A 41,542-nucleotide genomic window follows, 5' to 3' on the forward strand; every position below is an offset into this window, starting at 1 on the left:
CTTCGAGGCCTTATTAAGTTGCAAAAACTTAAAAGGGTTTCGACTGTTTAATGGTTGTCTGGTGGTTTACTACATCCCCGCCCTAAAGGACGAGGCTTTCAAAAGAAAAAAGTAAATCTCCCTGCTGATGTAGTTCTCAATTTCCCCAGAAACAAGAGCCTTTAGAATCCTCCACGAAGGAGAACGTCTTGGATTTTTCGACTTCAAGGCACTAACAAGAATCGACGTATCAAGAACCACCCTAATTTTAGCCTTGGCCATTCAAATCACTCCAAGGCGTTTTAGCTTCGCCTCAATCCTCTCGAACTTTCTCAAATCCTCTCTAGCTTTGAGTAGAAGGTCCTCCACACTCCCCTTAAGCTCGCCAGAGCTCTCAGCCTCTTTAACTGCAATCTCAAATAACCCCTCGGGAGGAACGTCCTCAGTCATTCTCTCAAATTCCTTCAGCTTTTCTTCCCATTCCTCCCTTCTCTTCATCTCATTGAAGAACCACACTATATCCTCCGGCCTCTCGTGAATCTTTCTCGCGAGCTGAACAATCCACTCACCCAACGCCTCCTGCGTCTCCCTCCTCTGGAAAAGCTTTATCACCCTCTCCACATCGGACGCCATAACTTTCCCTCATCCCACTCTCTACGGCAAATTATAAAACCCTAACGCCAGCCACACAACCACCACGAGACCATAGAGATAACCGATCAAAAACTCCACCACATCACCAAGCGTCGCCACAGGATCCTCAGGCTCCCTAACCTCATAGGCCGTGAAAACCACGAGAACCAGCAGGCTCCAACCCAGCAAAAAAGCACTCAAAAACCCAAGGACCACATGGAAGATGGAATTCCGATCATCAAAAAGCTGACCTCCTCCCCGCCCTAAAGGGCGAGGCTTTCAAAAGAAAAATGTAAACCCTCGCCAAGACCATCACCCAAAATGCCTCGTCCTCCTAATCACCAGCTCCCTCTTAATGATTCTCGTCTTATTCGGCGGAATGAACTCGATCAAATCATGCTCTCTCAACCTATTGTTCAACTCCGAAAAGCCGGGAACCATACGGTTCAAGTAAATGATGTCATTCGGCACGTAGTGCTGGAAAATAAAATGCCGCTGCGCCTGGCGGAAGAGCAACTTCGGGAAATCAGCAATGGACTGCGTTATGGCCACCGTGTATAACTTTCCATCCCTTCCCTCTCTAAACAACTGCTCCAGCTCCTTCCCCGGCCTCCTTGAAGAAGGATTATAGCGGTGAGCCTCCTCCACCACGACAATCCTGTCCCTGTCCCGCCTGAAGATCTCGTCCAGCAGAGGCTTGTAGTACTGGTCGACCAGACCATCCACACCAATCCTGTTGATAGTCCCCCTCGTCGGGACCACCAGCACCTGGTCGAAGTCGAGGAGCTTACGCCAGTTGTACCGCTTCCCCACGATAACCTTGAGCAACCTAACACCCTTCAACTGCACGAGGCCGATGTGGTTCTTCACCTTAGTATCAAGAACGATGAACCGCCTCCCCCTCTCCCACGCCTGCTCAACCAGCCAGCCAGCGAAGTAACTCTTCCCGCTCCCAGTGTTCCCGTAAATGAGGTCAATCAACCAAGACGGAATATCAACGTCCAGAATCGCCAAGGTATCACCTCCAGAAAAAGAGATTAAGAGCCAAGGTTCTTCCGAATCTTAGCCAGAAGCTCACTCTCAGGCCTCTCAGGCTCCTTGGGTTTGGCCTTCTCACGCAAAGCCTCCATCTCAGTCTTCACAGGCCTCTCCTCTTTCTTAGTCTCGCTCGAAAGTTCCTTCGCCGAGGTCCCCGGCGAAAGTTCCTTCGACCCCTGGCCTTTCCCGCTAGCCTTAACCTTCTTCCCCTTCACCGCGTTCTTATACATCCACGTCAGGAACAACAGGGACCCAGCGCCGACCAGGAGGCCAAACTTCCCGCTCACCTGAAGGACCTGACCCTCAACCTTCTCCATGTACCAGAGGCCGGAGTTAAGGCTCGGCCGGCCAATCTCCCACCAGATGGAAAAGTCCACATCCACCCCGGCCTCCTTCACCTTCCTCTCAAGAGTTTTCACGTAATAGTTAGCTAAAACCGTAAGCTGGTGGTCCTTCTCCGCAAACTCATCCAGCCTCGCGTTGAACTCTTCTTCACTCATCAGACCAGGACGCTCGGCAACCTCCTCAACCTCGGCCTCCTCGTTGAGTAACTCCTCAACCTCCTCAAGGTCATTATCCACATCCTCGACCAGGGAAGTGATGTCCTTCTCGTCCAGGACGACCTCTTGACTGACTTCCTCACTCATCACCAATCACCTTGAAGCTCGCCACCAGCCTCAGCTTCCTCTCCTTCCCAAGCTCGAGGACCAGCGAATTCTTCTCGGCAACATGCTTCACCCTCGCCTTGCCGAGGAGAGTCATGACGGCATCCTGAAAGTCCCCACTCTCAGGAGGCTCAACGTCCGTCTCGTTCAAGGCCTCCAGCAGGGAATCAACCCACTCGCTGAGCCTCTTCACCTTCACGGCCATAACCGGGTTAGCCATTGCCATAGCAAGCCTCGCCTTATCAAACACCCTCAACCCCTCCCGAGGTTCTTCTCAATCTTCCCGAGAACAGGACTCCTAACGATCGGCTTTTTCTCCTTCCCCTCAGGCTCCGGCATGTCCTTAACCACACCGAGACGCTTCAACTGCCTGAACATTTCATCGAACCAGCCAATGTGATAGAGGTAGTAGGCAAACGCCAAGCCGGCCAGGACCGCGTAAGCCTTCCACCCCAGTTTAGGAAGCTTAAGCTTTAACGGCTTCTTCTGCTTAGGTTCCTGCTTCGGCGCCGGCTTCACCTTTTCACCCTTCACCTTCTCACCCAACTTTTCACCCGATTTCACCCGGGTGATTTTGGGTGAATCACCCTTTTTCACCGGGTGATTCTCGGTGATTTTGGGTGAATCACCAGATTTCACCAAATTTCCCCCGTTTTCACCCGGTGATTCACCGTTTTTCACCCCTTCACCGGGGGAAACTTCACCCGATTTCACCGATTTTCCCCCAGTTTCACCCTCCTTCAACCCCGCAGCCTCTACCTTTTCTCCACTCTCCTGCCTTCTCTTCCCCAAAATCTTCTCCTGCTCCTCCTCGGGAAGCTTCAGAAACTCCTCATAGGGAACAACTCTCTTGGACTTGCACACGGAACACTGAGGCTTCTTGGCCTTGCTCCAGAACTTGTTCCCACAACGAAGGCAGACGTAAAGCTTCCTCCCGCTCGCATCCTCCACCAATCTCACCACCCTTCAACCGGTCTCGCAAGAGAACTTCCTCAATCACCAATTTTCACCCTTCACCATTTAAGCACTAAAGCAGAAAACGGGTGAAAACGGGGGAAACCGGGTGAACTCACAGCCACCTCAAAGCTTCCTGAGGATGTTAAACATGGTCTTTGGCTTCACAATCTCAAGGCCAGAATTCCGAATTAACTCGTAAACGTCCCTTTTCCTGCTCAGGTTCAAAAGGTCGGAATCCATAGTGACCAGAAACTCAACCCCGTTCTTCATCGCCAGGGAAACTATGTACGCATCCTGGGTCTTCAGGCCACCCCTGCCGAGGAGGTACATCAGGTTGTAATAATCCTCGGGAGCCTCAACCTCGCACGGGAGCTTGGTAAACTTCTGCTCGATTACGCTAACGGCGTTCAAAGCGTCGAGTATCAACCCCTCAAGCTCCTCCCAGTTCGGGAGATACCGCTGATAATACCTCTGGAAATATATAGGGGATACTCCCTCAAGCCACATGGAATTGTAGACAAAATCCTCCACCAGAACGTTCATCAACTCGACCAGAATTATATCCGTGTAAAAGACCTCAACACGCTCCAGAACCTCCTCCCTAAGGATGTACTCCATGAACTCATACGACTGAGCTCTCTTTCCATACGCTTCCAGTATCTTCCTCTCAAACTCCTGATCGTCCCCGATGGAGGACTTGAGAATAATCCACTGTCCGAGGACGTTGGTATCAACCAGAATCCTCATGGAACCACCCGAAGCACCTTCCTCCAGACGTTCACCTTCCTCTTGGAGCTTGACGGCTCAATACGCACGACCTTCCAGGACCCGTCGGAGTAGTACTCCACAACCAGCGTCCTGTTGTCAATCGTCTTAACCCTCTCCGTCCTGACCACTTTCTTCTCCATTCCCCTCACCACAAAATGTTATGAGCAGGAGAAAATAAAACTTTCCTCAATCACAACCACCTCACGAGCGTCTTCTCTTCACCTGGCTAAGCACATCCTCCCCAATAACCCATGCAATCGCGGACTCCACCTTCTCGATGGCCTCATCCAACAACTCCACAGACCTCTTAAACCCCTCCCTCTCAGCTTCCTGCCTAACCTCCTCCAGCTCACGCTTGGCTTTCTCCAACCGCTTCTCCAAAGGCTCCATCACACTCACCTCCTCCTGAGACGGTAAAAGCCAGACTTGGACTGCTCAACCATATTCACCCGCTCCATATCCTCCAAAAGAAGCAAAACCTCACTCCGCTCGATTCCGTACTGCCTAGCCTCCTCGATTATGTCATTGATGTGAACACCCTCCCCACGCTCATCAAGACCCTCGTAGTACTTCAAAATGCTCCAGAGCTTGTCCACCATCCTCTTCTTCTCCTCAGTCCAGATGACCCCCGCAAGTCCCTTCATCACCTCTTCCTTCTCCTCCTCATCAGATGAGCCAGCAAGGCGCGTAATCATCTCATCAAACAGTTCCTTCGCCGCGAGAAAATCAGCGAGAGTAGCCTTCTCACGGAGGTGCATCCTCGCATGAGCCTCAGTCAGCCTGATAATCGCCTCCATCGCCCTCGGAGCGGCAGAACCCATTGTCTTTGCGAGAGCGACCATATACTCCTTCATAGTCTCTCTCAAGGCAGGAGGCAATGACACGCGAGGAATCTCACGCCTCGCATAAGCAATGAACTTAGTGAGCGTCTCAGAATCATACGGAGGCTCAATCTCGCCGACATGCTTATCCAAAACCGCATCCGCAATCCTCTCAAGCGTGGCCTCATCCTCGTCCTTGAAAACCGGAATGATTAGGTCAAAGCGGCTGTAAAACGGCTGGTCGAACAGGCGCTTAAGCTCATCAAACGGCCTGTAATTGTGCCGGTCAAACTCACCCCCCGGCGGATTAGCCGCCGCAACAACCACAGCCCTCGCCATAAGCCTCGTGTTAAAACCCGCCTTATTGTACGGGAACCACCCCTGCTCAAGAGCATCCAGCATCTTGTCATAATCCTCCTCCCTCATCTTGTCCAGCTCATCCAAAGCCGCAACGCCACGGTCCGCGAGAACAAGAACACCAGCCCTGAGGACCCTGACCCCATCCATCGTATCAATCGCCGCCGTAAGACCTACTCCGGAACTGTGCGTTCCCGTTGAATGGACCCCACCAGGTGCAATCTGAGCCGCATGCCGGATAATCTCGGACTTACCAGTCCCCGCATCACCGAAGAGAAGCACGTGAGAACGCTTCCTCACGTGCGTCCCGGCAATGTCATAATCCTCCCCGCTGAAAAGCGCCAGCAAAACCGCCTTCTTCTCCACTTCCCTGCCAGTGATAGCTGGTGCAAGGGAGCGAATGAGCTTCGAATCAAACTCCTTGTCCTGAACCATTTCCCTGAACTTCCTCACATCCTCAGGAGTTATCTCAAGGTCCTCAACGTCCTTCGTCAGCTTCGTGAGGGAATTGGCCTCAAGCACCCACCCGAGAGCAGGCTTCCCGTTCTTCTTCCTCATAACCCCCCGGACAATCCCCGTGATGAGGACCTCATCACCAGGGTTCACATCCATCCTGGCGTTGTCATCAAGAAGAATCACCCTCACATAAGAAGCCGTTCCGGCAGCGTGGAGAGCATCCGAGGGGTCCTGGACAAAAATCTCCCTCATGTCCACGATAGTACTCTTCTCAATGTCAAGCTCAATGTTCCTGGAACCACAAGCATCGCACTTCTGCGGGACGATGAAGTTCTCATACGGCCTCTGAAGCCTTGTCATCTCGTTGCCGCAGTCCTTGCAGACGAAGACGGCCTTCTCAATGAACCCCTTCACACCATTGCTCTTCTCACCCTCAGCAATGGCCGAAACAACACCCCTCACCTGGACGAGCCGACCAATATGCTCACTCCTAAGCCTCCGCGGACTCAACGTCCCAGGCAAATTCACAAAACGAACATGAATCTCTGGAGAGTTCTCCTCAAACAACTGCTCCCTAAGGACAATCTTCACAGCATCCTCCGCCGCAGAAATCACAGCCTCAGGCTCACTAAGAAGCCTCTCAGCAAGAGTCGGGTTAATTGCATTGAGGACATTCCAATCCACCCTCAAACCCCTGCTTTCGTCGAGCGTCAGCAGGTCCCTAAGCTGGTCAATGAAAACATACCTGCCCTCATCATCCACGTAACTGCTGAAGAAATCCACGAACGCCTTGATTAACTCCTCCTCATCGGCCTTCTTGAGTTCTTCCTCCTTCTGGAGAACCTCTTGCTCTTTAGCCAGCACCAAGTATTTGTCCCAAATCAGTTCCTTCGTCTTCTCCATCAGGCGATAGTATCTGACCCCAGTAATGGCATCCTTCCTCTTATAGACCATGGAAGAGTTATTCACCGCAACCATTGCCATCTTGAGAGAATTGTGAGAAAGTTGTTGGCCGAGCAGTTTCTCAGACCACTGGAGTGTCAGCTCTTTCAGTTCCTGTGCTGATAACTCATCATGAGTCAGGAGGACGTAGAATGGAACAACCTTATACGGCCTGTCTATCGTGTCTATAATTTCTCTGATTGCCTTAAGAAGCAATGAAATGTTTTCTTTTCCAGCATTTTCGTCCGAGTTTTTGGAAGTTCCACCTGTTGGATACTTGGATATTTCAGAGGAGAAAGTATCCAAAGGGTTTTGGATACTCTTGGATACTTGGATATTTTTAGTATCCATATCCAAGTCTTTGTTGGTGGGGACATTTGTCCCACCAACCTTGTGTATATACTCCTCCAGTTCGGCGATGGGGACTGTGTCGTCTTCGTCATACCCGAGTGCCTTAGCAACATTGATGAGTGAGTTTGGCAGGGTCTTCACTTCCACCTCGGTCTTCCCCTTCTCCTTCAGCATGTGGATTATTCCTAAAGCGAACTGGACGTTTATCTCGCTCATCTCAACCACCTCCGTCTCGCGGGGAAGAAAAGAAAGGGTCACGGGTTCTCACCTTGCACAGCTCTCATCAGGCGGGTTATTTCGTGGCGGTAATTGCTCGCGGTGTGGGACTGCTCGCGCAGGTACTTCAACAACAGCTCGTCGCTCCCGAACACCATCGTGTCGTCGTATTCCCAGAGGAGAGTGTTCTCGTTGAACCTGTACCTGATAACAAGCCACTCCGTCAATTCTCCTCCCTCCATGTCTCTCTGAGGAGCAGTCCAATAGGCAAACCGAGGAAGATGCCGAAGAGGAAGCCTATCATGAAGAGTATTGGGTTCATGCCATCACCTCCATTTCCTCAGGCATTCGTCCATCACCTTTATTGGCTTTAGAAGAGCCTTTTCGATAGCCTCAACTGCTCCGGGAGCCTCTTTTTCAATCAGAATCCCCAGCAAAAGGCCGAGGCCAAACTTTTTGAGGTCGTCCGCCATTCTCTCACCTCCCCACCAGCTCGCGGATGAACCTCACCATTCCCCTCGGGGAGTAGCGTTTCGCCTTCTCCAGTGGAAGGAGAACTATCTTCCTCCCGTCGGCCAGCTCGCGCCTTATGGCGAGGCCTCTCTCGACCTTCCAGACGAGCCATTTCGTCCTGGTCTTCACGATGTAGTATGCTGGAGCGCCGATGTAGCTGGAGAAGTCTTCGAGGAAAGTAAATTGAGGCTCGTCGAACATTGCATAACCGTCGCTCTCCTGGAGCTGGTACCTGCTCTTGACCTCGAGGATGGCCGCGGGTAGGCCGGTCTTGAAGTCCCACAGAATCAAATCGATGTCAAAGAGGCCGAGCCTGGTGAGGCCGTATTCTTTCTTTGCTTCTTCGAGCAGGTCGGAGAATTCTTCGTGAGCGTCGAAGCCGTGGAGCTGGTTGATGATGGCCGAGACGGTTCTGCGCCTGAGTCTTCTCAGTTCCCTGCTGGTTGTGATGAGGTTTCGCCTGTCGCCGTCGGTCATGCATCTCCCTCCTCTTCTCCTTGAGAGTCGAAGATTTCTTCGCTCAGGTCCTCGGCGAAAGAATCTTCGTCTTCTGGCAGATCCCCAAGGAATTCCCTAAGCTCTTGGGGATCGACAAAGTACTCGTCAATTTCCCCGAAGTCCTCCCAGTCGAAAGAATCTTCGCTCCCGATCTCGCTCGAAAGTTCTTTCGTTGAGGACCTCGGCGAAAGTTCCTTCGACTCTTGGCCGAGCCACCTCAGGAACTCAACGATGGTCTCTCCCTTCGCCTTGCTGACCTCAAAGGTTTTCTTCTCGCTCCCATAGTTCAGGTGAACCTCATACCTGTGAGTCTTGGAGTTGTAGTAGAATGAGATCGCTTCTATGGCGGAGGAGTCAATGTCAAACCCCGGACAATCGCCGTAAACGTGGATCATGTTATCATTCCTCCTTAATGAGTTCCAAGTGAACCTTTTCTACACGCTTCCAAGCTACGGCCTCTGCTTCCTCTAGGGGATATCCTTCCTCCAAGAGCTGAATGATAATCCTGTTTGCTAACCGTTCCTCAAAATCTTCGAGAGGCTCAGGCTCCCACCAGCTCATGCTATCACCACCGCGGTCGGGAAGGTTTCCCTTGCAAGCCTAATGGAATCAGCCGGCACATTGAGCACCAGCTTAATCTTTCCTCCCTCAACTGCAATATTCACAACTTCAACACCGAGTATGGTGCGCAATGCTTCAACCCGCTTCAATGCGTCCCTGAACCCAACCAAGTCCTCTAAGTCATAATAATCCACCAGCAGCGCCATCATCATCACCCCTCAAGAGTAGCCTGCCGCAACTCCTCAAGCAGCTCGCGCTTCTCCCCTTTCTCCTCCTTCCCCACAAGCTCCTTGAGATAGGCAATCTCATAACTCCAGAACTCGCGCTTTTCCTCCGGAGCTTTTTCAAGAGCCTCTAAGAGGCTCTCTGGCGAGACCGAGAACCCGTAATTCTTCCGGTTTGGATGCTCATCGCTGAGGAACTTAACGAGCTCCTCAAAACTCTCGAACTTCTCTGTCTTCCCGCTCTTCTTGAAGTTGCTGAAGAACACTGTAAGCTCTTTGGCCGAGTACCCAGTTTTCCTTTTATATTTCCTTATTACCCAGTAAGAATCAGCCTCATGCCTTTTGAAGCCGAGGCCGCTCGCGAGAACCCATATTACGTTTATCTCCTCGCTCATTCTCCAACCCTCCCGTAAAACCTGCGGACTGAGAAGTCCGAAAAAGGAAAGCTCTGCTTGACGATGAAGCGCGCCATTCTCTCGGCCTCTTCCCGCGTTTTGGCCTTGATTATGATGTCCCTCCTCTCGCCGTGGTGGTTGATCCTCACGCGCCAGGCTTTCATTACTGGTGGCCTGCCTCGCTTCCTCATGGTCTCACCCTCCTTTTGTTGGTGCGAGGCCTCTTAGGGTGTAGAGCAGAATTCGGGTGAAAGCGGGTGAACCCGGTCGCTGGCAGTATGTCCCGGTAGAACTCTGCCGGGTAGAAACTCCCGTCCTCCTCAAGCACCCACTCGACATCCTCAAGCCTCCTCAGAGCCTCCTCCAACGAAAGCTCCCGAAGCTCAAACACAGACACAACACGCATGGTCTGCCACCTCATCAAATTCTGCAAAAATGATTTTATCATAAAATCATAAAAACGTTGTTGTCAGAAAATTGGATTTGTGATTATGATAATAACAATTTCTTGATTTTATGATAATATGGTAGAAATGGAAATTGTCAGAAATGCAAAAGCCTATAAATTCTAATTTCGGATTATTATTTGGTGATGTAGATGGGACGGGGGAGAAAAACCGCTAAAATAACAGGAGATACGGAGTTCATTGTGATGGTTGGAAGGGACGGCCATATAACAATTCCCAAGGAGCTGAGAGAGGAACTGGGGATAGGGAGAGGAAGCATTGTTAAGCTAAAGATCGTGAAGGTCATTGAAACCTGAATTGCCAAAAAGGCAAAGTCCTCGCGTAAGGCTTGACTCCTCGCGTGGGGTTCTTTATTTTCCTTTGGCGAGGAGGTAGCCGGCGAGTGCTCCGAGGAGGAAGAGGACGAGGAGTTTTAAGTCTTCGTCGGTTTGGTCGTCGTTTTTGATGTAATAGCGGAGCTCTTCTACTTCTTGGGGGGTTAGGCCTGTCATCCCGTATTTTTCGAACTTTTTGAGGAGTTCTTTATACCTTTTCCTCTCTTCTGGGGTTAGGCTCATAGTTTTCACCTCCGGTTTTTATGGTGAGGTACATATCAAATTTTCCCTGGAGGTATTTGATGTCGCCTTTGAGTCCTGCTATGTCTCCGCGTAGGTTGGAGAGTTCGGTTTTAATTTCTCTGAATGTGGTGTCTATTCTGGCTAAGTTGTCGTCTATTCTCTTGTTTATCTGAGAAAGATTACTGTCTAATCTCTTATCCATCTGGGTGAGGGTATTGTCTATTCGCTTATCTATTTGAGCGAGGTTGCTGTCTATTCTTCTGATTTCTTTTTCGCTGAGGTATTTGCCGATTTTCCATGAGGCTCCCGCGGAGGCTCCGATTATGGTCAGTAGGAGGAGGATGAACTGGGTTGTTGTGAACTGGATGATGTTTCCTTCTGGCATGCCATCACCATATAATTATTGATGTCTTCTTAGAAAAGGATTGGGGTCTGTTCCTGTGGAGTGAGGCCTGACTCCTCGCGTGGGGGTTTCTTTTTTCCCGTTAGGTTTTTGTGTCAATCCTCTTAATTGAGGATTGTCATTTTTGCATGTTTTATGGGGACTATTTGGTCGTCTTGTTAGCGGAGTGTCAGCTGTTTTGGGGATAGTCTTTTATGGTGTTTATCTCAGGATTTTCATGGGGAGAGCAATGGGGAGGAAGAAGAAAGCTCGTGCAATGCCTTCGGTTGTTCACCCAACTGTCCCCGGAATGGGTGTGGTTACTATCCAGAGGACTACTCAGGTTGAAATAGTTATCTCTGGTCCTCGGCCGTCTCCGGAGGAGGTGGATAAGTTGATTAGTGAGAAGACTCTCCCCCCTGAGGATGCTCTTGAGTTCTATGAGGCTCTAGCTGAGGATGTTCGTAAGTTGTATGGGACTGATGACCCTGATGAGCTGGAGAGACTTGCCAAGGAGAGCGAGGATTTGTGGCTTGAGGAGCACGTTTGGGATTTGAGGATGTATCATGCTCTCAAGGGATGAGCGATGGATTCAGTGTTTGAGGTTCATTCTCGACCGTTGAAGTCTGATGAGGCAGTTTCTTCTTGGATTTCCGGGAAGATTAGGGATATTATTGCGGATGTTGAAATGTTCAAGAGGAGTGGGGTTGTTCAGGACTACCTGATTCTTAGTATCAATCCTGGATTGGATGTTAGAGGTGTTCTCAGGGATGGGACTGTGTTTGCCTTAAGGGTTGGATTTCAGGTGGAGGAAGTGAGTTCTGGGATTATGGTGTTTTGTGATGTGGGTTTTTCTTGGATTTCTCCTCATGAGAAGACGCGTAGAGTGCTGAGAAATGTGAAGGATTTGAAAAAGGAGTTTCGGTCTGTTAAGTTTAACCGAGCGTTTTCTGAGGATCAAGGTGCCTCTATTCTTGTCAGGTGGGATAATAAGCCGTATCATCCTGAGAGTTCTACGTGGCCGTTTCACAAGCATTTTGGAGGTAATAAAGTTCCTGCCAGTGCTTCTCAGGAGCAGTCTATTGCTGGGTTTTTGGAGTTTGTTAAGAATCATCTAGGCAAATAATCATTTTCCTTACGGAGACTTGTTAGATTTCGTCATCTGTCGTTCTTGGTCGAGGGACCTGCTGCCGAGCTGCTGCGGGACCTGGACAAAAAGAAGGCACGAGAAGGCTTTTTTAGTGCACATAATAGAGCGTTACGGCGGGTGTCGAGTGCCGGCTGTTCAATTCGCAAGGCTTTTTAGGTAAAAATTTATAAAGTCTCGTGGGTGTTTTCGTCATGGTAAAATCGAGTGGTGTGTCCGGACACTCCCATGCGGGGGAGCAGGAGCTGGCCGGAGCGCGGAAGCGGAGGAGGCCTAGGCGCCTTTCACCGCGTCTGCACATTACGCTACCTGCGGAGGTGTACAGGAAGGCCAAGGAGCGCTGGGATAACGTGAGCCAAATCGTGGCGAAGCTCCTTGAGGTGGCTTTGTCTGAGGATTTGACGGTCGAGGAGGTCGTGACGGCTGTAACGCTCCTCCGTGAGGGAGTGTTGGTTGTTGGGAAGCGCCGGGGTAGCCTAGCCTGGGAAGGCGCGGGACTCGAGATCCCGTGGGCTCTGCCCACCAGGGTTCAAATCCCTGCCCCGGCGCCAACTGCCGAGCCCTTTCACAGCTTTTCGGGCGGTTCTCATGGGGCGAAGGGTGGAAGGCAACCCACTGGTTAGGAGAATGCGCTCGATTGAGAGGAGGTACCACTGTGGAAGATTGGACCCAAGAAAACCCTTTGTAATTCGCCTTGACGGCAGGTCTTTCTCCCGCTGGACTGGGGGCCTTGAAAAACCCTTCGACATGAGGCTCGTAAACATCTTCATTGAAACGACAAAGGCCCTTTTCCGGGAACTTGACAATTTGAGGTTTGCCTACGGGCAGAGTGATGAGGTTTCATTACTATTCTTCCCCCTACACCCGAACAGCCAACCGATATTTGGTGGCAAGGTATACAAGGTGCTCTCGTTGAGCGCCTCAATCTTCACGGCGACCTTCAACAGGTTCCTCCCCCAATACATCCCAGAGAAGAGTGAGCCCGCGAACTTTGACTCCAGGGTGATTCAGTTCGAAACTGTCGGCGACGTAAGGGATTACTTCCTCTGGCGCTGGAAGGACGCAGTGAGGAACTCGAAGAACAGTTTTGCGAGGCTCTATCTCTCACCAAAGGAAATGGCCGGCAAGACCTCTGGAGAGCTTGTAGAGATTGCAAGGGCCAGGGGTGGCGAGTGGGAGGCCCTTCCGCTGAGAACCCGTTACGGCTGGGCCCTCTACGCCGACTACTCCTCCGGTAAACTCCGGATTGTGGAGGTCAGCACGTATCCTTTTGAAAGAGTTGAGGGGAAGGTACGGGAGAGCCTCGGATTCCTCCCCTGATTCGCTCACGTGGTCACATACGCCCCATCCTTCTCCACTATCAGGGTGTGCTCGAACTGAGCCACCATGCCGCCGCGGACTTCCCGCAGGACGGGATAGCCGTACACCGCCCCGACCTTTTCGAGCTGGTTGAGGGCGAGCTTGAGCTGCCCTTCCGCCAGGAAACCCTGAAGCCAGCGGTAGGCGAAGGGCAGCGTCTTGTAGTTCTTCTTTATGTGGATGAGGAGCCTCCTCGCGTGGACGTTTCTGACCGGCCTGTCCCTGACGTACATGAAGATCAAAGTAGGAGGGACTTCCACAACGTGCCCCGCCCCGGTCGTTGCGAAGGGCTCTATCGCAAAGACGTCGCCCTCCTTGAGCTCGTAGGTGTCGGCCTGGCGGTAGACGTTGGGTATGCTGACCCCGGCGTGGAGCTTGTAGCGCTCGATCTTGTGGCCGCTGAGGTTGACTATCGGGTTGAAGCCCTTCCCCCTTATCGTCTCCTCTATGGCCCTTGCCACCTCCCTGACCGTTACACCGGCCCTGATCGTTGCTATTGCGTTTTCAAGGGCCTCCTTAGCGGCCCCCATCAGCTCATCCTCACCCATTCCGACCCTGAAGGTCACGGCTGTGTCGGCTATGTAGCCGTCGACGTGGGCGCCGAGGTCTACCTTCAGGTAGTCCCCCTCCTTCAGCACGGTCTCATCGCCCCTGTAGGGAGTGTAGTGGGCCGCCTGCTCGTTTACGGATAGGTTACAGGGAAAGGCTGGCTTCCCGCCCAACTCCACGATCCTTCTTTCAACGAACTCCGCTATATCGTACAGCTTTGCTCCGGGCTTTATCATCCGGGCCACTTCTTCCTTGACCTTCCTCGTTATCTCCCCCGCTTTGATGAGTGCCTCGATTCCTTCCATTTCAAGCACCGGCGCATTTTAGGGCCCCCAAACATTAAACCCTTTCGGTTCGAAAGGCTTTTATCGGCTCACTCCACTATATGCCGGGGAGCCGATGTTTGAGCTCAGGAAGTACATAAACCTCGCAGAGGATCTGTTCGTCGTACGAAACCTGATAGGTTCTCTGTTAGTCGGCTTTGGATTGGCCTACCTGATACCGGTTCTCCTCGTCTGGGTGTACCCTAACGAGGTCTCGTACGTCCCTTACTTCATCGGGCCAGGCTTTTTCAGTGTGCTCCTCGGTTACTGGCTCTCAAGGCACCAGTCGAGAATAGAGGACGTAAACCTGAGGCAGGCCATGATATCAGCAGCTTTCATCTGGCTCTCGGCCTCCTTCTTCAGCGTCGTTCCCTTCATGGAGATAGCCCACATGAGCCTCGTTGACTCGTACTTCGAGAGCATGAGCGCCTGGACCGGTACGGGCCTGACGATGATGAGCCACCTCGAAACCTATCCCAAGATACTCCTCTTCTGGCGCGCCTGGATGCAGTGGCTCGGCGGCATAGGCATAGTTCTCGTCGCCCTCACCGTCCTCATCCGCCCTGGGGTTGCCGCGGCGAGGCTCTACAAAGCGGAGGCGAGGAGCGAAAGGATCCTGCCGAACCTCGCGAACACCGCCCGCGTGATCTTCGAGATATACTTCGCCCTGACCCTGCTCGGGGCGTACCTCTACTACGTGAACGGAATGGGACCCTTCGATGCCCTCACCCATTCGATGACCGGCCTCGGAACCGGCGGTATGAGCACCCACGATGCCAGCATAGGCTACTTCCACAGCATGAGCATCGAGGCTGTAACGGTGTTCCTCATGATAATGGGCGCCGTGAACTTCACGGTTCACTACCGGGTCTTCAGGGACAGGAGGATCAAACCCTTCTTCGATGACGTCCAGGTCAGGTACATGTTCCTCTTCCTCATTCCCGCCATAGCCCTCGTGGCCTACGGCCTGATCCAGGTCGGGGACAGCGTGGCCGACTCCTTCAGGCAGGCGGTCTTCCACTCGGTCTCGGCGATAACCTGCACGGGCTTTGACATAACCAACCTCTCAAAGTACCCTGAGCTCTCCAAACTAATCTTAGGACTTCTCATGGTGGTGGGTGGAGGAGCCGGGAGCACTGCGGGAGGAATCAAGCTCATCCGATTTACCCTCATGTACCAGAGCCTCAAGTGGACTGTTCAGCAGTCCCTCCTTCCAAAGGGGGCCATCATAAGGAGGAAGGTGGGGAACTACATCTTTACCACGGAGGACCTCCAGGAGGTGAGCGGCTTCACCATCACATACCTGGCGTTCCTCCTCGCCGGGACGCTCTACATAATGCTCCGGGTGGGCGCGCCATTTGTGGACGCCTTCTTCGAGGCGGCCTCGGCTCAGGGCAACGTTGGGCTGAGCGTTGGCATAACCTCCCCTGCCCTGCCCGTTGACGTTAAGCTCCTCCTAATTTTCCTGATGTGGGTTGGACGGCTGGAGATATTCTCGGTCCTGGTCTTCCTCGTTAGCGTTGCTGTGATCTTTCGGAAGCTCGCCGAGTGACTCCTTGAGTATCTGACCCAGGCTGATGCCCTCGCCCGTGAGCTTCGCCCTAACGTCGCTGAGCTTCATGAGGAGCTCGATCTTGGCGTACCTGTTCTCTATCCGCTTCGCGTTCTCGATGGCTAACTCAATGAAGCCCAGGGCCCTTTCTCTGTCCCTTTCGGCCTCTATAAGGGCCAGCCTGTAAAAGGTGACCGCCCTGTGGAAGGGATCCTCTATGTAGTCCAGGGCCTTCAAGGCCTTCTCCTCGTCGCCCCTTAGGTAGAAGTATTCAGCCACTTTTCCGAGCAGGTAGTCAACCTTCTTCCTGTCCTTGACGAGGGAGAAAGCGTGGGCGGCCTTCTCAAGGATGCCGAACTTTATAAGCTCCTCAAGGATCTCGATTAGAACGTCCTCCCCGGCAGCATAGGCTAGGTTTATCGATGACTTAAGCGCGATGTCCCCGTTGAAGTCGTCTTCAATCCTGTAGTACAGAACGGCCACCTTCCCCAGGAGGAGGGCCCTGTACCTCCATGTGGATATCCCGTTTATGATGGGGATGAGCTCCCTGAGGTAGCTGGAGACCTCCTCCGGAGTCAGCTCCTCGAAGTAATCCATCAGGGATCTCAATACCATCTGAACCCCGAGAAAAACGTTCTCCTCCTTTTCGAGATGATCGAGGAGGTCTATCGCGACTGGGAACTCCCCGCTGGAAGCGGCCTCCTCGATGCCCTCCAGTCTCTCGAGGTCGGATCCACCTTCTCCCGGGGCTCTGCTGGTGCCGAAGAGCTCATCAAGCCTTCCCATTTCCTGCCTCCCTGAGGAGCAGCTCAAGGTAAGAGCGTCTCTCAAACCTCCTGACGCCGAGGGACAGAAGAACCGAGCGCAGCTTTTCCACGAGTTCCGGTACCTCACTCTCGTCCTCAACAAGGCTCTCTATCTCGATGAACTTTCCAAGCCCCTCGATATCGTCCAAGGTTACAACGACTCCTTTTTCAACGAAGTACTTCTCCCTCCTCTTCACGACCCTGAGGACTTCGGTAAAGCCGAGCTTTTTGAGTATCCGAGCATGCACATCCGGTTCGGTGAGCTCAACCTCAATCTCCTCCCGCGTTTTCGATTCCTCATCGAGCTTGGGCCCCTTATAAGTCATGAAGGCTTCAAAGTGCCCGTCGAAGCGCTTCACCCTTATCCTCAGGGCCTCGTCGGTTTTGGAGAAGTCCCTGCAGGGATGCCTGTAGTAGACGTCCTCGTGCAGCTCCCGCCTCAGGAATTCGTACCTCCGCCTGACCCGGTTGAAGATTTCGTCGTCGGCGTAACCCTTAAGTTCGACCTCTATCATTTCAACACCCCCAGTGCTTTGGAGAGCTTTCCCTCGCAGGCCCGGCAGTAGAGCGGCCCCTTAAAGTCCGTGTCGAGGATGGAGTTCGAGAAATGCATGACGCACCTCGGATTGGGACAGTGTCCGAGGCCGAAGAGATGCCCGAGCTCGTGCATGGCCTCCTTCACGGCCCTCTCCTTTAAAAGCCCGTCATCCGGCCGTCCGCCGTAAAACTCAGGCCTCAGGCGATGGACTGAGACAACAGCGGCCTTAAGAGAGGGGTTTGCGAGGCCAAAGATGAAGTTCAGGCCCTCCTCGTAGAGGTCCGCCTCCGTGATGCCGAGAACGGCCCTTGCCCCAGTCCTTTCCCCGAGCCTAAAGAGAGTTGGCAGGAAGGCCCTCCCGAGGTACTGGCCCCGGAGAAGGTTGAAAGCACTGGAGAAAGGCTCCAAGGGGATCTCGGGGAGGATCTTCACCCCCATCCCGAACCTTGAGTAATATCCTTTGACGAAGTCCGCGACGGCCTTGACGAGCTCCCCCTTCACCCCGCCTATGGGGACGACGGCTATCATCGGCATCGGCTAAAATTAGGGGAGGGGGCCAATAAAGTTTTCGAGAGAAATCACGGAATCAGGTCCATCGGCTTAAGCTCCTCAAGGAAGTGCTTGGCGAGCTTTACGGTGAGGTCGATGTCCCTCAAATCGGCCGTTTCGACCTGGCTGTGCATGTAGCGTATCGGGATGCTGAGCACAGCGGTTGCGACACCATCGCGGTTTATCTGCATTATGTTTGCATCGGTTCCGGTCGGCCTCGGTGAAGCCTCGACCTGGAGGGGTATCTCGTACTTCTTAGCGACTTCATCGGCGAAGGCCCTTAGCTTGGGGTTGATGTTCGGTCCAACGTCCATGACCGGTCCGCCGCCGAGCTTCGGGACGATCTTGCCCTTATCGCCGACCTGCTTGGCGAAGGTGACGTCCATCGCTATGCCGATCTCTGGTTCAATCGAGTAGCTCGCAACCCTCGCCCCCCTGAGTCCAACCTCCTCCTGGACGCTGCCGACGAAATAGATGTCGGCCTCGTGGCCCTCAAGGGCCTTCGCGGCCTCTATCATTGCGTAGAGGCAGACGCGGTCGTCGAGGTAAGGGGTAGCTATGCGGTTCTCGTTGAGCCGGACGAAAGCTGGAGCGAATTCACCGACGGTGCCGACGCGGAAGCCGAGCTCCTCAGCCTCTTCCTTACCCTCGGCACCGACATCAACGACTATGGTGTCCCAGTCCGCTGCCTTCTTCCTGTCCTCGGGCTTCTGAATGTGGGGCGGTATGTGGCCGACGACACCGAAGCGCTCGCCCTTCTCGGTGAAGAACCTTATCCTCTGGGCGACGAGGCTCCTCGGATCTACTCCCCCAACCGGGACGACGTGGAGGTAGCCATCCTCATCAATGTGGTTAACCATGACGCCGATCTTGTCCATGTGAGCGGCTATCATCACCTTCGGCCCGCCCCCCTCCTTGTGGGCTATGACGTTGCCGAGCCTGTCGATTTTTACCTCGTCCACCACCGGCTTCAGTTCTCCGATGACCACATCCCTTATCCCGAGGAACTCATAGCCCGAAACCCCGGGTGCCTCAACGACCTTCTTAAGCAGTTCAAGGTTCACCATGGCCTCCGCCTCCATTTAAATTTCCATCTGAATGTTGCGGCATGGGTATTTAAGGGTTGTGGGAGAAAGGATCGGCAAAAGCATTGGGGAAAGGGCGGGAGTTCAGAAAAAGAGCTTGAAGGCCATCAGGCCTCCGGCTCGGCGAGAACCTTGATCTTCCTTACCTCGGCCCTCTTGATCGGGTAGATTTTTCTCGCTTCCTTGGCTATCTCGCTGGCTATCTGACCGCTGACGGACTGCAGGACGAAATCGGCGAAGTTCAACTCACCGGCCTTCTTGTAGATGATGTCCTGTATGATCCGCCTTATGGCCTTCTCCTGACTGCTCTGTATCCTTCTGTAGGCGATCACCATTCCCATAACGCGGAGCCTGTAGCCGTCCTTGGTGGTGACGTTGAAGATGCCGTCAACGCGCGTGCTCCTCCTTCTAACGAGGGAGCGGATGTAGCTCCTCGCAAGGTTGTGCCCCTTGAACTTGGTGTACGCGTTCTGGCCCTTGACGTCGTACACCTGGAAGTAGAGCTTCACGTGCCCTTTTGTGAAGTCCCCGGTGAGGTCCTTCAGGGTGGTCTCTATAACCCTTCCGTAGACCTTTTCGGGCTCGTCTGCGGGGGTCAGCCCTATCTCCTTGCTCCCGAAGAAGTCCGGAGCGTAAACTGCGAACCATTCCTTCATCTTCCACTTATCCTTTGTAGCGGCAGCCCTTCTCCTTGGGTTAGCCTTCGCCATCTCAACACCTCCAGTTCACACCTTTCCGGTAACACCCTCTGCGATCTTGACCGAAAACACAAGGTCATCGAGAGCCCTGATGAGTGTTTCAATCTCACCCGAGTATTTAACCTTTGTTATAACCTTCCCATCAACCCATGCAGTTTCCAAATTTAAACTTTTCTTTAGGCCCGGCGGCATCGCCAAGTTGTCCACTTCCACGGCCTCGGCAACGGCCCTGGCCCTCTCCTCGTCCCCGTAGCGCCACACTATCCTCCCAACCACCTCAACCCTCACTCCCTTCCCTCCACCTGCTTTTTGAGGGCCTCGTTGAAGAGCCTTATGAAATCGTCTATCCTGTCCTTGGGGAACCTTATGCCGGCCGCTATGGCGTGCCCCCCTCCCTCGCCGCCGAGTTTCTCCGCAACCTCCCTGAGGGCATTTCCGAGGTGATAGCCCATTTTAACGGCCTTCTCAGTTGTCCTCGCAGAGCCCTTCACCAGCCTCCCGTCCTCCTCGCTGTCGGCTATGACGACAACGGGCTTCTCGGGCTTTGCAAGCCCTGCGTTTATGGCCATGTTGGCCGCTATGCCGACGAGGGTGTCGCGTATGTTCCCGCCGGCGTAGAAGACGTAAGCGTGCTCCCCCTCATCCGCCATGTTCCAGTTCTGGATGATGAACCTCCTCGCCTCTATCTGCTCCCTCTTGTACTCTTCGAGCATCTTCTGGGCCTGCCTGTAGGCCTCATCATCGCCGAGGCATATGGCCACACCAACCGTGCCGGCGTTCAGACGCCCCGTGGCGTTGAGGAGCGTCGAGAACTCCCTCGCCTCGTGCCTTGGATCCCCCTCGGGGTAAAGGGGACTTATGACAACGTCCCCGATGAGTCTGTCTATTGCCTCCTTCGGGGCGGCGTACTTTATCATATGGAGAACGAGCGCATCGTGAAGCTTTTTCTTCTCCTCTTCCCTCAGCTGCCAGTAGCGCATCTCCGGCTCAAAGCCTTTGCTCCTCAGCCACTCTATGGCCTTCCTCTCGTCACCGGTGATCCCAGGGAGCTCGGGGTTCGTGGAGTACGCGAGCATCTGGTAGAGGGGCCTGCTCTCCCTTCCAAAGAGCCTGAGCTCCTTCCTGACATTTAGGATTCCAAGTTTCTTGCCGTCCTCAATAACCTCAAGGTTGAGGCCGTGGAAGGTTCCGTCTATCTCCTGCATGTCCCCCACTGCCCCGACGGTTGCTATGTAGGCCGTGTCCCTGTTGTCACGACTCATCTCCCTCGCGATGAAGTAGGCAACCCCCGAACCGCTGAGATCCCTAACGCTGTTGGCCCCGAAGGGAACGGGGTTGACGAGGATGTGAGAGTCGTCTGAGAAATCGCCCTCCGGGGGATGGTGGTCGGCGACGACCACCGTGCTGAAGTCGAGCTTCTCCCCTATCAGCTTAACAGAGCCGCTTCCGAGGTCGCTGAAAACGTAGATCTCCCTTCGCTCCTTGGCGAGCTCCTCGATGAGGTCTTCGCTGACCTGCTTGACTATGCTGAGCTGGAAGCTCCCGCCCTCCCTCGCTACGGCCTTGGCCAGAATCGCGCCTGCTGTTATACCGTCGGCATCGCGGTGGGAGATGAGCCTTATGGTGTGGCCTAACTCGATGTGCATCTTGATCAGCTCGGCCGCTTCCCGAGCCCTCTCCAAGAAGGCATCCCTGTCCATGATACCACCCTGAGAAGAAGGAAAGGAATCAGCGCACGAGCAGCTTCGCCTGCTCCGGATCGTAGCGCCACTTCGCGGGGAGTTTGCCCGTTCTCCTGTAGTACTTGACGAGCCTTCTTATCTTGCTCTCTATGAGCTGCAGTCCCCTCCGGGAGTGCTTGTCCTTTGGGTGCATCTCAAGGTGCTTTCTGAGGTTGACGGCCCTCCTGATGAGGGACATGAGATCCTCGGGTATCTCGGATGCCAGCCCGTTCTCCTCAAGGATCCTGGTTATCTTCTTCCCGGTTATCAGCTTGACGCTCGGAATCCCGTACTGATCGCGCAGAATCGTCCCTATCATGGCCGCGCTGTAGCCTTCCTTTCTGAGCTTTACAACGAGCCCCTCCACTTCCTCAGCCGTGGCGTCGACCCATGTGGGTGGGGCCGTCCTCGGTGGCTTTTTGGAGCCCGACTTACCCCTCTTTCTCGCGTGAATCCTTGCCATACTAAACACCTCCGGGTGACGGTCAGCTCTCGCCGGCCGTCCCTTCGCGTTGGGATTGCCGGGAAGTTTAAAAAGGTTTGCCCCACTGGAAAGCCTTTAAACCCGACCCCCTACTCCCTCAGGTGATTAGATGGAGCTCGTTGAGATAACCGAGGGGAAGGCCCGCCTCCTCGTTCCCCGGGCGGCGAGGATATACGACGCCCCCGTTTTCTACAACCCCGTGATGGCCCTCAACCGGGATCTGAGCGTTCTCGCATTAAGGGTTCTCTCCCCCGAGAGGGTTCTCGATGCCCTGTCCGCCACAGGGGTCAGGGGAATACGGTACGCCCTCGAAACGCCCGCCCGGGAGGTGTGGCTCAACGACATAAAACCGGAGGCCTTCAAGCTGATCCTGAGGAACGTAAGACTCAACTTCGGGGCAGAGGCCGCGGGAGCTGGGGACAGGAGGGAGCTCGTGGCAGGGGGCAGAAAGCTGGTGGTTACAAGAGCAGATGCCAACGGAATCATGGGCAGGGCCTTCAGGTACTTCGACTTCATAGACCTCGACCCCTTCGGTTCCCCGATGGAGTTCCTCGATTCAGCGCTCAGGAGCGTCAGGAGAAGGGGGGCGCTGGGAATAACGGCCACAGATACAGGAGTTCTCTGCGGCGCTTACAGAAATGCCTGCAGGCGCAGATATCTCGCGGAGCCGGTTAGGGGGTATCTCTGCCATGAGGCAGGCCTGAGGATCCTCTTGGGCTCAGCGGTCAGGTACGCCGCCAAGTACGACCTCGGGGTGGAGGTTCTGCTCGCCTACTACCGCGACCACTACTTCAGGGCATTCCTAAGACTCACGAGCGGCGCTAAAAGAGCGGACAAGAGCCTTGGAGAGCTTGGCTACTTATATACGACCGGAAAATGGGAATTCGAATACGAAGAGTCTTTCCTGCCGGCGAGGGCCAACGCCCACGGCCCAATGTGGCTCGGCCCATTAAAGGATGAAGGCTTCGTGGAGAAGATGGTTGAGCTGGCAGGATCGGATCTCGCGAGCGGGAAGAGCCTGCCTTTTCTGAGGCTGCTCTCTGAGGAGCTCGACGTCCCCTTCCACTACGACACCCACGTTATAGCGGGGGCCATCGGAACCGCGGTCCCAAAGGTGTCTGCCGTCATCCAGGGGCTTAGAGAGCTCGGTTACCTAACGACGAGGACGCACTTCTCGCCCACTTCCATAAAGACGACTGCTCCTCCAAGCGCTGTAGTGGACGTAATAAGGGGAGTTTCGGGGCGATAGCTTAATTAACCACGAAAGCGTTCATAGGTAGAGGTGATAGCGGGTGATGGACCCGGCAAATGCCCACAGCTTTGGGATTGCCCTCATGGGCCTCAGCCTTGGCGCCGCCATCCTGGTCTGGATCGTGGCCTTCCTGATAGCTGCGTTCTTCCTGTACCTCGGGGCCAAGATGGTCGGCATACACAACGCGACCGTGGGGAAGAGCTTCATAGCGATAGTCGGAGGAGGCATACTGGCCGCTATAACAGCGGCGGTGCTGTTCTTCCTGCCCGGCATAAACGTCATCGTGGCGCTGATAGTCTACATCTGGGTTGTTAAGGCCGTCTTCGATACAGGTTGGTTGAGGGCCTTCGTGGCCCTCCTGCTGGCTGGTATCATAGAGGTCGTTGTCTACGGTACCGCCGTTCTCTTAGTACGGGGCCTCGTCTGAACCCCTTTTCCTTTCTTCTCGGGGAGGTTTTTGGAGAAAAAGATAAATACCACCGAGCCGTAGTCCCATTGATGCCGCTGATATTCGAGAAACCCGAGGCCCCCCAGTCCATCCTACCCTTCCAGGGATTCCCAGTTGAGGTGAAGCTCGGCAGCTCATCGGCCGTTCTCTACGGTGACGTCCACTCATCGACCCTCGTGACGTCCTACCTCCAACTGGCCCTCCTTGAAAAGCTCCCCGTCTACCACGTGAGCGTTGGCGGGAGCTACTCCCCCGGGGCCATGGAGAAGCTCGGGAAGAACCTCAGTGAGTTCTACTTCGGAAGGGCCTACTCACTCTCGGAGATCGCCGATGCAGTCTCGTCAATAGAGGAGGGATCAGCGGTTTTCATCTCGGGCTTTTCCCTTCTCCCGGATCTGAGTCCAAAGGGGATCCTTGAGCTGGTTGACCTCGCCGATGGCAGGGGCCTCACCCTCGTGCTCTCCCACTTCTCCCTCTCCCTCAACGAGCTCGACCTGCCAGGCGAGTTCAGATCCCACTTCTACGTACCGGAGATCTTCGACTACCTCCTCGTTGCGAGAACGAGCTCCTACAGGGGTCACTACCGGCTGAACCTCTCGATCCTGAAGGCCCCCTCAGAATACCTCGGCAGAATCGGAGACCACTCGATACAGGTTGACGGCCTGATAAAACCCCTTCTTTAGGGCTTTTAGAAAAGAACTGAAAGAAAAGAAGGAAAGCTCACTTCCTCCTCCTGAGGAGGAGCGGGAGTGCTGCGAGGGCTATTATCGCGGCCGGCCCGCAGACTTTGGTTCCGCCCGTGCTGGTTGAGCTTGGACTGCTCGAACTTGAGCTGGAGCTTGAGGAAGAGCTCGAAGAGCTTGAGCTGCTGCTGGAACTTGAACTCGATGAACTGCTGCTTGAACTGCTGGAGGTGCTGCTCTGAACCTTCTCAAGCTCGGCGCGGACCATGGTGAGCCTGTTGGCAGTGATAATCACTGTGAGGGTCTTCTCCTTGTAGCCGTTCATCTCAAGCTTGAGCGTGTGCGTTCCCACGGTTACTGTGTAGTTTTCGAGGGGAGTAGTTCCGACCTTCTTTCCGTCGATGTACACTTCCGCACCGCTCGGGTTGCTCTTAACCGTCAGCTTCCCGGTCTCGGGAGTAAGGGTAACGTTGAGGGTCTTGAGCTTGTTGTACTCTATTGAAACATTGTAGATCTTCTCAACGTACCCTGACTTCTTAATGATAACCTTATGAGTGCCCACCTGAATGGTGTAGTTTTCGAGCGGCGTTGTACCGACTTTCTTCCCGTCAATGTAAACCTCCGCACCGCTCGGATTGCTGTTGACTGAGAGGTAGCCGAGCTTCGGAGTGAGGTTCGCGCTTATCTCCTTAACCTCATTGTTCCCTATCTGAACGGCGTAGACCTTCTCAAAGTAGCCGTCCTTCTTTATAACGACCTCGTGGATGCCAACCCTGAGGGTGTAGTTTTCGAGCGGCGTTGTACCGACTTTCTTCCCGTCAATGTAAACCTCCGCACCGCTCGGATTGCTCTTAACCGTCAGCTTCCCGGTCTCGGGAGTAAGGGTAACGTTGAGGGTCTTGAGCTCATGGGTCTTGACCTGAAGTGAGTAGGCTGCGGTTATGTAATTGTTCTTCTTCACCATCACCACATGAATGCCGGCCTTTACGAGGTAGTACTTGAGGGGTGTCGTCCCCACAAGCTTCCCGTCGATGTAAACCTGGGCCCCGGCGGGCGTGCTCTCAACCGTCAGCAGACCGTAGTCTCCAACGGGTATCATGTCGACGGTGGCCCTCTTGCCGTTGTTAACGTCGTAGCTCTTGAGCTGCTCCTCCTGGGTCGGCTTGAACCAGCTCGGAACGAGGAGATCCATAACGCGCGGGGCAACACCGGCTATGATCGCGTCCGGGTCTCCGCCACCAAGCCTCCACTCAGCAGCTTTGACCTGGACGTCGCGCCACTCGTCAATGCCGAAGCCATCCTGAGAGCCGGCTAAAACAGCGTAGAAAGTGTCAGGGGTTATCTTGAGGTACTTCTTCGGGATCACCACGCTTATAGTGTTCGTGGAGAGGTCTGCCTTGGCCATTATGTTGACGGTGCTCATGTTCGGGAAGACGAGCTTGTTCGTCCACCCTGTCACCCTAACGGCAACGTCCCAGGGCCTGTTGAGGTTGACGTTCGCTCCGGGCCCGTTGTCCGCGAGCTTGATGGCTGACGTGTTCCCTCCCGGCTTGTAGTCGAAGTACAGCTCAAGTATCTGCAGGCTGAAGCCGTTCGGCCCGTTCCACGGGTTGCCGCCGAGGTTCTTGAAGTGAACGGACACTATGTAGCTGTGCGGTGTCTCGTAAACCGTCATTCCAGTTATGTCAAAGAGACCTGTCTGGTTGAACACGGGGTTGGTTGGATAGGTGTAGTTCCCGGGCCCGTGGTCGTCTCCAACCGCATCCGAAACGCTGAAGAGCTCCTTCATTAGCTTTATGTAGGAGGGGCTTGCCTTGGTGTCAACAAAGGTGGCGTTGGTGTCCATCTCGGTGTAGCTTGGGTTCTCCGGCGAGAGACTCGTGGAGGTTATTGAAACGTTGGCGTCCTCAGCGGTTACGCTGATCTCTTTGGCTATCTTGCAGACCGGTATCCTGAGGCTACCTAACGGTACGGCCATGGCAAAGGCCTGCGAGCCCATCCGGCCGCCGAGGTAAACCGTGCCATCAGCCACCTTTACCGAGGTGAAGTACGATGGGACTCCGGTACCGTAGGTCACCGCCTTTATCACAGCCCCGTCCTGGTCGAGCTTCATTACGAGGGCGTCCCCCTCGTAGCTTCCGGCGGCTATGACCTCATCGCCGACCGTGGCGAGGGCGTTTATGGCAACCTCGGGGTAGAACTTGGCCCACTTGAAGTGTCCGTAGTAGTCAAACTTTACTATGTAGGTTCCGTTGCCGGCCTTGACCGCGAGGAAGCTGCCCCTGTTCACGTGGGTTATCGCAGTGGCCACTTGGTCTCCTTCCCCACCTACGGCCTTCTGCCAGTAGACCTTGCCAGTCGGGCTGAGTTTGGCCACCCAGCCGTCCTTTCCGGAGATGCCGGCACCGTTTGCCCATCCGACGAGGTAGTAGTACTTGTAGTCCTTCAGGGCGTAGGTCACCTCGTACTTGCCGTCCCCCCTGAGGATCTCCTGCCAGTTGATGCTCCCGTTGTCGGGGTTGAAGTTGATCGCAAAGGGCTTCCCGTTCTCAGTTCCGGCTATGAGATCAGAGGCTATGGCCTCCGCCCTCTGGTCTCCTTCTCCTCCTATGGCCTTCTGCCAGACAACGTTTCCGCTGCCGTCGAACTTCACAACCCATGCGTCGTACCCCTTCAAGCCGGCACCGTTGACCCAGCCCGCGGCTATATAGCCGTTTCCAGCGCTCTCTATGGAGTTCAGCCCGTAGCTTCCTCCGGAGGTCTCGTTGACCGCCTTCTGCCAGATTATGCTCCCGTCATCGCTGAGCTTGACCACCCATGCATCGGAGTGCTTAACACCGGCACCGTTGAGCCAGCCGGTGAAAACGGGGGAGCCGCCGTAGGCCATACTGCCTATCAACCCACCCTCGGTGGTGTACGTAGCAGCCCAGAAGGCATTGCTGGGTTTCTGGTTCAAAGCGGTAACGGGGACGCTGAACCAGAGCAGGCTTCCGAGCATCAGAATTATCAGTGGAAGTGCCTTAAGTCCTTCCTGCCATGCACCCTTAAGTTCTTTGGATTTCACAACCCTTCACCTCCCAACGTGGGGTTCATTACTCCTAAGTGCGTTCATGCTTTTAACTCTATTGCCTCCGGCCCCTTAAAGGCCGGCTATTTATAGGAGGGCGGACTTAATAAACCTACTCCTTTCCAAAACCTCTTAAAACCCTCCCCCGAACTTACCCCGGTGGAGTCAATGGAGATAGGTGTCGTTGGAAAGCCAAACGTCGGCAAGTCAACCTTCTTCTCGGCGGCGACGTTGGTGGACGTTGATATAGCGAACTACCCGTTCACCACGATAGAGGCAAACGTCGGCGTCACGTACGCGATAGCGGAACACCCCTGCCGAGAGCTCGGCTGCACTCCAAACCCCCAGAACTACGAGTACAGGGACGGAAAAGCCCTCATCCCTGTGAAGATGATAGACGTCGCCGGTCTCGTCCCGGGGGCACACGAGGGGCGCGGTCTTGGGAACAAGTTCCTCGACGACCTCAGGATGGCCTCAGCTCTAATCCACGTCGTTGACGCCACCGGGAGGACGGACGCGGAGGGACAGCCGACGGAGCACCACGATCCACTTGAAGACATCGAGTTCCTTGAGAGGGAGATAGACTACTGGATACTTGGAATACTCAAGAAGGGCTGGGAGAAGTTCGCGAAGAGGATAAAACTCCAGGGAATGAAGCTCGAAGCCGCCATAGCGGACCACCTTTCTGGAATAGGCGTGACGGAGGAGGACGTCTGGGAGGCAGTCCACGGACTCGGCCTTCCAGGGGACCCGACGAAGTGGACTGACGACGACCTGTTCGCCTTCGTCCGCGAACTTAGGAGGATCAACAAGCCAATAATCATAGCCGCAAACAAGGCCGACGCAGCCGCCGACGCCCAGCTGAAGCGCCTCATCAGAAAGGGGAAGGGCAGGGGGTACATAGTCGTCCCGACGTCCGCCGTTGCAGAGCTCACCCTGAGGAAGGCCGCCAGGGCCGGCTTCATAGACTACGTCCCCGGCTCGGGTGACTTCAAGATTCTAAAGCCCCTGACCCCAAAGCAGGAGAAGGCCCTGGAGCTCATAAGGGAGAAGGTCCTAAAGAGGTTCGGCTCGACCGGCGTGCAGGAGGTGATAGACAGGGCGGTCTTCGAACTGCTCAAGCTCATACCCGTCTACCCAGTCCAGGACGAGCACAAGCTAACCGACCAGTTCGGCAACGTTCTGCCGCACGTCTACCTCCTCCCGCAGGGCTCAACGCCCCGGAACTTGGCGTACAAGGTTCACACGGATCTCGGAAGGACGTTTCTATACGCTGTCAACGCGAGGACGCACAGGCGCGTCGGGGAGGACTACCAGCTTGAGTTCAACGACATCATAAAAATCGTCGCCACAGCAAAATGAGCGTGAGAAGGAGGATGGAGCCCGGCCCGCATACCTTTCCTACTTTCCCACCGGAGTTGCTGCTCTTCCCTCCCCCTTTCAGCCGGGAGTTTTGACAGGGCTCGACCCCAACTTTCTGCAGGCTTATTCCGGCCAAATAAACTCCGGACACATGGTATTTTTTAGCGTAGGAGCAGACAATTCGCCCAAACTTCTCAACCTGTCTTTCATTACTGAGGTTTGCATAACCGAGGGCGAGCACTGAGACGTTGAGCTTTTGAAGTTCTTCCAGCTGCTTAAGCTCCCACTCAAGCTCGGCCCCCTTAAAGATCTCGTACCTCCGGGCTGAGAAGTTGTAGTAGGTGACGAAGTCCTCAAAGAGAAAGTAGTCCACGTAGGGCGCTATCTCCTCTTTTATTGAGAAGCCCCGGTTGGCGACTATCACTATCCCAGGGTAGCGCTCCTTTATCTCACGTATAAGCTCGATCATGGCGTTCCTCTTTTTGGGATATACGTCTACGTAATCCAGGTTATCGAGAAAGACCCCGTTGAAGCCCCTGGAGAGAATGTACGGGATAGCCCTGTTGAGAACAACCTCCCGCCATATGGACGACGAGAAGTCAACAACCCTTTCACCCCAGCGGGGATTTTTGCCGATGATTATGCTCTCGGGCACGTCCCCGGCCCAGGGTTCCCAACCGCCGACGGTTGCAAGGCTCAGGTAGCCAACGACCGTGTGTTCCCTGGACAGCCGGGAGACGTAGCTGGGCTCGACGGTGGGAGAGAGTATTAGGAGGTTGAAACGCCCAAGCTCCCCGAGGGTCTCATTCCCGAGCTGACCGTAGTAAACTGCAAAAGATGATGAGGAGACCGGAACTGCTGAAAACAGGAGCAACAGGAGGAGGAAGGACAGCTCAACCCACCGGGACATTTAAGGGCACCGCCATTCCCCTTCATTTCCAGATGTAGACATCGAGATAGCAGGGGAAGTAATCCTCCTTAACGGGTGTCCAGTAGTTTGACCAGTAGTTCACGGGTTCCAAAGGACCGGTATGCGTTATCACCTGATAGCCAGCGACGTTCGCAGGTTTGTTCATGCAGACGAGTGCGAGCTGGGCCTTTCTTATTGGACTCCTCAGGGCCCATATCCTGTACCAGACCTTGTATTCATCGCTGGAGACTTTTTCAACCCAGGCCTCTATCTTAACATCCCCTGTGTTTACTGTCGTGTTCGGGCTTATGTATGGGTCAACGTTCACCTTAAGGTTCTGAGGGACGTTTTCCGCCGTCCCCCGGAGGTAGTGAATTGTGATGCCGAGGAGAACGAGAGCCACCGCGATTATCAGTAGATACTCTACAGCGGACTGACCCCTCCCCATAGGGTTCACCGTTTAAAATTAGACGCAGACCTACAAATGCTTTTCCTTCATGAGCTCCTGATAAAGCCTCGGTTCCACGTCCTCCTCACTCAGGCCGAGCGCTTTGGCAACCTCCCAGATCCTCCCCTTCGCTTCGGGGACGTCATCGGAGATGACCTCTATGTCGAGGAAGCCTCCAAGTCCCTCAACGTCGTTCAGTTCAAAGGTCACATCCCCAAGTTTATAGACGAGGCGGCGCTTTCTGACGACGACGTCCTCGTTGAACCCAAGGCGCCTGAGGATCTCCACCGTTGTTCCGAAACTCGAAACCTCGACTTCGAGCTCGTCGAACTCCTCGTTCCTCCCGGGATCCTTTACCTCCTTATAAGTCAAAAACGCCCTCCCGAGATTCGGCACGTTCCTGACGCGGAGCAGACGCGGGTATGGCAGAGAGAAGTAGACGTCCTCCTGGAGCTCCTCATGGGAAAGATCGGCGCCGAGTTCCTCTATCTTTTCCCTGATAGCTTCAAAGTCCACCCTGAACTTGACCTCGACCTCCAAGGGCTACACCTCTGCGAGGAAGCCTATTACATCCTCCCCCTTCCGTATGTCATCGAGAGGGTAGACGTAGACGCTCTTGAGTGTGGGGAGGGTCTTTATGTTGTTGTTTATAAAGTCCTCAAGCTTCTCCTCGTTTTCCTCCCCTATCAGGACGAGGACGGTGTCCCTTCCGCTCTTCGAGACGAAGAGTACGTTGGGCAGCATCGAGAGGGTTCTCGTTATGTGGTTGACGTACCTCTCAAGGAAGTCCTCTATTATTGGAGTCTCGGCCTGGATGACCACGAGGGCGGTCTTCTTCGGTTTTAACTCCTCCCCGAGGAGGATCGTGTAGTGGTCTATGATCCCCCGCTCCATGAGCTTCTTTATCCTGAAGTGTATGGTTGACTCCGGTCTGTTCAGCCTTTCGGCTATCTCCGATATTGTAAGCCTTGCATCCTTCTTGAGCAGCCTTAATATCTCCCTATCGAGGTCGTCAAGCTGCGGCACGCTTACTCCCCCCATCGCCTGTACTCATTACCCTTGACCCCCAACTGGTCTATAACCCTACCCGCTATAAAGTTTATCATATCCTCCAATGTTTTGGGTTTTGTGTAAAAGCCTGGGGAAGCGGGCATCACAACGGCACCGGCCCTGGCGGCTTTGAGCATGTTCTCTATGTGAACAACGCTCAGCGGGGTTTCCCTGATGAGCAGGACGAGCTTCCTTCCCTCTTTGAGGGCGACGTCGGCGGCCCTGGTTATCAGGTTGTCGGCGTAGCCGTTTGCTATGGCCGAGAGGGTCTTCATAGAGCACGGTGCCACTACCATCGCATCGAAGGGGTATGAACCCGAGGCTATCGGGGCGAAGAGGTTTCCCTCATCGTAGTCCGGGTTTATGTCGGTGCCGAGCTCATGGAGGGCGATGGACCTCGCGGTTTTAGTGGCGAGCAGGATGACCTCGCTGTTGAGCTCCTCAAGCCTCTCGGCTATCCTGATGCCGTACACCACACCGCTTGCCCCAGTGATCGCCACGACTACCCTCATCCCGTATCCCTGTGGCTTATACTCACCTTCGGGTTTTTAAGCTTACCTAATTTCACAGATGGTTCAACCGGTGGCAAAATCTTTAATAGACCTTTGATATATCCTGTTAGGGTTGGAAAAATGTCAATAAGTGTGTTAATAGAGGCCGCGCTCACCCTCCTCAAGGGGACCGGGGCTAAGGTTCTCGTCCTGCTCAAAAGCCCGCCGGAAGAGGTTCTCTCCACTCTGCTCCCCAAAGGTGATTTCAGGGTGCTCCTAGTAGGCCCCTCCTTTGAGGTCAGGAGGAGGGACTTGATACAGGTCTCCATACCGACCAACCTCGACCTCGAGAGCTCGCTAAACCTGATCTCGGCCTTCCTCCTTGAGCAGGGCCTTCTTCGCGAGGGCGAGCCGTTTGTGTATGTTTCAGAGGATTCCGTTGGAATTAAGAGCGTTAGCAAGAACATATTCGCCGCAAACGGCTTTTTCTCTCACCACCAGTCGGTTGTTCAAAGACTGCTCGAGGTGGCCATAGAGCTGAGCGTTGAAGGCAGAGAGGGCTACCCAGTCGGCACCCTCTTCGTAATCGGGGACGTCAAAAACGTCCTCAGGCACTCCCACCCCATGCTCCCAAACCCCTTCAAGGGGCACAGGATAAGCGTCCTCAACAGGGACAGCAAGGAGATAATAAAGGAGTTCGCCCAGATCGACGGCGCCTTCGTGGTCAGCTCAAGGGGCAGGATAGTGGCCGCGGGCGTTTACATAGAGGTTGACCCCAGGAAGCTCGACCTCAGCCTGCCGAAGGGGCTGGGGAGCAGGCACATAGCGGCCGCCGGGATAACAAAGCTCACAAAGGCGATCGCAATAAGCCTGTCCGAGAGCGGAACCATCAGGATATTTAAAAACGGGATCATGCTCCTCGAGTACAACCCGAGGATGAAGTACTAAAAGGAGTCCCCTCGAGTTGGGCTGGGAATATTAAGATAAGAGGATACAAAAAACTCAGAACAGCCACTGGTTCTCAATGCACTCGTCGCACGGCGGCTTTTCTCCGGCTATTGCTTTGAACTTCTTGTAGATGCACTCCGGCAGGCCGAGCGGGCAGTGGTCGGGGTACTGGCCGGGCCTGACCTTGGTCGGGTCGAGCTTTATCTTTATGTAGGCCTCGTACTCCTCGACCTTCTTCCAGGGCAGCACCTTGGCGCCGTAGATGACGAGGTCGTCCCTTATCTTGGCGTAGTCGCCAACGACGGCGTTTTCCTTCACTATCACGTTCTTCCCTATGACCACGCCCTCGCCGAGTATCGTATCCTTGAGCTCGGCGCGCTCCTTGATTATGTCGTTTCCGAGCAGTATCGAGCGCCTGAGGTAGGCCCTGTCCTCGATCACGCTGTTGGGGCCTATGTAGGTGTAGGCCTTTATCTTGACGCCGTGGCCGACCTTAACCCCGTCATCAATGTAGGCCGGCCCCTGGATCTCCACGTCATCCGGAACCTCCGCCGTCTCTTTGATGCTGAAGTAGCCGTTCTCCTTTGCCATCTCATCAAGGGCTATCTGGTGAGCGTAGAAGAAGTCCTCCGGCGTTCCGAGGTCAACCCAGTAGTAGCTGCGCGGCATTTTATAGGCGTACACCTCACCCCTCGCGACGAACTTCGGGAGAACCTCGCGCTCGAAGTAGACCTCCTTTCCAGCCGGAATCTCCCCAAGGATCTTCTTGTTCACGACGTATATTCCGGCGTCCACGAGGTTTGTCTTCGGTCTGTGGGGCTTCTCCTCGAAGTGGAGAACCCTTCCATTCTCGTCTGTCTCGACGACACCGAAACGCTCAGGGTCGTAGACTTTAGTCACGGCAACCGTTATGAGGCCGTCGTTCTGCTCGTGAGCCTTTATCAGCTCCCCGTAGTCGAAGTTGGTAAACACGTCTCCGTAGATGACGAGGAAGTCGTCGCTGACGTAGTCCTCAACGTTCTTCAGTGCACCGCCGGTCTCAAGGGGCATGGGGTCGTTCACAAAGCGGATGTCCTTCGGATAGTTAGGCATCTCCTCCTCTATGAACTCCCTTATCTCTCCCTTCATGTAGTGAACCGAGAGGATTACCTCGTCAACTTCCTTGATCTTCTCCAGGGCGTCGAGTATGTACTGGAGGTTGGGCTTCCCGAGAACCGGTATCATTGGCTTTGGCCTCGTCGATGAGAGGGGCCTTAACCTCGTGCCGAACCCGCCGGCAAGTATAACTGCCTTCATGGTACTCACCGGTAGTTGCTACACGGGAGATGCTTATATATTTTACGCCCATAAAATATATAACTTAGGGTGAGAGGTTTTCATCGCCGGTGAGAGCCGCTCCGGTTTCCCCCCTTAACCTTCACCTTCATCACCTTTATCCGCCCGCCGCCCACAGGCATGAAGCACTTCCCGCCGCAGACCTTTCTCAGGGGACAGGTCTCGCAGGCTGGGGAGCCCTTGTGAACCTCCTCGATGTAGCCGAGAGCCTTCAGCATCTCTATCGCGGCCTCTACCTCGTCCTTTCTAAGCCCGAGCTCCCCTGCTATTTCCTCCGGTGTTCTCCTGCCCTCCTGAATGAGCTCTAAAATCCTCTCCAGGGTGTTCACGCCCCCCACCCCAGTAAAAGGCCGACGTGCCATATCAGGATGCCAACTATGGAGGCCACTGTTATCATGTAGGCCGTTGCCAGTGCCGCCCACTTCCAGTTGCTCTCGGCCCTTATCGCTCCGATGGTCGCTATGCACGGTATGTAGAGGGTCGTAACGGCCATGAGGACATAAGCTTGAAGGGGAGTCATCGCGCTTCTTATAGCGGCTGCCGTTCCGTAAAGGACGCCGTAGGTGGATATCACGTTCTCCTTCGCTATTATCCCGAAGAGCAAGCTTACCGCCGCCTTCCAGTCGAGCCCCATGAGCCCCATGTAGGGGCCGAAGAGGTGGCCCAGCTTTTCCGCATAGCTCCCCCCAGTTCCTATGGGGACGGGGTAGTTGCTGAGGTACCATATCAGCAGGGCCCCCACCAGTATCACAGTGCCGGCTTTCCTCACGAACTCCTTGCTCCTCTCCCAAGAGTGGAGTAAAAGGGCCTTCCCGCTCGGAACGAGGTACTCAGGAAGCTCTATAACGAAGAGGCCGCTCTCGCCCTTAACGAAATGGCTGACGAGCCAGGCCGAGAGAATGGCAACAGTGAAGGCCAGCGCGTAGATGCTCGCAGCAACGAGGGCGCTCTCCTTGGGGAAGAAAAGGCCCGCGAGGAAGCTTATGACGCTCAACCGAGCGGAGCAGGGAACGAATGGGTTTACGAACATCGTAACGAGGCGGTCTTTTTCATCCTCTATCGTTCTCGTGGCCATCACGGCCGGGACGTTGCATCCGAGCCCGAGAATGAGCGGGATAACTGCCTTTCCGGGCAGGCCGAACTTCCTCAGGATGCCCTCCATGAGAACGGCTATCCTCGCCATGTATCCCAAATCCTCAAGGAAGGAGAGCGCGAGGAAGAGGAGGAATACGAGGGGAAAGAAGCTCAGAACCATTCCAACGCCACCGATGATTCCATCAACGAGCAGACCCCTGAGTGCCTCGTTCGCTATGTGAGGGGCCAGCCAGTTCCCGAAGTCCGTGAAGGCCTCGGCGAGCCAGTTCTGAATGGGAAGGCCGAAAACGAATATGAACTTGAAAACGAAGTAGAACACGATCGCCATCACTATGAAACCGTAAACCGGGTGCACGAGGAGCCTGTCGAGCTGGTCGGTGAAGGGCTCACCCCCGGCTCGGCCGTAGCTCATGAACTCATGCGTAAGGCCGTCTATGAACTCGTATTTCTGCCCCGCTATCACGAGATCCATCGCCTTACCGTAGCGCTCCTCAACTTCATTTATATGGGTCATTACCCTATCGAGCCCCTCCTGACCGAGGTGCCTCTCAACGAGCTTCATAACCTCCTCATCGCGCTGGAGGAGCTTCAGGGCCAGCCACCTCACGGGGTACTTCGAGACCAGTTTGGTTCCTTCGAGGCACTTGGAAATGTGCTCTATCTCCCTTTCAACGGCCGGTTCGTAGGTTGGGATTATCGGTGTTTCCTCAACTTCCCCGTGGGCAACGGCTACGATGACGTCCTTGAGATCTTTCATGCCGATGCCGTCCTTTGCGTCCAAGGGAACAACCGGAACCCCGAGAACCTTCGACATCTTTTTAGCATCGATTTTTATGCCCTTCTTCTCGGCCAGGTCGATCTTGTTGAGGGCTATGACAACGTTCTTCAGGCCCATCTCGAATATCTCAAGCGTCAGGTAGAGGTTCCTCAGTATCGAGGTCGCATCAACTACATTGACAACGACATCCGGGTTTCCGTTGAGGAGGAAGTTCCTCGCGACGAGTTCATCGATGGAGTGCGCGGTCAGCGAGTACGTTCCTGGAAGGTCAACGACGAGAAAGCGCTCGCCATTGTATTCAAAAACCCCCTCCTTCTTCTCAACTGTCACACCGGGCCAGTTGCCAACGTGCTGCTTCATCCCTGTGAGGGCGTTGAAAATCGTGGTTTTGCCAACGTTGGGGTTCCCTGCGAGGGCCACGACCTTCATTGCCATTCTACCACCTCAGAGCTTCCTCACCAGTATCTTATCCGCCATGTTCTTGCCCACCGCCAGCCTCGTCCCCCCGGCTTCGATTATAACCGGACCGAACTGAAACCTGTCGAGAACCCTTATTATAACCCCCGGTGCGAGCCCCATCGGGTAGAGCTTGCTCCTGAAGTTCGGCCCACCCTGGAAGTTGATCACAACGCCGCTCTCCCCTGGCCTGAGCTCGCTCAATGGAACAATCATGTTCATCACCGTTAGGCTCTCCTAATCACCTGTATCTCCCCCGGACGCTTAATAAATCTTTGGTAGGCCTAACAAAACTCAGCGGTTCGAATTAAGGAGATTCAAGCTCAGAACTTCGAACCGGGGAAAGGGTTATAGGGAAAAAAGCGTTAGGTACCTCATTGCGGGGTGATATCATGGCAATAGACATAGACGAGGCCTTGAAGAAACCAGTGGGGATACTCGAGGACAACTACAGCTTCTTTGTCCTGCCCCTTATCCCCGCTGCCATAGACCTTCTCACCGGTTCTGTCAGGAGACCCGGGGGCATGCTTGGGCTCTTTTTCTCGGCCTACGGTCTGCTCAGCTTCCTCGCATTCCTCGTCGGGATCTGGGTAATGGGCGGACTCGTACGTATGGCCGAGGAGCAACTCAGGGGAGGCAGACCTGACTACAACGTTGGGCTCCAGGTGATAAGCGAGAGATGGGCCGACTTCACCGTTGCCGCGGTCATAATAGCGGTTGGAACCTTCGTAGGCCTACTGCTGTTCATAATACCCGGACTGCTGTGGCTCATGTTCGTGGCCTTCACGCTACCGATAATGGTCGTTAAAAACCTCGACGCAGTCGCCGCGATAGGGGAGAGCATCAACCTCATCAGGGAAAACCTGAACGACGTCTTCCTCTACCTGCTCGTGCTGGTTGTCTTGATGGCCCTGGTGGACTTCGTCCTGAGCCTCATCCCCTACATCGGTGGAGCGATAGCAACGATAATCATCGATCCATACGCAGCGCTCTCGGTAACGATAGCCTACCATCAGCTTGAAGGGGGTGATTTTTAACCCCCCTCTCCCATTCCCGTTATGATGTTGGGGGACGCCGTTGAAGGACTGAAGAACTTCGCCGTAAAAACCGGCTTAACCGCGGAAAGGGTACTCCTCCTGTTCTCCGGCGGAAAGGACAGCTCACTCGCCCTGTACCTCCTCAAGGAAGCGGGCTTAGACGTCTCCGCTTTAACCTTCTTCCACCGCTGGAGCTGGAAGGAGCCCCTAAGGTGGACAATGAAGTTCACCAAAAAGCTCGGCGTCGAGCACTTCCTCGTTGACATTACCGACGGCCTCCTCAGGGAAGCGGTCGGGAGAAAGGGGCCGGTCTGCATAAACTGCAAGAAGGTGATGCTCTGGAACGCCAGGTGGTTCGCGGCAAACAACGGCTTCGACATATTAGCGAAGGGAGACAACGCGAACGACAAAATAATCGGGGCTTTACTCGACCAGTGCGAAGGGGATATAAGGCTCTGTGAGATTCCAAGAATAGGAATACCAACCCTCAGGCCCCTCATAAGGTACACCGCGACGGAAGTCGAGGCCCTCGCGGAGGAAGCCAGAATAAGACCTTACAGGATGTACGAACACGCGCGGAGGAGGCAGTGGCGCGAGGGCTGTCCGCTCCAGTATATAGACCGGGAGGAGGTAGTAACTCCCGAACTCATGGATTTGGCCTACAGGGTGAACTACGGGGTGAGCAAGATCGCCAGGAGGAGAAAGGTTCGCGTGAGCGTTAGGGTCCCGAGCTTTGAGGTAATGTGCTGGGACTGTGATCCTGACACCCTGGAGGAGATAAAGCGAACCCTCTCGGCATTCGATCGGAGGTGAGCGGGATGAGTAAGCTTCCCGTTGGAAAGGTTAGGGATGAGACCCTGAGGAGGGTGATCCTCCCGAACTTAGGGGTGGAGGATGAGAGGATCGTCTACGGGCCGAGGAGCGGCTTTGACGCGGCCGTCTTAGAGTATGACGATGAGAGCTACCTCGTGATAGCCACAGACCCCGTTGTGGGTGTTCCGCGAGAGGCCTTCGGCTTCTTCACCTATCATTTTGCCGCAAGCGACCTCGCGGTTTTCGGCGTCGAAGCAAGGTGGCTCGTCATCAACCTGCTGTTCCCGGAGGGAACCGAAGAGGCCTTCCTCAGGGAGGTAATGGAGGATCTCAACGAGGAGTGCAGAAGGTTCGGGGGGAGCGTAGTTGGTGGACACACCGGAGTTTACCCGGGTGCGTCGGAACCAACGGCGACGACGACAGCTCTTGGACTCGTCAAAAAAAGCGATCTAAAACTTCCCCTCGCCAGACCGGGCGACAGGATAGTGGTTACGGCGAAGGTAGGCCTTGAGTTCGCGGTTTCAGCGGCGTACTTTAGGGAGGGGGAGCTCTTAGGGACCTTCTCAAAGAGGGACTTGATGAGGCTTAAGAGGTCGTTCTACTTTGAGACCGTGCTCCCGGATGCGCTGATAGCAAGGCCCTTCGTCAGGGGGATGCACGACGCGACAGAAGGAGGCTTAACCGCTTTGCACGAGATAGCGGACAACTCCGGGGTTGGCTTCAGGGTGTACTCCCACCGGCTTCAGCTCGATCCCCTCGTTAGGAGAGTCTTGGACTTCTACGGCCTTGAACCATGGAGCGTCTCATCGAGCGGGACGCTGATAGCGATAACACCCCCCGAAAAGGTTGGCCCACTGATAGAAGAGCTGAACAGGAACGGGATCTTAGCCTTCGAGATAGGAACCTTCACCGAGAAAAGGGAAAGGATCCTTGTTGAAAAGGGGGAGGATAGGCCCTTCCCCAAGTTTGAGGGAGACCCCTACGCCATGCTCCATGGGAAAGCGCCTGAGCACCTGGCAAAAAGTTAAGGAATCACTCCCTGAGGGGGAGCCCGTGGTCGAAGGAGTAGTACACCTTCTGGAACTCGGCGCGGAAGCCGTAGACGTCCCTCTTAACCTTCTTCGGGTCCTCTTTATCCAAGAGAACGCGCCTTATGAAGTGCGCTATCTCCCTCATCTCATCCTCCATCATGCCGACGCGGGTCATCTCCTGAACGCCTATTCTGAGACCGCTCGGCTCGTTGACTTTCTCAAGCGGATCCCATGGAAGTAAGTTCTTGTTGAGGATTATCCCTGCCTCCTCAAGGAGCGGTGCAGCCCAGCCACCGGCCTTCTCGTGGAGGTCGCTGACGTCAACTATAACCTGGTGGCTTTCAGTGTAGCCCTTGTCCTCACCGATGACGTTGAAGCCCTCCTCGGCTAAAGCTTCAGCGAGGGCCTTCGCGTTCTTGACTATCTGAGCAGCATAGGCCTCACCGTATTCGAGCATCTCAGCCGCTGTAATGACCTTCCCGGCCATATGGTGGAGGTGGTGGTTGCTGACGACTCCCGGAAAGATCGCCCACTGGAGCCTGGCTATCTCCTCGCTCTCTCCAAAGCGCTTGTAGAGTATGACACCGCCCTGCGGCCCCGGGAAGGTCTTGTGGGTCGAGGCTGTTATAACGTCGGCTCCCTCGCGGAGCGGATCCTGGAACTGCTTGCCGGCTATAAGACCGAGGACGTGGGCCGCATCGTACATGACGTAGGCACCGACTTCCTTAGCGACCGGAGCCAGCTCCTTGACGGGGTGGGGGAACGGGAAGAGCGAGCCGCCGAAGACGACTATCTTAGGCTCAAGCTCCCTTATCATCTTCTCGGCCTTGTCAACGTCTATGTTGAAAGCTTCGTTGTCGAAGGGCCAGGTGTGGACTTCAAGACCGCGCATTCCAGCCGCTCCAAAGGGCATGTGGCTTATGTGACCGCCGTGACTGGTGTGGAGGACTATGGCCCTGTCACCTGCCTGGGCAAGGCCGAAGAAAGCGGCCTGGTTTGCGTTGGTTCCTGAAACCGGCCTCAAATCCGCGAAGTCGCTCCTGAAGAGCTTTGTGAAGAGCTCGACACCGATGAGCTCGACCTCGTCAACGTACTTGCAGCCCTGGTAGTAGCGCTGCCTCGGCCAGCCTTCAGCGTACTTGTGCATGAAGCCGCTTGCAACAGCTCTTGTAACGCTCGGAGAAGTCACGTTTTCGCTCGCTATGAGGTTTATCGTGTGGGCCCTCCAGTGCTCGTGGTCCTCAATAAACTCCAAAACCCTGTCCCGGTATTCGCGGTAGCTTTCGGCCATGGAAAACACCTCGATGGGGGTTTGAATGATGGGGATATAAACCTTATCTTTCTCCCAAAACCCGCCCTTCTGAAGGAACGGCCTTTCCCGGCAGGATAGAGACCAGTCAAAGCCCGAAAGGGGCCGGTGCACACCTGAGGAACTGTCCTACCGCATAGCCCTCACGGAACCTCCAGCACAAGACCGTGCCTCCACCTCGTCCCGGCCTTAAAGCGGACGTCCCTGATCCTGTACCGCCTCTCCTTCCCCTCCTCGACCACCGCCCTTATCAGCGGCTCCTTGTTGGGGAGTAAGAGGGCAACCCTTCCACCGGACCCCAAGTAGTCGAGTGCCTCCTCGATGAGCTTAACCGAGAACCCCTCACCGTATTTACCGCCCCCGACCGCTTCCCTCTCCGTCAGAACGCCCCTTGTCGGCGCCTCGTAGTAGGGAGGGGCAGAGAAGATGACGTCAAAGCGCTCGCCTTCCGGAACCACGCCCCTTATTATCCCGCCCCCGCTCTTGAGCAGCCTGATCCGCGCGTTGTTCCTTTTGATGTTCTTCCTCGCGTGCTCAAAGAACTCCTCATCCAGTTCTGTTGCAGTAACGTCGCAGTTGAATATCTTAGCCGCCATGAGGGCCATTAGGGCCGTGTGCCCGGTCCCTATCTCAAGAACCCTCTCCCCGCCGCGGAGGAAGATCCGCATGAACAGGTAGCGCGAGATAGGCGTTGTTACGAGGCCCCTCGGATGGTATTCGATATCGAGCCCGAAAATGGCCCTGGCTACCGCCCTGTTGTAGAGTATCCTCGCCCTTCTGTTCGAGAGGTCGAGCCTCCCACGTTCGTCGAGATACTTTTCGAGCTCGGGGAAGAGCTTAACCGCTTCCCTCACGGGCAGGCCAAGCCTTCCGTCCTTCCAGGCCGGCATGGAAAAAGTTGAGAGGAGAGCTTAAAAGCTCATTCCCTCGGGTTCACCAGCCTGCCGATGAAGAGTATCTCCTTCGTGTCCTTGTCTATTATGACGAAGACGAAGGGGTGGTCGGCGCGGAACTCGATGTACCGGGGGAGCTCTCCGATAACGTGAGCGGAGGTGAGGGCAATCGCTGCCGTAGCCGCTGCCGCTTCGGTTCCGTTCTCCGCGACTTTTATGTAGGCCTTGTGGACGACCTCCGAGATGTAGAGGCCCCCATCGCCTATCCCCGAGAAGTCCGCCTCTCCCGTAAAGACCGAACCCATCCCCATGGCCTTCAGCACGTCGGAGAGCCGGTATTCGGTTCTGAACTCGAATTTGGGAATGCTTACGCTGACGTTCTCCGGCTTCATGGACTTAAGCGCGCTCAGGATGTAGCCAATTGTAAGCTTGGAGTCCAAGCCTTTCTGACCTCCTCCCCGCCCTAAAGGGCGAGGGTTCCAACGAACTAACCCCTCGCTAAGGGCGGAGAGGTTTGAGGGGCTTCATTCAAACCCAACTCAAAG

At 54.8% G+C, this 41,542-nt stretch carries 57 protein-coding genes and 1 tRNA gene; 14 read left to right on the forward strand and 44 right to left on the reverse strand.

Going from position 1 to position 41,542, the window contains the following annotated elements; genetic code table 11:
• Nucleotides 1-69: 69 nt before the first annotated feature.
• The 20 genes from MVB78_RS08445 to MVB78_RS08540 all read right to left on the reverse strand — a co-directional run bounded on the left by MVB78_RS08445 (nucleotide 70) and on the right by MVB78_RS08540 (nucleotide 9,780).
• Complete coding sequence (locus MVB78_RS08445; protein WP_297490285.1) at nucleotides 70-261, reverse strand: PIN domain-containing protein; 192 nt, start codon at nucleotides 259-261, stop codon at nucleotides 70-72.
• Nucleotides 262-612, reverse strand: a complete 351-nt coding sequence (locus tag MVB78_RS08450) for a hypothetical protein (RefSeq protein WP_297490287.1) — start codon at nucleotides 610-612, stop codon at nucleotides 262-264.
• Nucleotides 613-633: 21 nt separating this feature from the next.
• Nucleotides 634-828 carry a hypothetical protein gene (locus MVB78_RS08455; RefSeq protein WP_297490289.1) on the reverse strand — a complete coding sequence of 65 codons (195 nt, stop codon included), beginning with the start codon at nucleotides 826-828 and terminating at the stop codon, nucleotides 634-636.
• A 96-nt stretch (nucleotides 829-924) separates the two neighbouring features.
• Entirely contained in the window at nucleotides 925-1,626 is a 702-nt protein-coding gene (locus tag MVB78_RS08460) for an ATPase (protein ID WP_297490291.1), read from the reverse strand.
• Between the two features lie 23 nt (nucleotides 1,627-1,649).
• Nucleotides 1,650-2,297, reverse strand: a complete 648-nt coding sequence (locus tag MVB78_RS08465) for a hypothetical protein (RefSeq protein ID WP_297490293.1) — start codon at nucleotides 2,295-2,297, stop codon at nucleotides 1,650-1,652.
• On the reverse strand, nucleotides 2,290-2,565 hold the full coding sequence (locus MVB78_RS08470) for a hypothetical protein (protein WP_297490383.1): 276 nt from the start codon (nucleotides 2,563-2,565) through the stop codon (nucleotides 2,290-2,292). Before MVB78_RS08470 ends, MVB78_RS08465 begins: the two co-directional genes overlap by 8 nt.
• 2 nt (nucleotides 2,566-2,567) lie before the next feature.
• Nucleotides 2,568-3,275, reverse strand: coding sequence for a hypothetical protein (locus MVB78_RS08475; RefSeq protein ID WP_297490295.1), 708 nt, complete (start codon nucleotides 3,273-3,275; stop codon nucleotides 2,568-2,570).
• 120 nt (nucleotides 3,276-3,395) lie between these two features.
• The gene (locus MVB78_RS08480) at nucleotides 3,396-4,019 is read right to left on the reverse strand and encodes a PIN domain-containing protein (RefSeq protein WP_297490296.1); all 624 of its coding nucleotides are present in this window, start codon (nucleotides 4,017-4,019) and stop codon (nucleotides 3,396-3,398) included.
• Nucleotides 4,016-4,189, reverse strand: a complete 174-nt coding sequence (locus MVB78_RS08485; RefSeq protein ID WP_297490300.1) for a hypothetical protein — start codon at nucleotides 4,187-4,189, stop codon at nucleotides 4,016-4,018. Before MVB78_RS08485 ends, MVB78_RS08480 begins: the two co-directional genes overlap by 4 nt.
• A gap of 52 nt (nucleotides 4,190-4,241) precedes the next feature.
• A complete protein-coding gene (locus tag MVB78_RS08490) occupies nucleotides 4,242-4,430 on the reverse strand; it encodes a hypothetical protein (protein WP_297490302.1) in 189 nt (62 codons plus the stop codon).
• A 5-nt stretch (nucleotides 4,431-4,435) separates the two neighbouring features.
• Nucleotides 4,436-7,183 (reverse strand): minichromosome maintenance protein MCM, encoded by a 2,748-nt coding sequence (locus tag MVB78_RS08495; RefSeq protein ID WP_297490304.1) that lies wholly within the window; start codon nucleotides 7,181-7,183, stop codon nucleotides 4,436-4,438.
• A 38-nt stretch (nucleotides 7,184-7,221) separates the two neighbouring features.
• Nucleotides 7,222-7,410 (reverse strand): hypothetical protein, encoded by a 189-nt coding sequence (locus MVB78_RS08500; protein ID WP_297490306.1) that lies wholly within the window; start codon nucleotides 7,408-7,410, stop codon nucleotides 7,222-7,224.
• A gap of 99 nt (nucleotides 7,411-7,509) precedes the next feature.
• A complete protein-coding gene (locus MVB78_RS08505; RefSeq protein WP_297490308.1) occupies nucleotides 7,510-7,656 on the reverse strand; it encodes a hypothetical protein in 147 nt (48 codons plus the stop codon).
• Between the two features lie 4 nt (nucleotides 7,657-7,660).
• Entirely contained in the window at nucleotides 7,661-8,173 is a 513-nt protein-coding gene (locus tag MVB78_RS08510) for a hypothetical protein (protein WP_297490310.1), read from the reverse strand.
• Nucleotides 8,170-8,589 (reverse strand): hypothetical protein, encoded by a 420-nt coding sequence (locus tag MVB78_RS08515; protein WP_297490312.1) that lies wholly within the window; start codon nucleotides 8,587-8,589, stop codon nucleotides 8,170-8,172. Before MVB78_RS08515 ends, MVB78_RS08510 begins: the two co-directional genes overlap by 4 nt.
• 4 nt (nucleotides 8,590-8,593) lie before the next feature.
• Nucleotides 8,594-8,755, reverse strand: coding sequence for a hypothetical protein (locus MVB78_RS08520; protein ID WP_297490314.1), 162 nt, complete (start codon nucleotides 8,753-8,755; stop codon nucleotides 8,594-8,596).
• The gene (locus tag MVB78_RS08525) at nucleotides 8,752-8,967 is read right to left on the reverse strand and encodes a hypothetical protein (protein WP_297490316.1); all 216 of its coding nucleotides are present in this window, start codon (nucleotides 8,965-8,967) and stop codon (nucleotides 8,752-8,754) included. The genes MVB78_RS08520 and MVB78_RS08525 overlap by 4 nt, the downstream gene beginning before the upstream one ends.
• Nucleotides 8,967-9,374, reverse strand: a complete 408-nt coding sequence (locus MVB78_RS08530) for a hypothetical protein (RefSeq protein ID WP_297490318.1) — start codon at nucleotides 9,372-9,374, stop codon at nucleotides 8,967-8,969. Before MVB78_RS08530 ends, MVB78_RS08525 begins: the two co-directional genes overlap by 1 nt.
• Nucleotides 9,371-9,565, reverse strand: coding sequence for a hypothetical protein (locus tag MVB78_RS08535; protein ID WP_297490320.1), 195 nt, complete (start codon nucleotides 9,563-9,565; stop codon nucleotides 9,371-9,373). The genes MVB78_RS08530 and MVB78_RS08535 overlap by 4 nt, the downstream gene beginning before the upstream one ends.
• Nucleotides 9,562-9,780 (reverse strand): hypothetical protein, encoded by a 219-nt coding sequence (locus MVB78_RS08540; protein WP_297490322.1) that lies wholly within the window; start codon nucleotides 9,778-9,780, stop codon nucleotides 9,562-9,564. The genes MVB78_RS08535 and MVB78_RS08540 overlap by 4 nt, the downstream gene beginning before the upstream one ends.
• 192 nt (nucleotides 9,781-9,972) lie before the next feature.
• Here MVB78_RS08540 and MVB78_RS08545 point away from each other — a divergent pair, with 192 nt between their 5' ends.
• A complete protein-coding gene (locus MVB78_RS08545) occupies nucleotides 9,973-10,137 on the forward strand; it encodes an AbrB/MazE/SpoVT family DNA-binding domain-containing protein (protein ID WP_297490323.1) in 165 nt (54 codons plus the stop codon).
• Nucleotides 10,138-10,191: 54 nt separating this feature from the next.
• On the opposite strand, the gene MVB78_RS08550 is transcribed toward MVB78_RS08545, so the two are convergent.
• On the reverse strand, nucleotides 10,192-10,398 hold the full coding sequence (locus MVB78_RS08550; protein WP_297490325.1) for a hypothetical protein: 207 nt from the start codon (nucleotides 10,396-10,398) through the stop codon (nucleotides 10,192-10,194).
• On the reverse strand, nucleotides 10,364-10,783 hold the full coding sequence (locus MVB78_RS08555; protein ID WP_297490327.1) for a hypothetical protein: 420 nt from the start codon (nucleotides 10,781-10,783) through the stop codon (nucleotides 10,364-10,366). The genes MVB78_RS08550 and MVB78_RS08555 overlap by 35 nt, the downstream gene beginning before the upstream one ends.
• 235 nt (nucleotides 10,784-11,018) lie before the next feature.
• Here MVB78_RS08555 and MVB78_RS08560 point away from each other — a divergent pair, with 235 nt between their 5' ends.
• From MVB78_RS08560 to MVB78_RS08575, 4 genes are all read left to right on the forward strand, one after another.
• Nucleotides 11,019-11,363, forward strand: a complete 345-nt coding sequence (locus tag MVB78_RS08560; protein WP_297490329.1) for a hypothetical protein — start codon at nucleotides 11,019-11,021, stop codon at nucleotides 11,361-11,363.
• 36 nt (nucleotides 11,364-11,399) lie between these two features.
• Nucleotides 11,400-11,906, forward strand: coding sequence for a DUF6516 family protein (locus tag MVB78_RS08565; RefSeq protein ID WP_297490331.1), 507 nt, complete (start codon nucleotides 11,400-11,402; stop codon nucleotides 11,904-11,906).
• 486 nt (nucleotides 11,907-12,392) lie between these two features.
• Nucleotides 12,393-12,478: transfer RNA gene (locus tag MVB78_RS08570), tRNA-Ser, on the forward strand.
• A gap of 37 nt (nucleotides 12,479-12,515) precedes the next feature.
• Nucleotides 12,516-13,247: a tRNA(His) guanylyltransferase Thg1 family protein gene (locus MVB78_RS08575; RefSeq protein WP_297490333.1), complete on the forward strand. Its 732-nt coding sequence runs from the start codon at nucleotides 12,516-12,518 to the stop codon at nucleotides 13,245-13,247.
• 5 nt (nucleotides 13,248-13,252) lie between these two features.
• On the opposite strand, the gene map is transcribed toward MVB78_RS08575, so the two are convergent.
• Nucleotides 13,253-14,140, reverse strand: a complete 888-nt coding sequence (map, locus tag MVB78_RS08580) for a type II methionyl aminopeptidase (RefSeq protein WP_297490385.1) — start codon at nucleotides 14,138-14,140, stop codon at nucleotides 13,253-13,255.
• 94 nt (nucleotides 14,141-14,234) lie between these two features.
• On the opposite strand from map, the gene MVB78_RS08585 reads away from it, so the two are divergent.
• Complete coding sequence (locus MVB78_RS08585) at nucleotides 14,235-15,710, forward strand: TrkH family potassium uptake protein (RefSeq protein ID WP_297490335.1); 1,476 nt, start codon at nucleotides 14,235-14,237, stop codon at nucleotides 15,708-15,710.
• Here the strand turns inward: MVB78_RS08585 and MVB78_RS08590 are convergent.
• The 8 genes from MVB78_RS08590 to MVB78_RS08625 all read right to left on the reverse strand — a co-directional run bounded on the left by MVB78_RS08590 (nucleotide 15,615) and on the right by MVB78_RS08625 (nucleotide 21,570).
• A complete protein-coding gene (locus tag MVB78_RS08590; RefSeq protein WP_297490337.1) occupies nucleotides 15,615-16,496 on the reverse strand; it encodes a hypothetical protein in 882 nt (293 codons plus the stop codon). The two genes, MVB78_RS08585 and MVB78_RS08590, sit on opposite strands and share 96 nt — an antisense overlap.
• Nucleotides 16,483-17,031 (reverse strand): class IV adenylate cyclase, encoded by a 549-nt coding sequence (gene cyaB / locus MVB78_RS08595; protein WP_297490339.1) that lies wholly within the window; start codon nucleotides 17,029-17,031, stop codon nucleotides 16,483-16,485. The genes MVB78_RS08590 and cyaB (MVB78_RS08595) overlap by 14 nt, the downstream gene beginning before the upstream one ends.
• Nucleotides 17,028-17,582: an archaemetzincin family Zn-dependent metalloprotease gene (locus MVB78_RS08600; protein WP_297490387.1), complete on the reverse strand. Its 555-nt coding sequence runs from the start codon at nucleotides 17,580-17,582 to the stop codon at nucleotides 17,028-17,030. The genes cyaB (MVB78_RS08595) and MVB78_RS08600 overlap by 4 nt, the downstream gene beginning before the upstream one ends.
• 50 nt (nucleotides 17,583-17,632) lie before the next feature.
• Nucleotides 17,633-18,670 carry a lysyl aminopeptidase gene (locus tag MVB78_RS08605; protein WP_297490341.1) on the reverse strand — a complete coding sequence of 346 codons (1,038 nt, stop codon included), beginning with the start codon at nucleotides 18,668-18,670 and terminating at the stop codon, nucleotides 17,633-17,635.
• Between the two features lie 125 nt (nucleotides 18,671-18,795).
• Nucleotides 18,796-19,398, reverse strand: a complete 603-nt coding sequence (locus MVB78_RS08610; RefSeq protein WP_297490345.1) for a 30S ribosomal protein S3ae — start codon at nucleotides 19,396-19,398, stop codon at nucleotides 18,796-18,798.
• Between the two features lie 15 nt (nucleotides 19,399-19,413).
• Nucleotides 19,414-19,674, reverse strand: coding sequence for a KEOPS complex subunit Pcc1 (locus tag MVB78_RS08615; RefSeq protein WP_297490347.1), 261 nt, complete (start codon nucleotides 19,672-19,674; stop codon nucleotides 19,414-19,416).
• Nucleotides 19,671-21,086 (reverse strand): DHH family phosphoesterase, encoded by a 1,416-nt coding sequence (locus tag MVB78_RS08620; protein WP_297490349.1) that lies wholly within the window; start codon nucleotides 21,084-21,086, stop codon nucleotides 19,671-19,673. The genes MVB78_RS08615 and MVB78_RS08620 overlap by 4 nt, the downstream gene beginning before the upstream one ends.
• Before the next feature lie 28 nt (nucleotides 21,087-21,114).
• Nucleotides 21,115-21,570, reverse strand: a complete 456-nt coding sequence (locus MVB78_RS08625; RefSeq protein WP_297490351.1) for a 30S ribosomal protein S15 — start codon at nucleotides 21,568-21,570, stop codon at nucleotides 21,115-21,117.
• A gap of 130 nt (nucleotides 21,571-21,700) precedes the next feature.
• Between MVB78_RS08625 and MVB78_RS08630 the strand changes: the two genes are divergently transcribed.
• From MVB78_RS08630 to MVB78_RS08640, 3 genes are all read left to right on the forward strand, one after another.
• Nucleotides 21,701-22,840 carry a tRNA (guanine(10)-N(2))-dimethyltransferase gene (locus MVB78_RS08630; RefSeq protein WP_297490353.1) on the forward strand — a complete coding sequence of 380 codons (1,140 nt, stop codon included), beginning with the start codon at nucleotides 21,701-21,703 and terminating at the stop codon, nucleotides 22,838-22,840.
• Nucleotides 22,841-22,886: 46 nt separating this feature from the next.
• Complete coding sequence (locus tag MVB78_RS08635; protein ID WP_297490389.1) at nucleotides 22,887-23,270, forward strand: hypothetical protein; 384 nt, start codon at nucleotides 22,887-22,889, stop codon at nucleotides 23,268-23,270.
• A 71-nt stretch (nucleotides 23,271-23,341) separates the two neighbouring features.
• On the forward strand, nucleotides 23,342-23,974 hold the full coding sequence (locus MVB78_RS08640) for a hypothetical protein (protein WP_297490355.1): 633 nt from the start codon (nucleotides 23,342-23,344) through the stop codon (nucleotides 23,972-23,974).
• Nucleotides 23,975-24,011: 37 nt separating this feature from the next.
• Here the strand turns inward: MVB78_RS08640 and MVB78_RS08645 are convergent, their stop codons facing one another.
• Entirely contained in the window at nucleotides 24,012-27,038 is a 3,027-nt protein-coding gene (locus MVB78_RS08645) for a PEGA domain-containing protein (RefSeq protein ID WP_297490357.1), read from the reverse strand.
• Nucleotides 27,039-27,209: 171 nt separating this feature from the next.
• Here MVB78_RS08645 and MVB78_RS08650 point away from each other — a divergent pair, with 171 nt between their 5' ends.
• Nucleotides 27,210-28,403: a redox-regulated ATPase YchF gene (locus MVB78_RS08650; RefSeq protein ID WP_297490391.1), complete on the forward strand. Its 1,194-nt coding sequence runs from the start codon at nucleotides 27,210-27,212 to the stop codon at nucleotides 28,401-28,403.
• On the opposite strand, the gene MVB78_RS08655 is transcribed toward MVB78_RS08650, so the two are convergent.
• Genes MVB78_RS08655 through MVB78_RS08675 form a run of 5 tightly spaced genes read right to left on the reverse strand, consistent with a single transcriptional unit; the run spans nucleotide 28,375 to nucleotide 31,323 of the window.
• Nucleotides 28,375-29,313, reverse strand: a complete 939-nt coding sequence (locus MVB78_RS08655; RefSeq protein WP_297490359.1) for an endo alpha-1,4 polygalactosaminidase — start codon at nucleotides 29,311-29,313, stop codon at nucleotides 28,375-28,377. The genes MVB78_RS08650 and MVB78_RS08655 overlap by 29 nt on opposite strands.
• Before the next feature lie 22 nt (nucleotides 29,314-29,335).
• The gene (locus tag MVB78_RS08660) at nucleotides 29,336-29,761 is read right to left on the reverse strand and encodes a hypothetical protein (protein WP_297490393.1); all 426 of its coding nucleotides are present in this window, start codon (nucleotides 29,759-29,761) and stop codon (nucleotides 29,336-29,338) included.
• A 30-nt stretch (nucleotides 29,762-29,791) separates the two neighbouring features.
• Entirely contained in the window at nucleotides 29,792-30,301 is a 510-nt protein-coding gene (gene cyaB, locus MVB78_RS08665) for a class IV adenylate cyclase (RefSeq protein WP_297490361.1), read from the reverse strand.
• A 3-nt stretch (nucleotides 30,302-30,304) separates the two neighbouring features.
• The gene (locus MVB78_RS08670) at nucleotides 30,305-30,802 is read right to left on the reverse strand and encodes an Lrp/AsnC family transcriptional regulator (protein WP_297490363.1); all 498 of its coding nucleotides are present in this window, start codon (nucleotides 30,800-30,802) and stop codon (nucleotides 30,305-30,307) included.
• Nucleotides 30,790-31,323 (reverse strand): UbiX family flavin prenyltransferase, encoded by a 534-nt coding sequence (locus MVB78_RS08675; protein WP_297490366.1) that lies wholly within the window; start codon nucleotides 31,321-31,323, stop codon nucleotides 30,790-30,792. Before MVB78_RS08675 ends, MVB78_RS08670 begins: the two co-directional genes overlap by 13 nt.
• Before the next feature lie 120 nt (nucleotides 31,324-31,443).
• Here MVB78_RS08675 and MVB78_RS08680 point away from each other — a divergent pair, with 120 nt between their 5' ends.
• Nucleotides 31,444-32,250: a diadenylate cyclase gene (locus MVB78_RS08680; RefSeq protein ID WP_297490368.1), complete on the forward strand. Its 807-nt coding sequence runs from the start codon at nucleotides 31,444-31,446 to the stop codon at nucleotides 32,248-32,250.
• A gap of 54 nt (nucleotides 32,251-32,304) precedes the next feature.
• Here the strand turns inward: MVB78_RS08680 and MVB78_RS08685 are convergent, their stop codons facing one another.
• The 4 genes from MVB78_RS08685 to MVB78_RS08700 form a co-directional block, all read right to left on the reverse strand.
• Nucleotides 32,305-33,546 carry an NDP-sugar synthase gene (locus tag MVB78_RS08685; protein WP_297490395.1) on the reverse strand — a complete coding sequence of 414 codons (1,242 nt, stop codon included), beginning with the start codon at nucleotides 33,544-33,546 and terminating at the stop codon, nucleotides 32,305-32,307.
• An 80-nt stretch (nucleotides 33,547-33,626) separates the two neighbouring features.
• Nucleotides 33,627-33,914 (reverse strand): DNA-binding protein, encoded by a 288-nt coding sequence (locus MVB78_RS08690; protein ID WP_297490370.1) that lies wholly within the window; start codon nucleotides 33,912-33,914, stop codon nucleotides 33,627-33,629.
• On the reverse strand, nucleotides 33,911-35,893 hold the full coding sequence (gene feoB, locus MVB78_RS08695; protein WP_297490371.1) for a ferrous iron transport protein B: 1,983 nt from the start codon (nucleotides 35,891-35,893) through the stop codon (nucleotides 33,911-33,913). Before feoB ends, MVB78_RS08690 begins: the two co-directional genes overlap by 4 nt.
• 9 nt (nucleotides 35,894-35,902) lie before the next feature.
• Nucleotides 35,903-36,136 (reverse strand): FeoA family protein, encoded by a 234-nt coding sequence (locus MVB78_RS08700; protein WP_366940193.1) that lies wholly within the window; start codon nucleotides 36,134-36,136, stop codon nucleotides 35,903-35,905.
• A gap of 170 nt (nucleotides 36,137-36,306) precedes the next feature.
• Here MVB78_RS08700 and MVB78_RS08705 point away from each other — a divergent pair, with 170 nt between their 5' ends.
• The 3 genes from MVB78_RS08705 to MVB78_RS08715 are packed head-to-tail and all read left to right on the forward strand — an operon-like array spanning nucleotide 36,307 to nucleotide 38,792.
• Nucleotides 36,307-36,951, forward strand: a complete 645-nt coding sequence (locus tag MVB78_RS08705; RefSeq protein WP_297490373.1) for a hypothetical protein — start codon at nucleotides 36,307-36,309, stop codon at nucleotides 36,949-36,951.
• Nucleotides 36,952-36,975: 24 nt separating this feature from the next.
• Complete coding sequence (locus MVB78_RS08710; RefSeq protein ID WP_297490398.1) at nucleotides 36,976-37,764, forward strand: 7-cyano-7-deazaguanine synthase; 789 nt, start codon at nucleotides 36,976-36,978, stop codon at nucleotides 37,762-37,764.
• Nucleotides 37,765-37,769: 5 nt separating this feature from the next.
• Nucleotides 37,770-38,792, forward strand: coding sequence for an AIR synthase family protein (locus tag MVB78_RS08715; RefSeq protein ID WP_297490375.1), 1,023 nt, complete (start codon nucleotides 37,770-37,772; stop codon nucleotides 38,790-38,792).
• A gap of 4 nt (nucleotides 38,793-38,796) precedes the next feature.
• Here MVB78_RS08715 and glyA read toward each other — a convergent pair whose 3' ends face one another.
• The 3 genes from glyA to MVB78_RS08730 form a co-directional block, all read right to left on the reverse strand.
• The gene (gene glyA / locus MVB78_RS08720; RefSeq protein ID WP_297490377.1) at nucleotides 38,797-40,086 is read right to left on the reverse strand and encodes a serine hydroxymethyltransferase; all 1,290 of its coding nucleotides are present in this window, start codon (nucleotides 40,084-40,086) and stop codon (nucleotides 38,797-38,799) included.
• A gap of 161 nt (nucleotides 40,087-40,247) precedes the next feature.
• Nucleotides 40,248-40,994, reverse strand: a complete 747-nt coding sequence (locus MVB78_RS08725) for an RlmF-related methyltransferase (protein WP_297490379.1) — start codon at nucleotides 40,992-40,994, stop codon at nucleotides 40,248-40,250.
• Nucleotides 40,995-41,023: 29 nt separating this feature from the next.
• Complete coding sequence (locus MVB78_RS08730; RefSeq protein ID WP_297490381.1) at nucleotides 41,024-41,437, reverse strand: serpin family protein; 414 nt, start codon at nucleotides 41,435-41,437, stop codon at nucleotides 41,024-41,026.
• Between the last annotated feature and the right edge of the window lie 105 nt (nucleotides 41,438-41,542).

The organism is Thermococcus sp. (genome assembly GCF_026991495.1).
In the GTDB taxonomy this organism is placed as follows: domain Archaea; phylum Methanobacteriota_B; class Thermococci; order Thermococcales; family Thermococcaceae; genus Thermococcus.

Bases quoted from the DNA above. Each gene is read 5' to 3' on its own strand.
- MVB78_RS08600 (WP_297490387.1), bottom strand. From the start codon at position 17,582: ATGATAGCCGTCGTCCCCATAGGCGGGGTGAAGGGGGAGCTCGTCAAG.
- MVB78_RS08450 (WP_297490287.1), bottom strand. From the start codon at position 612: ATGGCGTCCGATGTGGAGAGGGTGATAAAGCTTTTCCAGAGGAGGGAG.
- MVB78_RS08605 (WP_297490341.1), bottom strand. From the start codon at position 18,670: ATGGTGAACCTTGAACTGCTTAAGAAGGTCGTTGAGGCACCCGGGGTT.
- MVB78_RS08725 (WP_297490379.1), bottom strand. From the start codon at position 40,994: ATGCCGGCCTGGAAGGACGGAAGGCTTGGCCTGCCCGTGAGGGAAGCG.
- MVB78_RS08575 (WP_297490333.1), top strand. From the start codon at position 12,516: ATGGGGCGAAGGGTGGAAGGCAACCCACTGGTTAGGAGAATGCGCTCG.
- MVB78_RS08660 (WP_297490393.1), bottom strand. From the start codon at position 29,761: ATGGGGAGGGGTCAGTCCGCTGTAGAGTATCTACTGATAATCGCGGTG.
- MVB78_RS08515 (WP_297490312.1), bottom strand. From the start codon at position 8,589: ATGATCCACGTTTACGGCGATTGTCCGGGGTTTGACATTGACTCCTCC.
- MVB78_RS08510 (WP_297490310.1), bottom strand. From the start codon at position 8,173: ATGACCGACGGCGACAGGCGAAACCTCATCACAACCAGCAGGGAACTG.
- MVB78_RS08680 (WP_297490368.1), top strand. From the start codon at position 31,444: ATGTCAATAAGTGTGTTAATAGAGGCCGCGCTCACCCTCCTCAAGGGG.
- MVB78_RS08625 (WP_297490351.1), bottom strand. From the start codon at position 21,570: ATGGCAAGGATTCACGCGAGAAAGAGGGGTAAGTCGGGCTCCAAAAAG.
- MVB78_RS08635 (WP_297490389.1), top strand. From the start codon at position 22,887: ATGGACCCGGCAAATGCCCACAGCTTTGGGATTGCCCTCATGGGCCTC.
- MVB78_RS08590 (WP_297490337.1), bottom strand. From the start codon at position 16,496: ATGGGAAGGCTTGATGAGCTCTTCGGCACCAGCAGAGCCCCGGGAGAA.
- MVB78_RS08445 (WP_297490285.1), bottom strand. From the start codon at position 261: ATGGCCAAGGCTAAAATTAGGGTGGTTCTTGATACGTCGATTCTTGTT.
- MVB78_RS08550 (WP_297490325.1), bottom strand. From the start codon at position 10,398: ATGAGCCTAACCCCAGAAGAGAGGAAAAGGTATAAAGAACTCCTCAAA.
- MVB78_RS08670 (WP_297490363.1), bottom strand. From the start codon at position 30,802: ATGGGGGGAGTAAGCGTGCCGCAGCTTGACGACCTCGATAGGGAGATA.
- MVB78_RS08540 (WP_297490322.1), bottom strand. From the start codon at position 9,780: ATGCGTGTTGTGTCTGTGTTTGAGCTTCGGGAGCTTTCGTTGGAGGAG.
- MVB78_RS08675 (WP_297490366.1), bottom strand. From the start codon at position 31,323: ATGAGGGTAGTCGTGGCGATCACTGGGGCAAGCGGTGTGGTGTACGGC.
- MVB78_RS08560 (WP_297490329.1), top strand. From the start codon at position 11,019: ATGGGGAGAGCAATGGGGAGGAAGAAGAAAGCTCGTGCAATGCCTTCG.
- MVB78_RS08640 (WP_297490355.1), top strand. From the start codon at position 23,342: ATGCCGCTGATATTCGAGAAACCCGAGGCCCCCCAGTCCATCCTACCC.
- MVB78_RS08505 (WP_297490308.1), bottom strand. From the start codon at position 7,656: ATGGCGGACGACCTCAAAAAGTTTGGCCTCGGCCTTTTGCTGGGGATT.
- glyA (WP_297490377.1), bottom strand. From the start codon at position 40,086: ATGGCCGAAAGCTACCGCGAATACCGGGACAGGGTTTTGGAGTTTATT.
- MVB78_RS08490 (WP_297490302.1), bottom strand. From the start codon at position 4,430: ATGGAGCCTTTGGAGAAGCGGTTGGAGAAAGCCAAGCGTGAGCTGGAG.
- MVB78_RS08480 (WP_297490296.1), bottom strand. From the start codon at position 4,019: ATGAGGATTCTGGTTGATACCAACGTCCTCGGACAGTGGATTATTCTC.
- MVB78_RS08650 (WP_297490391.1), top strand. From the start codon at position 27,210: ATGGAGATAGGTGTCGTTGGAAAGCCAAACGTCGGCAAGTCAACCTTC.
- MVB78_RS08495 (WP_297490304.1), bottom strand. From the start codon at position 7,183: ATGAGCGAGATAAACGTCCAGTTCGCTTTAGGAATAATCCACATGCTG.
- map (WP_297490385.1), bottom strand. From the start codon at position 14,140: ATGGAAGGAATCGAGGCACTCATCAAAGCGGGGGAGATAACGAGGAAG.
- MVB78_RS08555 (WP_297490327.1), bottom strand. From the start codon at position 10,783: ATGCCAGAAGGAAACATCATCCAGTTCACAACAACCCAGTTCATCCTC.
- MVB78_RS08465 (WP_297490293.1), bottom strand. From the start codon at position 2,297: ATGAGTGAGGAAGTCAGTCAAGAGGTCGTCCTGGACGAGAAGGACATC.
- MVB78_RS08715 (WP_297490375.1), top strand. From the start codon at position 37,770: ATGAGTAAGCTTCCCGTTGGAAAGGTTAGGGATGAGACCCTGAGGAGG.
- MVB78_RS08620 (WP_297490349.1), bottom strand. From the start codon at position 21,086: ATGGACAGGGATGCCTTCTTGGAGAGGGCTCGGGAAGCGGCCGAGCTG.
- MVB78_RS08705 (WP_297490373.1), top strand. From the start codon at position 36,307: ATGGCAATAGACATAGACGAGGCCTTGAAGAAACCAGTGGGGATACTC.
- MVB78_RS08685 (WP_297490395.1), bottom strand. From the start codon at position 33,546: ATGAAGGCAGTTATACTTGCCGGCGGGTTCGGCACGAGGTTAAGGCCC.
- MVB78_RS08545 (WP_297490323.1), top strand. From the start codon at position 9,973: ATGGGACGGGGGAGAAAAACCGCTAAAATAACAGGAGATACGGAGTTC.
- cyaB (WP_297490339.1), bottom strand. From the start codon at position 17,031: ATGATAGAGGTCGAACTTAAGGGTTACGCCGACGACGAAATCTTCAAC.
- MVB78_RS08630 (WP_297490353.1), top strand. From the start codon at position 21,701: ATGGAGCTCGTTGAGATAACCGAGGGGAAGGCCCGCCTCCTCGTTCCC.
- MVB78_RS08520 (WP_297490314.1), bottom strand. From the start codon at position 8,755: ATGAGCTGGTGGGAGCCTGAGCCTCTCGAAGATTTTGAGGAACGGTTA.
- MVB78_RS08530 (WP_297490318.1), bottom strand. From the start codon at position 9,374: ATGAGCGAGGAGATAAACGTAATATGGGTTCTCGCGAGCGGCCTCGGC.
- MVB78_RS08710 (WP_297490398.1), top strand. From the start codon at position 36,976: ATGTTGGGGGACGCCGTTGAAGGACTGAAGAACTTCGCCGTAAAAACC.
- MVB78_RS08655 (WP_297490359.1), bottom strand. From the start codon at position 29,313: ATGTCCCGGTGGGTTGAGCTGTCCTTCCTCCTCCTGTTGCTCCTGTTT.
- feoB (WP_297490371.1), bottom strand. From the start codon at position 35,893: ATGGCAATGAAGGTCGTGGCCCTCGCAGGGAACCCCAACGTTGGCAAA.
- MVB78_RS08700 (WP_366940193.1), bottom strand. From the start codon at position 36,136: ATGAACATGATTGTTCCATTGAGCGAGCTCAGGCCAGGGGAGAGCGGC.
- MVB78_RS08535 (WP_297490320.1), bottom strand. From the start codon at position 9,565: ATGAGGAAGCGAGGCAGGCCACCAGTAATGAAAGCCTGGCGCGTGAGG.
- MVB78_RS08585 (WP_297490335.1), top strand. From the start codon at position 14,235: ATGTTTGAGCTCAGGAAGTACATAAACCTCGCAGAGGATCTGTTCGTC.
- MVB78_RS08610 (WP_297490345.1), bottom strand. From the start codon at position 19,398: ATGGCGAAGGCTAACCCAAGGAGAAGGGCTGCCGCTACAAAGGATAAG.
- MVB78_RS08525 (WP_297490316.1), bottom strand. From the start codon at position 8,967: ATGATGATGGCGCTGCTGGTGGATTATTATGACTTAGAGGACTTGGTT.